The sequence below is a fragment of the Pseudomonas sp. GW456-12-10-14-LB2 genome, assembly GCF_002884345.1.
GTDB classification, from domain to species: domain Bacteria; phylum Pseudomonadota; class Gammaproteobacteria; order Pseudomonadales; family Pseudomonadaceae; genus Aquipseudomonas; species Aquipseudomonas paraglycinae.
Window position 1 is genome coordinate 1 of record NZ_POHV01000028.1, and the last position, 55939, is coordinate 55939.

The window sequence follows — 55939 nt, forward strand, 5'->3', positions numbered from 1 at the left end:
TTCAACCGATCAGGTTGAGTTGGAGAGCAAACCCTGCAGTTGAAAACTGCAGGGCGCGGTGGCTTTTAACCTTGACTTGAGACCGGCTAATGGGTGTCCCCTTTTGTTTTGTCCCCTTTTGTTTTTGTCGATAATTGATCATCCAGATGTGCATCGTTGGAGAATTTATGATGCTCTGGAGTTTTTTATGACTTTCGATTCGGAGTTTGTCGTGTCTTTATTGAAAGTAAAAATATGTCTATTGATGATTTTAGCCCTCTGAGTCAAAGCTAATGGCGGTCTAGGTCAATAAAGGGCAGAAAAGAGGGCAGAAAGTTGTCAGAACTATTTAATCAAATAAATCTGACCGCTTTTCGCTATGTATACGATCCGCGCCTGTCTTCAAATCCGATTCCAAAATGTGATTGGGAACAGCACATCAAGGGGATGAATCCTGAGGGTGTTAAGATTTCAGATAATTTAAAAGGTCTTTGAGTTATGAAGATTGAAAATGATGAAGGTCGCCTTTTGAATGTTATTGCTGATATCGGTGATTTGGAGTGGCGTAAGTATCGGCAGCGTTATCCGGATGTGATGGTGGGTAGTAAGATGCAGAGGGAGGACCATTCTGCTTTTCTTCCATTCATTGCTTTCAGATTCAGAGATATCAGAGAGAGTGATATTGAAAAGTTGCGGAGTACGGTGGAGGACTACAAGGGAAAGATATCGTGGTCGCTTGTTGGTAATGCACGCGAAGGTTTGCCTGGAACTAACTGGATGATAGCCCCCACCAGGCTCTGGGAAGTAAGTGATTTTGCTTCAAAATCAAATCTGACTGCTGCCGTCTATTTGTCGATTCATGAGCCTGCACTGGGTCCGGCCGCGTACGAGGATTTGGTCGGTCTCACTGAATATGTTCGTTCGGCGTTTGAGTTGTCTTAATAAAAACAAAAGAGGAAGAAATCAAAAGAGTGCTGATTTATTTGATTTAATAAACCTGTCCTCTTTTTATGTTAATACGTGGCGCCACTAAAGCAGTATGTTTTCTCGATAATTGATCATCCAGAGGTGCATCGTTGGAAAGTTTATGATGCTTTGGAATTCTTTATGGCTTCCGATTCGGGTTTTGTCGTGTCTTTATTGAAAAGTAAAAACATGTCAAATGATGATTTTAGACCCCTGAGCCAAAGCTGATGGCGGTCTAGCTTGGGAGGGAGTATTCTATTTAATAAATATGCTACTCTTGTTTTGAAAACATTTTGTTTCATGCTTTTAGCATTTGATGGGAATGCATATGTCACCCTCGGAAACTGCAAAATTTTTAATGGAAATTTTGGAGGGAAAACTGCCAAGCACGGTATTAAATAGGGTGCTAGAGGCTGATCCCGGTATGGATAAGTATGAATTAGCTAATGTTTTCCTGACGAGATTTGATCGCTTGGACAGTAAGGTTCTGCCTGCGATATGGCATTGGAAAAGCGTCAGATCAATTAGAGGAATGTCTGACAAACAATTTGATGTGACCGTGCTTGCTCTGATGAGGTCCGCGGGTTATAGGGTTTGAAAGGAAAGATGAAAAGAGGCGGTTCTTTTCTTCATCATTATTGGGAACGAGACCCCAGGCACGATCCTGCTAATGGAGCGGTTGATGTGTAAACCCCCAAATTCCGTATTTGCAGCGCTTTTCAAATATCGCCACGGTGTAGGTGTTGCCTTGTTGGCGGCGGCACTCATAAATGGTTATTTTCAGTTCAATGGCAGTTGGGGACGTTTTTTCACTGTGCTCGCGGTTCAGCTGTGGTTTGCGCAGGGGGTCTATTGCTACTTCTGCGGTGCGAGCATTTCCATTGCCCCGGGTGGGTTGGGAAGAGATGCAGATCCCGAGTGGCGTGCTGCGTTGGCAGCCTTTGCCTTCTTTCTATACGCCGTATTTTTCTTTCTGGATTACCAGTATTAGCGACTGATCCGGCAGAGTCATCGTTGTCTCCATCCCTGAGCTGAACCGCATACGAAAACGCCCCGAACATCTCGGGGCGTTTTTGTATGCCGGGCGGCAGGTCTATCTGAACGCCGGCACCACATGCTTGATAAACAACTCCAGCGACTTCTTCTTCTCCGCATGCGGCAAACTGTTGTCGCACCAGAAACTGAACTCATCCACTCCAAGTTCCTGGTAGTACTTGATCCGCGGAATTATCTCTTCCGGCGTGCCGATCATGGCGGTCTTGTGCAGGCTCTCCAGTTCAAACTCCGGCCGCCCGGCAAACTTCTCTTCCGGACTTGGTGCCAGGAAGCCGTTCACCGGCACTTCCTTGTTGCCGAACCACGCATCGAACGTGCGATAGAAACGTGAGATGGCTTTCGCGCCAACCTTCCAGCCTTCCGGGTCATCCACTGAATGCACGTGGGTATGACGCAGCACCATCAATTGCGGACGCGGTACATCCGGATTGTTGTCCAGCGCAGTCTGGAACTTGTTCTTCAGGTCTAGGACTTCTTCGTCGCCCTTCATCAATGGCGTGACCATTACGTTGCAGCCGTTGGCCACGGCGAAGTTGTGCGAGTCCGGGTCGCGGGCGGCGATCCACATCGGCGGGTTCGGCTTTTGGATCGGTTTCGGCACGCTGGTGGAGGTGGGGAATTTCCAGATCTCGCCGTTGTGGGCGTAGTCGCCTTGCCACAGCGCGCGCACCACCGGGACCATTTCCCGTAGCGCCTGACCGCCGCTGGAGGCGGGCATACCGCCGGCCATGCGATCGAACTCCACCTGATAGGCGCCGCGCGCCAGGCCTACTTCCATCCGGCCGTTGCTGATCACGTCGAGCAATGCGCATTCACCGGCGACCCGCAGCGGGTGCCAGAACGGCGCGATGATGGTGCCAGCGCCCAGGTGAATGGTGGTGGTCTTGGCCGCGAGGTAGGCCAGCAGCGGCATCGGGCTCGGCGAGATGGTGTATTCCATGGCGTGGTGTTCGCCGATCCACACGGTGCTGAAACCGCCGGCCTCGGCCATCAACGTCAGTTCGGTCAGGTCTTCGAACAGTTGACGGTGGCTGACGCTTTCGTCCCAGCGCTCCATGTGTACGAACAGGGAAAATTTCATGACGCTACCTCGAATCTCTTGGGAGTCGGCCGGTCGCTTGCCGGCCTGTTTAAGTGCAATCGTGCGGATCAGGCGAAGGCGGGCAGGGCGCCCATCTTGCCGTGGCAATACACCAGCGGGCCGGCGTCCTGCTGAGGGACGATGAGGTTTTTCACCGCGCCGACCATGATCGCGTGGTCGCCGCCTTCGTATTCGCGCCACAGCTCACATTCGATGATAGCTGTCGCGTTGGCCAGGATCGGGTTGCCCAGTTCGCTCAGCGTCCACTCGATGCCCTGCGCCTTGTCCTTGCCTTTGCGGGCGAACGCGTAGGCTTCGCTCTGCTGGCCGCCGGACAACACGTGAATGGCAAAGCGTTTGTTCTTGATCAGGACGGGATAGGAGTCGGAACTGTAGTTGGGGCAGAACAGCACCAGGGCCGGATCCATCGACAGCGAACTGAAAGCGCTGGCGGTCAGGCCGACGATCTGGCCGTCGTCATCCAGGGTGGTGATGACGGTAACGCCGGACGGGAACGAGCCCATGACTTGTTTGTAGACGGCAGCATCGATCATTGGTCAATCCTCGAGTGCGGTGAAGCGTGTTTTTATGTGTTTATGGGTCTGATGGTATACCGTAATACATCGATTGCAAGCGCTTTTTTGGTGAAACGATAAACGTGGTTCATCCGTCGGAAACTCAGCATTTACGGGGCTTTGCTCTAGCCGCGGGCGCTTGCTATCAGGGAGGATGCCGGATCAGATGCCGTCGCAAACAGCGGATCAGTCTTGTGAAAATGTTGGAATACCATAATATGGTCTGCATCTGAGGGGCGGCCAAGAAGCCCCCCCGGTTTGGCTTCATACAACGATAAGAACAGACCCAATCGAGTTCATTTTTATGTCCCAGATGTCCCGGCAAGATCCGTTGATCGAGAATCACACGGTCGACTACGTCCCACTCGCGGAACGCCACGGGAAGGCCCGCGACCTTTTCACCCTTTGGTTCAGCACCAACATTGCGCCACTGCCCATCGTCACCGGCGCCATGGTGGTTCAGGTGTTTCATCTCGACCTGTTCTGGGGGCTGCTGGCGATTGCGCTGGGGCACATGATCGGCGGCGTGGTGATCGCCCTGGCGTCGGCGCAAGGCCCGCGCATGGGCATTCCGCAAATGGTGCAGAGTCGTGGTCAGTTCGGGCGTTACGGTGCGCTGTTGATCGTGTTCTTCGCGGCGATCATCTATATCGGCTTCTTCATTTCCAACATCGTGCTGGCCGGCAAATCCATCGTCGGCATCGCGCCGTCGGTGCCGGCGCCGTTGAGCATCTTGATCGGCGCCCTCAGCGCCACGGCCATTGGCGTGATCGGCTACAACTTCATCCACACGCTCAACCGTATTGGCACCTGGGTGATGGGCAGCGCGCTGCTGGCGGGGTTCATCTACATCTTTGCCCATGAGTTGCCGGCAGACTTCTTTACCCGTGGCAGCTTCAATCTCTCGGGATGGCTGGCGACAGTGTCGCTGGGGATCATCTGGCAGATCAGTTTCTCGCCGTACGTCTCCGACTATTCCCGTTACCTGCCGGCGGACATCGGTATCGGCAAGCCGTTTATCGCGACTTATCTGGGCGCCACGCTGGGCACGATTCTGTCGTTCACCTTCGGCACGGTGGCGGTGTTGGCGACCCCGGAAGGCACCGAGGCGATGGCGGCGGTCAAGCAGTCCACCGGTTGGCTGGGGCCAATTCTGATGGTGCTGTTCCTGCTCAACATCATCAGCCATAACGCGCTGAATCTGTATGGCGCGGTACTGTCGATCATCACCTCGATCCAGACCTTCGCCAGCCAGTGGACGCCGAGCATCAAGGTGCGGGTGATCCTGTCGAGCGTGGTGCTGGCGGGATGCTGCGTTGTAGCGCTGGGCGCGTCGGCGGATTTCATTTCCGAATTCATCGGATTAATTCTGGCGTTGCTGCTGGTGCTGGTGCCGTGGGCGTCGATCAACCTGATCGACTTCTACCTGATCAAGCGCGGCAGCTATGACATCGCCTCGATCTTCCGCGCTGATGGCGGCATTTATGGGCGCTTCAACCTGCACGCGATCATTGCCTACTTCATCGGCATCATCGTGCAGCTGCCATTCGCCAACACGTCGCTGTACGTCGGGCCGTACGCCAATCTGGTGGACGGTGCTGACCTGTCGTGGCTGGTCGGCCTGATCGTGACATGCCCGCTGTATTACTGCCTGGCGACCCGTGGACAGACCCAGCAGAGCAGGGCGGCGCGGTTGGGTTTTACCGACTGATCCTTCGCAGGCTGCTCAAACAATGCCCGGCACTTCGTCGGGCATTGTTGTTTCCGCATCCCGGCGGTCATGCAAATTGGCCGTTTCGATCCCCTTTTGGCCAACGGGCTACTGTGCCGCGTCTACGCTGTCAGCAAGAATCGAAGCCACAACAAAATGCTGCACCTTCCTTGCCCTTGGCTGATTTGCAAGCCGCTGCCGTGTACAGAACATAAAAACCATCGACTCACGCTGCATTCGGGGAAACACAACATGGTCACGATGAAACGCATTCTGGGCGCTACTGTTTGCGGGCTGACGCTGCTGGTCAGCGCCGTACAGGCCGAACAGCGCGAACTGCGGGTGTACAACTGGGCGGATTACATCCTGCCGTCGGTGCCCAAGGATTTCGCCGCCAAAAGCAACATCAAAGTGACCTGGGACACCTTCGACACCAACGAATCCCTCGAAGCCAAACTGCTGACCGGCAACTCCGGCTATGACCTGGTGGTGCCGTCGAACCAGTTCCTCGATACCCAGATCAAGGCCGGCGTGTTCCAGAAACTCGACAAGTCCAAGTTGCCGAACTGGAGTCACCAGGACCCGGCGCTGCTCAAGCTGCTCGACGCCAACGACCCCGGCAACCAGTACGGCGTGCCCTACATGGTCGGCACGGTGCTGATCGGTTTCAACCCGGCCAAGGTCAAGGCGGCGCTCGGCGAGAATGCGCCAGTAGACAGTTGGGATCTGGTGTTTAAACCGGAGAACATGGAGAAGCTGAAATCATGTGGCGTGGCGATGCTCGATTCGCCATCGGAAATCCTGCCGCTGGCCCTGCATTACCTGGGCCTGGACCCGAACAGCCAGAACCCGGCCGACTATGAGAAAGCTAAGGACCTGATGCTCAAGGTTCGCCCTTACGTCACCTACTTCAACTCGGCCAAGTACATGACCGACATCGCCAACGGCGACATCTGCGTGGCCATCGGTTACTCCGGCAGCTTCTACCAGTTCGGCAACCGCGCCAAAGAGGCGGGCAACGGCGTGGTGGTCGACTGGCGCCTGCCGAAGGAAGGCGCGCCGATCTGGTTCGACACCTTCGCCATTCCGAAGAGCGCGAAGAACGTCGAAGAGGCCCACGAGTTCCTCAACACCCTGCTCGATCCGAAGGTCATCGCTTCGATCAGCGACTTCCTCGGCTACCCGAATGCCAACAAGGATTCGCTGCCGCTGATCAACAAGGAAATCACCGGCAATCCGAACCTGACACCGACCAGCGAAGCGCTGAAGAAACTTTACGTGGTGCAGCCGTTGCCGCAGAAACTGGAGCGGGTGCGGACCCGGGTGTGGACCAGTATCAAGTCGGATAAATAAGCTCAAAGCCGAGGGAGCGAATCCGTTCGCTCCCTCGGCCGTTATTTCGCCTGACTTTCTTCAGGCGACTTGTCCTTCGTCAGGATCAGACTCAGCACCACCGACGCCAGAATTAGCCCGCCAACAATCGCCAGCGACCACTCCACCGGCATGTGAAACCACGGCATCACCGTCATTTTCCCGCCGATGAACACCAGCACCAGCGCCAGCCCATACTTGAGCAGATGAAAACGGTCGGCCATGTCCGCCAGCAAAAAGTACAGTGCCCGCAGCCCCATGATCGCGAAGATGTTCGAGGTGAAAATGATGAAAGGATCGGTGGTCACCGCGAAAATCGCCGGGATGCTGTCGACCGCGAACATCAGGTCGCTGGCCTCGATCAGCACCAATACCAGAAACATCGGCGTGGCCCAGCGCACACCGTTCTGCAGCACGAAAAAACGCTCGCCGTGAAAGCCGTTGGTGATCCGCAGATGCCCGCGCACCCAGCGCAGGAGCGGGTTGTTATCGAGGTCCGGTTGCTGCTCGGCGAACACCAGCATCTTGATCCCGGTGATGATCAGGAACACGCCGAACACATACAGCAGCCAGGTGAACTGCGATACCAGCCATACGCCGGCAAAGATCATCGCTGCGCGCATCACGATCGCCCCGAGCACGCCGTACAGCAGCACCCGGCGCTGCAACTCCGGCGGCACGGCGAAGTAGCTGAAGATCATCACGAAGACGAACATGTTGTCGATCGAAAGCGACTGCTCGATCAGGTAACCGGTGAGGAATTCCAGGGTCTTGACCTTGGCGATTTCGGGCCCGAATTCGCCGTTGAGATACCACCAGAGCAACCCGGCGAAGGCCATCGCCAGCATGCACCAGGCGATCACCCAGGATGAGGCTTCCCGTACCGAAACCCGATGCGCCTTGCGCCCACCGAAGACGAACAGGTCGACGGCCAGCATGGCGAGGACAAAAACGATGAAGGCGACCCACATCCAGGGTTCGCCGATGTTGATGGGGTGCATGCCGTTCTCCCTGTCTTTATGTTTTTCGGGGTAGACGGGGCCATGCTAGTAGGAGCCTTCCGGCAAAGAAAAATCGTTTATTTCGTGGGTATTGTTCGTGAATAACGAAGTGTCGGTCGACACGGGCAGAGCGCGGGTAATACTTCATTCAGCACTTCTTTGCTAACCTCGCTGTCGAGTCAGTCCACCACTTTGGGAGCTACGATCATCGACACGCCAGATCCTCAAGCCGTCTGCAGCCCGATCACCAGCGCTGCCATATTCATCGTGGCGACCCTAAACGCCGAGGCCGAAGCCGCCGAAAAAGTCCGCGGCTGGTGCGCCGATATCGCAGGGCTGACGCGCTCGGTTGGCAAGCGCGTTCCTTCGGGCAACCTATCCTGCGTCTGTGGTTTTTCGTCCAGCGCCTGGGATCGCCTGTTCGGCAGTCCGCGCCCGGCGTCCTTGCATGACTTTCGCGAGTTCGGTGTGGAAGGGCGCCGCGCTGTTTCCACTCCTGGCGATCTGTTGCTGCACATTCGTGCCGATCAGATGGATCTGTGTTTCGAGCTGGCGACGCAGTTGCTGTCGGCGCTGGATGGCGCCGTGACGGTGACCGACGAGGTGCAGGGTTTCCGCTATTTCGACATGCGCAGCATCATCGGTTTTGTCGACGGCACGGAAAATCCGGTCGGCCGAAAGGCCGAGCATTTCACCCTCGTGGGCGATGAAGATCAGGTGTTTAGTGGTGGCAGTTACGTGCTGGTGCAGAAGTATCTGCACAACATGAAGGCATGGAATGAGTTGCCGGTCGAAGCTCAGGAACGGGTGATCGGGCGCACCAAACTGTCCGATATCGAACTGGATGATTCGGTCAAACCGAGCAATTCCCACAGCGCGCTGACGACCATCACCAAGGACGGCGAAGAGGTGAAAATCCTGCGCGACAATATGCCGTTCGGCCGGCCCGGCGCGGGGGAGTTCGGCACTTATTTCATTGGCTACGCGCGTTCGCCGGACCCGCTGGAACAGATGCTGGAGAACATGTTTGTCGGCAAGCCGCCGGGCAACTACGACCGGTTGCTGGACTTCAGCACGGCGGTCACCGGCAGTCTGTTCTTTGTGCCTTCGGCGGATTTACTGGAAGAGTTGGCAGAGCGATAAAAAAACGGCGGGATCAATTGATCCCGCCGTTTTGCATTTACTTGCCTGTCGCCAGTGGTGGCGTGCGTGGTGGCACCAGACGCCTGGAACCGGTCGCCTCAAACGCCGCTGCCAGACGCAGCAACGTCGAGTCGTCATAGGCGCGACCGGCAAACGTCAATCCCACCGGCATGCCGATGTCGGCCATCACGCCCATCGGCACGGTGACGGTCGGCACGCCGAGGTGGCGGATTGCGAGGTTGCCGTTGGCGACCCAGATGCCGTTGCTCCAGGCGATGTCCGCCGAGGCCGGGTTGACGTCGGCGTCGGCCGGGCCCACGTCGGCGTTGGTCGGGAACAGCACGGCATCGAGGCCGAGGCGATCCATCCAGTCTTCGAGGTCGAGCCTGCGGGTCTTCTCCAGGCCGCGCAGGCCGTCCGGCAGGGTCGGGATCTGATCCCACGGCGTGATGCCGCGCTGGGCCATGCGCACGTATTCGTCCATGCCGGCAGCGAGGTCGCCTTCACGGTTGGGCAGGGTGCCCGGGTCGTGCGGGAAGATTTTCGGCCCGTCGACGTCTGCCAAACGGTTGAGTTTCGGGTCGCCGTTGGCGCGCAGGAAATCATCGAAGGCCCAGGCCGACAGGTCCCACAGTTCGTGGTGCATGAACTCTTTGGAGACGATGCCGCGATTGAACACGGTCGGCGCACCCGGACGATCGCCTTCGCAGTTGGAGACCAGCGGGAAATCCACTTCGATCACTTCGGCGCCGGCGGCTTCGAGGGCCTGACGCGCCTGTTTCCACAAATCGATCACCGAAGCGCGGGTGTTGATGCGTTGCCCGGTCGGGCCGCCGATGCCCGGCTCGTCGCTGGTGCCGGCTTCAGGGTCGGCGTTGATGTACATGCGCGGCACGCCCAGGCGTTTGCCGGCCAGTGCATCACTTTTCACGGCGAGTTCAAGATAGGAAGCAGGGCGCACCGAGGCGACGCTCGGGATCGGAACCCAGGGTTGCAGGCGCCACAGGTCGCCACGGGTGTCGGTGTCTTCGGCGACGACTACGTCGAGCACTTCCAGCAGGTCGGCCATGGTACGGGCGTAGGGCACCACCACGTCCATGGTCGGCGTCAGCGGCCAGTTGCCGCGTACCGAAATCACCCCGCGCGACGGCGTGTAGGCGCACAGGCCGTTGTTCGACGCCGGGCCGCGACCGCTCGACCAGGTTTCTTCCGCCAGACCGAATGCCGAGAAGCTGGCAGCGGTCGCGGTACCGGCACCGTTCGACGAGCCGGAAGCAAACGGCGCGGTCAGATAATCAGCGTTGTACGGGCTTTCGGCGCGGCCATAGACGCCACGCTGCATCCCGCCATTGGCCATCGGCGGCATGTTGGTCTTGCCCAGGCAGATTGCGCCGCCCGCACGCAGGCGCTCGATGGTGAACGCGTCGCGCTGAGCCACCAGATCGGCGAAGGCCGGACTGCCGGACGCGGCGGTCAGGCCTTTGACCAGATAGCTGTCCTTGGCGGTGTAGGGGATGCCGTCCAGCGGACCGAGGGTTTCGCCCTTGGCACGACGGGCGTCCGAGGCTTGCGCTTCTTTCAGTGCGTCGGGGTTACGCACGATCACCGCGTTCAGGGCAGTGGCGGTGTCAGGGCCGTCATAGGCGTCGATGCGCGCCAGGTAGGCCTGGACCAGTTCAACCGCCGTGGTCTGGCCGGATTCGAGCGCCGCGCGCAATTGGGCAATGGAAACTTCAGTGACTTCGATCATGCTGTTACCGCCGACAGGTTCGCTAAAGGGTGGTTGATCATTGTTATCGTCGAAAGATGTCAAAGATTCTTGATGGGCGAAACTCTACCCTGAAATTTGTCCAATGGCATGCATAAAGTCGATAAATATCGGTTAATTTCATCGGAAAAACTCTCCCGGCGTCTCGCCGAACTGTTGGCGAAACGCCGCGATAAACGCCGACGTCGAGTCATAACCACAGGCCAAAGCCACGTCGGTGACGCGTTCGCCGCGTTCCAGCGGTGTCAGCGCACCCAGCAAACGCAGGCGCTGGCGCCAAGTGCGGAAGGTCAAACCGGTGTCGCGCAGGAACAGCCGAGTCAGAGTTTTCTCGGTCACGCCGAATTTTTCACTCCAGTGCGCCAGGGTGGTCTGCTGTTCCGGATGTTGCTCCAGGCTCTGATAGATCTGGCGCAAGCGACTGTCCTGCGGCAGTGGCAGCATCAGATCGATGGGCGGCGCCTCGGCCAGTTGATCGAGGATCACCTGAGCCAGGCGCCCGTGCGGGCCGCTCTGGTCATATTCGACAGGTATCTGACTGAAGGCCCGGATCAGCTCACGCAAAAGATCACTGACGCCGAGCACGTGACAACGCTCCGGTGCCCAACTGGCGACGCTGCAATCGATGTACAGGCTGCGCATTTCCGTGTGCGGCGAACTGAATACCCGATGCGGCATGCCCGCCGGAATCCACACCGCACGCTCCGGCGGCGCGACGAAACGACCGACGGCGGTCTGTACTTCAAGCACGCCCTGGATCGCGTAGGACAACTGCACCCACGGATGACTGTGGCGGCGGGTCAACGCGCGATTGGGCAGAGATTCGGTGCGTCCGTAGAGCGGGCGCGGCAGGCTGGGCAGCCCGGGAATGCTGCGTCTGACGCTTTTGTCGTGTCCTTTTGGCGGCATCTGTGGTTTCTTCGGCGTTAGTCGGTAATTTCCAGTCACGTTAGAGTCGCTGCCACGTACTGGCAACCCCCGGATGAACAAACCATGACGCGCCCACGATTTTTGCCCGACAACTTCACCCTGACCCTGATCGGTGTGGTGCTGCTGGCCAGCTTCCTGCCCGCCAGCGGTCAGGTCGCGACCGGTTTCGGCTGGCTGACCAACATCGCCATCGCACTGCTGTTTTTCCTGCACGGTGCCAAGCTGTCTCGCGAATCGATCATCGCTGGCGCCGGCCACTGGCGCCTGCATTTGCTGGTGTTCGGCCTGACCTTCGTCCTGTTCCCGCTACTGGGTCTGACGCTCAAACCGCTGTTGTCGCCGCTGATCGGCGATCAGCTGTACATGGGCATGCTGTACCTGTGTGCGCTGCCGGCCACGGTGCAATCGGCGATTGCCTTCACGTCGCTGGCACGGGGCAATATTCCGGCGGCGATCTGCAGCGCGGCGGCGTCCAGCCTGTTCGGGATTTTCCTCACGCCGCTGCTGGTGACGCTGCTGCTGAACGTCCACGGCGACGGCGGCTCGACCCTCGACGCAATCGTGAAAATCAGTGTGCAACTGCTGCTGCCGTTCATTGCCGGTCAGATCGCCCGTCGCTGGATCGGCGCCTGGGTCGGTCGCAACAAGAACTGGCTGAAGTTCGTCGATCAGGGCTCGATTCTGCTGGTGGTCTACGGTGCGTTCAGCGAAGCGGTGAACGAGGGCATCTGGCACCAGATTCCGGTGATCGAACTGCTGGGGCTGGTCGTGGCGTGCTGCGTCCTGCTGGCGCTTGTGCTGCTGGCGTCCACAGTGCTGGGCAAACTGTTCGGTTTCAATCTGGAAGACCGCATCACCATTCTGTTCTGCGGCTCGAAAAAGAGCCTGGCCACCGGTGTGCCGATGGCGCAGGTGTTGTTCGCCGGCAGCACGATTGGCGTGCTGATTCTGCCGCTGATGCTGTTCCATCAGATTCAACTGATGGTCTGCGCAGTGCTGGCGCAGCGCTATGCGAAACGCCAGGAATCGGTGCCTGAACTGATGGCGCAGGTTGATCCTTGATCCTCATCGAGCGGGCCAGCGGGTATGCAGGAACTCCTGCAAAAATTCGGTGAAGGCCTTGACCTTGGAAGTCATGGCGGCGCGCTCCTGCACACAGGCATAGATCTCGAGCGGCGCGGCGCTGGCAAAGGTCGAGCCGCCCGGTTCGAATAAAGAGACCAGTTGACCACTCTCCAGATAGGGCGCGGCAACGAATTCCGCCAGTCGGGTGATCCCGGCACCATGAGCAGCCATTTGCGCCAGGGCGTCGATATCGTCGCTGATGGCGGTCGCATTGATCCCAGCCTCAAAGCGCTGACCCTGCTCAACGAACCACCAGCGCAGTAACCGTCCGTCCAGCGGATAGCGAAACGCCAGGCAGGCGTGTTGCTGAAGATCCGCCGGAGTCGACGGGCGACCGGCCTTTTGCAGATAGTCAGGGCTGGCGCAAATCACGAACGGTACCGTCGCAACCTTGCGCGCGATGATGCCGTCTTCCAGTTGCGGCTCAATGCGCAGACTCAAGTCGATACCTTCGTGGAGGTGATTGATTTTGCGGTCGGACGTCGAGAGCTCAAGCGTCAACTGCGGGTAGCGTTCGGCGAAACCGGCAATGACCGGGGCCAATACATGGCGCCCGAACCCGGCGGTGGAGGCGATACTCAAGTGTCCCTGGAGTTGCGTCTGCGCGTGGCTGATGGCGCTCTGCGCGGACTCCAGATCGAGCGCGATACGTTTTACTTTCTCGAAATACACCGAACCGCTCTCCGTCAACGCCATGCTGCGGGTGGTGCGTTGCAGCAGGCGTGTGTCGAGGTGATTCTCAAGACGACCAAGGGTCTGACTGACGGCGGCGGCACTCACCCCGAGGGTTTTGGCGGCCCCGACAATCGATCCCGCCTCAACGACTTTGATAAAACAATCGATTGCACCCAAGAGGTTCATGCGTGGATCCTGGCAAAGAAAATTCATAAGATTTTGTTTATAAAGTGCTCACGGCAATCAGTCTAGTTACGGGGTGGCAGACTTGTTAGGGTGCTCGGCGCCTATCCACTTCGGTCAACAAGGACTGACATGAATCAGAGACTCTCTCCAAGAAACACAGTATTCAGCCCGCGCAAGCTGTCGGCCCGTGCCATGCCGTACATATTCGCGTTGTACATGGCGATCATCATGGCGTTTCTGATGTCGCTGGTAATCACCGCCTCCAATTTCGGGATTGATGCCGATTACCTTAGCAATACGCTGCACGCCTACAAACTGGCGATGCCCGTGGCGTTTCTGTGCATTCTCGTGGTCCGGCCGATTGTGGTGAAACTGGTAGCACTGACCGTCCACCCGCAAGGCTGAACTGGAGGCAGGCTACAAGGCTCCGGAATATTTCACCGCCGCCGCTGCCCGCGACGGCACGTTGAGCACCCGCAACAACGACGACACATGAATCCGCACCGTGAACGGCGAAATATCCAGTTCACGGGCGATTTCCTTGTTGGTCTTGCCTTGGGCGATCAGCCGCAGCACCTCTTGCTGACGCGGGGTGAGGGCGGTGCCGGTGTCCAGCGGCAGCAGGCCGGACGGGGCGAATTTCACCAGTACCTCACCTTCACGAATCGCCCGGATCGCCTGACCCATCTCATCGGGTGCGATGTTCTTGCCGATGAAACCATCGATGCCGGCCGCCATGACGTCGCCGATCAGCGCCTCGTCATCGACCATCGACACCACGATCAGCGTGGTTCGCGGCAAACGTCGGCGCAGTTCCGCGAGCTGGCTGACACAGGTCAGGCCGGGAAAACGCAGGTCGAGGATCAAGGTGTCGGGCTCATCACCGGCCGGCAGCAGGGCGAGCACGGCGTCGAGGTCGCCAGCTTCTTCGATCAGGGCTTCGGGCAGCAGACGCTGGACGGTGCGCAGCAACGCTTCGCGAAACAACGGGTGATCGTCGGCTATGATGATTCGGCACGCCATGGCGCAACCCTCCCTGGGTCTGCATTGCTCATGGCATGCACCTTAGCATCGGGCGAAGGCATTGCCTGTTGATTCGTGCGTTTATGACGACTGCTGCACAAGGACGTTCCCCCATGAAGTTCGAAAAGAACACCGAGCTTGACCAGGCCAATCTGCGCATCATCATCGCCAGCATCGCGCTGGTTTACATGGCCGTGCTCGGTTTCCTGCCGGGCCAGCGCTTCGATACCTATCTGCCGGTGGTCACTTACATTTCCCTGTTTTTGCTGGCCTCCGTCGTGCTGCGCCAGGCCATCGTGCGCTGGCCGGGACATTATCCGGCGCGGCGGATTTTCGGCATGCTCCACGATTACACCGGCACCAGTTTCGGGCTGGTGGTCGGCGGCGAGGCGGCGTTGCCCATTTATGCTGTCATGGTCTGGGTCAACCTCGGCAACGGCATGCGCTACGGCTCGCGCTACCTGGCGATCGCCACGGTGTTGGCATTGCTGGCGCTGCTGGCGGTCTATCGGTTGACGCCGTACTGGCAGGCGCAACCGTTCATGGTGTTGATGCTGATGATCACCAGCACGGTGATTCCGGTGTATGCGCACCTGCTGCTGGAGCGTACGCGCAAGGCATCTGAAGAAGCGGTTGCCGCCAACCTTGAGAAGTCGCGTTTCCTTGCTCAGGCCAGTCATGACCTGCGTCAGCCTATCCATTCCATCGGGTTGTTTACCGCATGCCTGCGCGAGTCGCGACTGGGCGAAGAGGAGCGGCGGCTGGTGGACAGCATCGACCGTTCGCTGCTCAACGTGTCGCAGCTGTTTCGCTCGATTCTCGATCTCTACACCCTCGATAACGGGCGGATTCTGCCCCGCTTGCAGACGCTTGAACTGGGCGAATGGCTGGCGGATCTGATCCGCCAGAACGCCGAAGCCGCACGCTGGGCGGGTGTCGAACTGCGCTTGCGGCCTTGCGAACACTGGGTGCGCACCGATCCGGCGTTGCTCGCGACCATGGTGCAGAACGTGCTCTCCAACTGCTTCAAATACGGGGCGCACCGGCCGGTGCTGATCGGTGTGCGCAAGCGCGGCGCGGGGTTGGCCATCGCGATCTATGACCGCGGTAACGGCATCGCCGAAGAGCATTTGCCCAAGGTGTTCGAGGAGTTTTATCGGGTGCGCCAGTTGCGCGACAAGGACGTCGAAGGCGTGGGTCTGGGGCTGTCGATTGTCCGGCGTCTGGGGCAGTTGATCGGTGTTGATGTCGCGATCCGCTCACGGCTTGGGCATGGCACGGCGGTGACCTTGCATGGACTGCCACTCGCGCCGCCGCAGGTGCCGGTCAATCGTGAAGAGACTCGGCAAATCGGTTTGCTGACGGGGCTGAAGGTGTGTCTGGTGGAGGATGATCGCAACGTTCTGCTGGCGACTTCGGCGTTGCTCGAGCGTTGGGGCTGCGTCGTGCAGGCTGAGCTGAGCGGGCAGGGCCTGGTCACGGACTGCGACATCATCGTTGCCGACTATGACCTCGGCTCCCACAGCACCGGCATCGAGTGCATCGATGAAGTTCGCCGTCAGCGCGGTTATGCGGTGCCGGCCATGATCATCACCGGGCATGACATCGAAAAAATCCAGGCGGCCCTGCATGATCGCCAGATCGCCATTCTGTCCAAGCCGGTACGCCCGGCCGAGCTGCGCGCGACGTTGCGTGCGCTGCGCGACCGGCAGACCGAAGTGGTCAGCGCTTACACAGATAGTCCTGCGTGATGGTGGTTTGCAGGCAGTTGTACTGACCCATGGTGCGGCAGATGTTTTTCTCCGAGCCCGATACTTCGGCGCTCTTGTAGCCCCAGACCTTGCAACGGCCTTCAGCCGTGGCCAACCCTTGAGCGGCGGAAGTTTGCCCGCTCTCGAACTGGCCCAGTTCATAGGAGACCTGGACAACGCCGTCGGTCTTGCTGCCGCCGGTGGCTTCCCATTGCTTGGGGGTGGCGCAGCCGGTGAGAACGACGGCCGCGAGGCTGAGGGTGGCGATGAGTGTTTTCATGATCGAACGGAATCCTTTACCGGATGAGAAGAGGCACTGGAACGGTTTTTCTGCGCCGGATTACTGGTACGGAATCGGCGAAGCGCCTTTGGGCAGGCAAGACAGCGGAGGCGTCATGATGCCCATGCTGGCCACCGCGATGATCGCGCCGCTGGGCAGCTCGCAGTTGTATTCGCCGGCGGCGGTGTAGGCGGTGTAGTAGGTCAGGGTGCTGTCATTGCGGATGTTGCCGATCTTGGTGACGGGTTGGCCGATAACAGTCTGGGCGCGTTCGCGCATGCTGTCTTCGGTGGGTTTGGCGGTCTGGCAACCGCTGGCGCCGAGGAGCAGGGCACCGAGAACCGTGATCTTGGCGAGGCTGAGCTGCAGTTTCATGGTGTTTCTTCCTTGGTGTTGTTGTTTTTCCAGGCACAACGATCCCGCGCACTGCACAGCGGCAATGTTGGGAAGCGTCGGGGGTTGCGAGGGAATATAACGCCAGGGATCGGGGTGGTCGATTAGCACAAATGTGCTAGTGCGGCGCAACCAGCGGCTGGCTGGTTGCGCCGATAGCAGTTATTGAGGGCTGTTGAACTGGTCCGAATAGCTGCCGCTCATGAGGGCGGAAGCGACCTGGTCCGAACCGACGCCTGCGCGGGAGTAGGCGAGCCGGTTGGCACCGACTTTGTCTGCGCCATCGGCGGCGAGGGCGCCGGCGCCGACGTGGTCGGAGCCGTCAGAAGCTACTGCGCCGGCGCCGACATGGTCGGAACCGTCAGAGGCGACCGCTCCAGCGCCAACATGATCGGAACCGTCGGAGGCAACGGCCCCAGCACCAACGTGATCGGCGCCGTCAGAGGCGACTGCACCTGCACCAACGTGATCGGCGCCGTCAGAGGCGACTGCACCTGCACCAACGTGATCGGAACCGTCAGAAGCTACAGCTCCAGCGCCAACGTGATCCGCGCCATCAGAGGCGACAGCGCCAGCACCGACATGATCGGAACCGTCAGAAGCAACGGCCCCTGCGCCGACATGGTCTGAGCCGTCAGAGGCAACTGCTCCGGCGCCGACGTGATCCGCGCCATCAGAGGCGACAGCGCCTGCGCCGACATGATCGGAGCCGTCTGAAGCAACGGCGCCAGCACCGACATGATCTGCGCCATCAGATGCGACTGCACCAGCGCCAACATGATCGGCGCCGTCAGAAGCTACAGCCCCCGCACCCACATGATCCGCCCCATCCGACGCCAATGCCTGCGCCTGCGCTGCCCAGACATTGGGCATTGCCACCGTTGCCGCAACTGCCAGGACGAGGCCCGGCCAAAGCGTGTGCTTCATGATTTTCTCCACGCCCCATCAGCCACACAGCAACCGAGCGTTACCCGTCATTCGTTCATTGACGGAAGGCTCGTCGGCCCGGGGTCAACCAGATTGGTGAGTGGCACGGGGGCACCGGAAGGTGCACGGGTGTCGACGGTTTACAGGAAATCTGGACAGCGAACTGAAAAGTATAGTTCGCCCTCGGCGGAAGGCAGGCTGAAGGGTCGTGAAGGCGATAGTCGGTTCGCTTCCTTGAAGGCCTGCGCTAGAAAACAATCAGTCTAAAAACCGCGTAGCGCAATGTAGCGTGTTTGCTAGGCTCAAGGATGTAGGCGAAGACGCAGACTGATGCGCAAGCGGATAGCGAGGAAGCGTTGGGCGCGTTCCGAAGGGTACACGGTTAGAAAGAACCCCGCGCTGGGTTCCAGCCCTTATGCCGTGTGAAGCAGCAGAGCACATTGCCTGTACTGTGGGAGTCCTGAGAAACCTCGTAAGCCAGAGACCAGCACTGGCCGCCTACTCAAACACCAAAGCCCGCCTTGTGCGGGCTTTGACGTTTCCGAGCTTTAGATACTGGCCAACGCTTGCGCCAGATCCGCACGCAGGTCTTCGATGTCCTCGACACCCACCGACAGACGCACCAGGCTGTCACCGATGCCGAGCTTGGCACGGGTTTCGGCCGGGATGGTCGCGTGGGTCATGATCGCCGGGTGTTCGATCAGGCTTTCCACACCGCCAAGGCTTTCGGCCAAAGCGAAGATCTGCACGTTCTCCAGGAAGCGCCGGGCGCCCGCCAGATCACTGTTCAGATCCAGGGAAATCATCCCGCCGAAACCACGCATCTGACGCTTGGCCAGTTCGTGCTGCGGATGGGATTCCAGACCCGGGTAATAGACGCGTTTGACCTGCGGCTGCTGCTCCAGCCAGCGCGCCAGCTCCAGCGCGTTGCTGCAATGACGCTCCATACGCAACGCCAAAGTCTTCACGCCGCGCAGGGTGAGGAACGCGTCGAACGGGCCGGAGATGGCGCCGACAGCGTTCTGCAGGAAACCCAGACGCTCGGCCAGCGCAGGATTGTCACCGACCACCGCGATCCCGCCGATCACGTCGGAGTGACCGTTCAGGTATTTGGTGGTCGAGTGCAGCACGATGTCGAAACCCAGTTCCAGCGGACGCTGGATCCACGGGCTGGCGAAGGTGTTGTCGGCCACGCAGAGGATCCCGCGCGCCTTGCAGATGCGCGCGATGGCGGCGAGGTCGGACAGACCCAGCAGCGGGTTGGTCGGGCTCTCCACAATCACCATGCGCGTGTCGTCCTGTAACGACGCTTCGAACGCCGACAGATCCGCCAGATCGACGAAGCTGAAACGATGCCCGGCACTGCGCTGGCGCACCTTGTCGAACAGGCGGAACGTGCCGCCGTACAGGTCATTGCCGGAAATGATGTGCGAGCCGGCGTCGAGCAGTTCGAGCACGGTGGAAATCGTCGCCAGCCCGGACGCGAAAGCGAACGCCTGGGTGCCGCCCTCCAGATCCGCCACGCAACGCTCCAGGGCAAAACGCGTCGGGTTGTGCGAGCGGCCGTAGTCAAACCCCTTGTGCACGCCGGGGCTGTCTTGCAGGTACGTCGAGTTGGCGTAGATCGGCGGCATCAGTGCGCCGGTGGTCGGGTCCGGCGTTTGCCCGGCGTGGATCACGCGGGTGGCGAAGCCCTGTTGACGGGCGTTCTTGTCGTGCTGGCTCATGCCAGGGATCTCCGTAATTGATTGAGCATGTCGACGCGGGTGATCAGGCCGTGGAAGCCTGAAGCGTCGGCGATGATGGCCACCAGGCCGCTGCTGAGTACGGCTTCCAGTTCAGCCAGCGTGGCGCCGGGGGCGAGGGTTTGCAACTTGTCCGTCATCGCGCTGGACACGGGTTTGCTGAAGAGCGAGGCGTCTTCGTGTACCCGCACCAGAATGTCCGACTCGTCGATCACGCCGACCAGTTGTTTGCCATCCACCAGTACCGGCAACTGCGAGACATCGGCCAGGCGCATGCGCTGGAACGCGGTCATCAGCGTATCGTCCGGGCCGACGCTGACAACTTTGCCGTCTTCGAAACGTCGGGCAATCAGGTCGCGCAGGTCGCCGTAGCGTTTGCGTTGCAGCAGGCCCTGATCGGTCATCCACTGATCGTTGTAGACCTTCGACAGGTAGCGAGTGCCGGTGTCGCAGACGAAGCTGACCACGCGTTTCGGCTCGGTCTGTTCGCGGCAGTAACGCAGCGCGGCCGCGAGCAGGGTGCCGGTGGACGAGCCACCCAGAATGCCTTCGGCTTTCAGCAGCTGGCGCGCGTGATCGAAGCTTTCTTCGTCGCTGATCGAGTAGGCGCTGCGCACGCTCGACAGGTCGGTGATCGACGGGATGAAGTCCTCACCGATGCCTTCTACCGCCCAGGAACCGGCGGTGCCCAAGTGCTTGCTGCGGCTGTATTCAGCCATCACCGAACCGACCGGATCGGCCAGGACCATTTCAAGATCCGGTTGTACGCGTTTGAAGAAACGGGTCAGACCGGTCAGGGTGCCGGCCGAGCCAACGCCGACCACGATCGCGTCGAGGTCATGCTCGGTCTGGGCCCAGATTTCCGGCCCGGTGCTGCACTCGTGGGCCAGCGGGTTGGCGGGGTTGTTGAACTGGTCGGCGAAGAACGCACCGGGAATGTCCTTGGCCAGACGCGCGGCGACGTCCTGGTAATACTCGGGATGGCCCTTGCCGACATCGGAGCGGGTGATGTGCACTTCGGCGCCCATGGCCTTGAGGTGCAGGACTTTTTCGGTGGACATTTTGTCCGGCACCACCAGCACGACGCGGTAGCCCTTGGCGCGGCCAACCAGCGCCAGGCCCAGACCGGTGTTGCCGGCGGTGGCCTCGACGATCGTACCGCCCGGTTGCAGTCGACCGTCGCGCTCAGCGGCGTCGATCATGGCCAGACCGATGCGGTCCTTGATCGAACCGCCGGGGTTCTGTGATTCGAGTTTGAGAAGCAGGGTGCAGGGACCGGTATCGAAGCGGGTGACTTGTACCAGCGGCGTATTGCCGATCAGCCCAAGTACGGCAGGGCGTGAATCCTTTGACATCTCTTCACCTCTTTGTGGTGTTGATCGCGTTCCATTCGCGGGAAAAAGCTCGCGTGCAACATAGGCTCAGACCTGAGCTGTCGCAACCTTTAAACGGCCGGAAATACAGCCATTTCGATCTAACGATAGAACGAAATCGGAGAGGGGAAGGAAGTGATTTGCAGGGGTTTATACGCAGGCGTCATCGAGTATTGAAAGGGCGTCTTCGGCGTCACGAAGCGCTTGATCCGGCAGTGAAAATCCTGCAGCGAAAACCGCTCAGTGGTTGCTCATCAGACCGTGCAGCACGCCCAGTCGCAAGCCGGGTTCGGATGGCACCATTTGCGAGATGCCGAACACTTTGAACGCTGCCAGCATGACCACCAGACGCCGGGCAGGATGCTCTGGCGATGGGGTTGCAGGCTGGCCAGTTTCAGCTGTTGAACATTGCTGACTTCCAGCAGGCGCAACGACAGCCGCAGCAGGCCGCCGTAGGTGATGCCGCTCTCGCCATGATCATTCAGGTGATTGGCCTTGAGCACTTTGGCGAGCATCCGCGCGGTGCCCGAGGAACCGATGGTCTGCTGCCAGCCCTGGGCGCGATAACGGCGAGCGACCTTTTCGAATTGCAGGATGGCCACCCGTTCGGCTTCTTGCAGCGCACCGGGGGAAATCTCGCCGTTGCGAAAGTAGCGCGTGCTCAAGGTACCGCTGCCGAGGGCGATGCTTTCGGTCAGCAGCGGTTGCGCGCCCTGGCCCAGAATCAGTTCGGTGGAACCACCGCCAATGTCGACCACCAGGCGCATGTCATCGGCGACCGGCAAGGTGTGGGCCACACCGGCATAGACCAGACGCGCTTCTTCATGCCCGGAAATCACATCGATGCGAAACCCCAGATGCCGTTCCGCGCTGGCCAGAAACAGCTGCGCATTGTCCGCCTCGCGCACCGCGCTGGTCGCCACTGCGCGCACGCGACCGGGCTCGAAACCGCGCAGCTTCTTGCCGAACCGCGCCAGCGCCTGCCAGCCGCGATCCAGCGCCATTTCATCCAGTGCCCGGCCGTCGAAGCCTTCGGCCAGCCGCACCGGCTCGCGCAAGGTTTTGACCTCCTGAATCATGAAGCCCTTTCTGCTGCGCACCGACTGGCCAATCATCATGCGAAAGGCATTGGAACCGAGATCGATGACGGCAAACAGCGAGGTGTCTTCTTTCATGGGGATCCTTGCAAATCTTCCGTCGGGAGGCGCGGGACGGTTTGCGAGGATTCTGCCGTGGGTTCGATGACAACCTGATGACGCGGGTGGGGCGGTTCAGTGAATTCATCGCTGTCATGACACTGTCATTATCGGCTGCCAATACTTGGCCCCAATACATCGCGTGCTTTTCATGATTCGGCTGCCTTCCGGGCAGCTTTTTTTTGCCTGCGATTTAACGGGCGCGCAAGATTTGCAATCCCGGACGATGCACGATTAATATACGATCCATATACACTTCGTATCGGATATTGCCATGGGCATCGTAAAAATTTCAGAGGACATGCACGAGAATCTGCGCATCTCCAGCAACGCACTCAGCCGCTCGATCAACGCGCAGGCCGAACACTGGATGCGCATCGGCATGCTCGCCGAGCTGTATCCCGATCTTGATCACCACGCCATTTGCCGGTTGCTGATTCGCGCCGAACAGTCGGGTGGTCTGGATCTGCAGCAGGTCTGCGCACTGGCGGATGCCGCGCAGAACGCCTCGGTCAAAGAGGCGGCCAAGGCATGAGAAACCCGATCAAGATCAACACCCAGGCCGAAATCGCCCAATCCCGCGAGGCCGGCAGACTGGCCGCCGAGGTGCTGGCGATGCTGGTGCCGCACGTCAAGGCTGGCGTGACAACCGATCAACTCGACCAGTTGTGCAACGACTACATCGTCAATGTGCAGAAGGCGATACCGGCCAACGTCGGTTACCACGGCTTCCCGAAAACTGTTTGCGCGTCGGTCAACGAAGTGGTCTGCCACGGCATTCCTTCGAAGCGTGTGCTGAAGGACCGCGATATCGTCAACCTCGACATCGCGGTGATCAAGGACGGCTGGTTCGGCGACACCAGTCGCATGTACGTGGTCGGCGAACCGACGCCCGAGGCGCGGCACCTGATCAAGACCACTTACGACGCGATGTGCGCCGGTATCCGCGTCGTACGGCCGGGCGCTACGCTGGGCGATATTGGCCATGCAATTCAAAGTCTGGCGGAAAAAGAAGGGTTTAGCGTGGTGCGCGAGTACTGCGGGCACGGGATCGGCAAGGTCTATCACGATGAACCGCAGGTGCTGCATTACGGTTATCCGGAGCAGGGCTTGAAGCTGAAGGCGGGGATGATTTTCACCATCGAGCCGATGCTCAATGCCGGCAAGCGCCATGTGAAAAGTCTGGCGGATGGCTGGACGGTGGTGACCAAGGATCAGTCGTTGTCGGCGCAGTGGGAGCACATGATTGCGGTGACGGAAGACGGATTCGAAGTGTTGACCGCGTGGCCTGACGAAATTGAAGGTTTTGCGGCTATCAAGTGAGACCGAGTCGTCTGCTGGCCCTCACCCCAGCCCTCTCCCGGAGGGAGAGGGAGCCTACCGAGTTGTCTGGCGCACTACATCGACCTGAAAGACCGTGTTGATTGTGGATTCAAAGCAGCTCCTTCAGGTCGGCATATCTCTTCAATATCCCCCAATCGGCTCCCTCTCCCTCCGGGAGAGGGCTGGGGTGAGGGCGGGCAGGCGACTCGGTGTTAATGAGCCCCCGCCGCTTTGTTCAAATCGCTCTCAGCCCACTCGGTATAGACGCAAGCATCCGCCGTCGCCCAACGCACCCGAACCGGATCTCCAGCCTTCAGCGGCATCCCCGCCGCCGACAATGCTTTCACGGTCATGGACGTGCCACCCGAAGTCACCACACTGCAAGTCTGACTCTCACCCAGAAACAACACCTCAACCACCTTCGCCGAAACCTCGTTCCAGCCGGCTCCCAATGGCTCACTCGCCGCCTGCTGCACACTCAACGCCAACGCCTTCTCCGGACGCACCATCAGCAAAACATCCTGCCCGGTCTGCAATCCAGCGGTCAGGCGAATCGACAGCGCCTGCCCCTCAAAATTCGCCGCCGCATTACCCTGCGCCTTGAGCTTGAGAAAGTTCGAGTTACCCAGAAACGACGCCACAAACGCATTTGGCGGATTCTGATAAAGGTCATAACCGCTGCCGAGCCCGACAATCTTGCCGTGACTGAAAATCGCGATGCGCTGGGACAGGCGCATGGCTTCTTCCTGGTCGTGGGTCACGTAGACGATGGTGATGCCGAGGCGGCGGTGCAGCTGGCGCAATTCGTCCTGCAGGTCTTCACGCAGTTTCTTGTCCAGCGCCCCGAGAGGCTCGTCCATCAGCAGAATACGTGGCTCGTAAACCAGCGCCCGCGCAATGGCGACCCGTTGCTGCTGGCCGCCAGACAGTTGCGAAGGGCGGCGATGGGCAAATTGTTCGAGCTGCACCAGTTTCAGCATCGCATCGACGCGTTTGTCACGCTCGGCTGCAGCGAGTTTGCGGATCGCCAGCGGGAACGCGATGTTGTCGCGTACCGACAGATGCGGGAACAGCGAATAACGCTGGAACACCATGCCGATGTCGCGCTTGTGCGGCGGCACGTTCACCAGCGACTGGCCGTTGACCAGGATCTCGCCGCTGCTCGGGGTTTCGAAGCCGGCGAGCATCGACAACGTGGTGCTTTTGCCCGAGCCGCTGGAGCCGAGAAAGGTGAGGAATTCGCCGTCCTTGATGTCCAGCGAGATGTTGTCCACGGCCGCAAAATCGCCGTAGTGCTTGTTCAGGTTGCGCAGGCTGACCAGGAGTTTGTCGCTCTGCTGGGATGCGTCTTTGATCACGGCACTCATGTCGTACTCCTGGGCGCTCAGGCGCTGATTTCGTTGCGCCGGCGCAGGGCGGCGGCGATCACCATGACCAATACCGACAGGCCGATCAGCAGCGTCGAGGCGACGGCGATCACGGGCGTCAGGTCCTGGCGCAGGGTGGTCCACATTTTCACGGGAAGGGTTTGCAGGGTCGGGCTGGCCATCATCACGCTGAGCACCACTTCGTCCCATGAAACCAGGAAGGCGAAGAGGGCGCCGGCCACCATGCCCGGACGGATCGCCGGGAAGGTCACCTTGAACACCGCTTGCAGGCGTGACGCACCGCAGATTACCGCCGCATCTTCAATCGACTGATCGAACAGCTTCAGCGAATTGATGATCGAGATGATGGTGAACGGCAACGCGACGATCACATGGCTGACGACGAAGGCGAACATCGTCCCGGTGTAGCCGAGCTTGAGGAACAGCGCGTACACCGCCACCGCGATGATCACCAGCGGCACGATCATCGGCAGGGTGAACAGACCGTAGAGCATTTCCCGGCCGGGGAAGCGTCCGCGCACCAGCGCAAAGGCCGTCGGCAAACCGAGGGCGACGGCGCAGATCGTGGTCAGCACCGCGACCTTGAGGCTGGCCAGCGCTGCGCTCATCCAGTCGGCGTTGGAGAAGAACTGCACGTACCATTTCAGCGTCCAGCCCGGTGGCGGGAACACCAGCCACTGGGACGAACCGAACGACAGCAGGACGATGAATACGATCGGCAACAGCAGGAACAGGCCGATCAGCCCGGTGGTGAAATACAGGCCGAAGCGCATCCGGCGACTCATGGCATTGGGCGTCAGGAGCATGTCGGCTTACCTCGCGTTACTGGCGCCAACCGGGGATTCCGGTTGCAGCTTCAGGTAGACGTAGAACAGCACCAGGGTGATGACGATCAGCAACGCGGCGCCGGCGCTGGCCAGGCCCCAATTGAGGAACGACTGCACCTGCTGAATGATGAATTCCGGCAGCATCATGTTCTGCGCCCCGCCCAGCAGCGCCGGGGTGACGTAGTAACCGAGCGACATCACGAACACCATCAAGCCGCCGGATGCCAGACCCGGCCGGCACAGCGGCAGGAACACCCGGAAGAAGTTGGTCCACGGGCTCGCGCCACAGATCGAACCGGCCTGCAGGATCATCGGGTCGATGGCCTGCATGGTCGCCTGCAACGGCAGCACGATGAACGGGATCATGATGTAGCTCATGCCGATCACCACGCCGGTCAGGTTGTGCACCATTTCCAGCGGCTGATCGATGATGCCCATGGCCATCAGGGCTTTATTGATGACGCCCGAAGCCTGCAACAGCACCAGCCACGAATAGGTGCGGGCGAGGAGGCTGGTCCACATCGACAACAGCACGATGTTGAGGATCCAACGGCCCCAGCCCCGTGGCACCAGGGTGATTGCCCAGGCCAGCGGGAAGCCCAGCAGCAGGCTGAACACGGTCACCAGTCCCGCCACCGAAAAGGTGTTGAACAGCACCCGCGCATACGCCGAGTTGGCGAACAGTTGCTCATAGTTACCAAGGCCCGGCACCGGTTCGAGCACGCCGCGCAGCAACAAGCCAATCAGCGGTGCGAGAAAGAACAGACCGAGAAACAATAGCGCCGGCGCGAGATTGCCGGCGCCGCGCCAGCGTTGCTTGAGGGATGGGGCTTGCGCCATTGCACTCGCCTTGCCTGAAGCCGGGCCGGCAGCGCTCGGGGCGCTCCCGGTGGTAGTGGAGGGACGGGACGCGGTGGCCGCCATTTTCATTTGACCAGCCATTCGTTCCACCGTGTCGCGATGGCCGGACCGTTCTTGGCCCAGTACGCGAAATCAAGAGTGATCTGATCCTTAGCGTAGGCAGTCGGCAGGTTCGGGGCCAGCGTCGAGTCCAGACGCGCCACGCTGTCGACGTTGACCGGGGCGTAGGCGGTCAGGTTGGAGAAGTCGGCCTGGCCTTTGGCACTGCTGGCGCTGGCCAGGAACTTCATCGCCGCGTCCTTGTTTTTCGAACCCTTTGGCACCACCAGAATGTCGGCCATGACCAGGTTCTGTTTCCAGCTCACGCCCACCGGTGCGCCGTCTTCTTGCAAGGCATGAATCCGGCCGTTCCAGAACTGGCCCATGCTCGCTTCACCGGAGGCCAGCAGTTGCTGCGACTGCGCGCCGCCGCCCCACCAGACGATGTCTTTCTTGATGGTGTCGAGTTTCTTGAAGGCGCGATCCAGATCCAGCGGGTAGAGCTTGTCGGCCGGCACGCCGTCGGCGAGCAGGGCGAGCTCAAGCACGCCGGGGCTTGGCCATTTGTACAGGGCGCGTTTGCCGGGGAAGGTCTTGGTGTCGAACAGCGCGCTCCAGTCCTGCGGCTTGTTGGCGCCGAGCTTGCCCTCGTTGTAGCCGAGGACGAAGGAGAAGAAGAACGAGCCGACGCCGTAGTCGCTTACGAAACGCGGGTCGATCTTGTCGCGCTGGATCTGTTTGAAATCGAGGGGTTCGAGCAGACCTTCGGCGGCGGCGCGCAGGGCGAAGTCGGCTTCGACGTCGACCACGTCCCATTGCACGTTGCCGCTCTCGACCATGGCCTTGAGTTTGCCGTAGTCGGTCGGGCCGTCCTGCACGACGGTGATGCCGCTGGCCTTGCTGAACGGATCGGCCCAGGCCTGTTTCTGCGCATCCTGGGTGCTACCGCCCCAGCTGACAAAGTTCACACTCTCGGCGGCCATCGCGGCCTGACCGGTCACGCTCAGCAGTCCCGCAAAAAAGATCGCGGTTGCAGCTTTGTTCAACACCATTTTTACGCCCTCATTGTTGTGTTTTTGAGCGGGCTTGCGTTGTTGCCCGCCTGTCGGGAGCAGTAGCTGGACGGTTTTTCAGGTCGTCCGGTCTATGGAATATCATATTATGGTATTCCAAACTTTGTGCAAGCACTTTGCCTTACCGGCTATCTGGCAAACAGGGTCATTCGGTGAATGGAATGCTCTCAACCACCTCAAGATCGTACCCAGTCAACCCGGCATATTTTAGCGGCGGGCCCAAGTGGCGCAGCTTGCCGACGCCCAGGTTCTGCAGAATCTGCGCCCCGGTGCCGACCTCCGAATAGATCCGCGATTGCGAGCGACTGAACTGCCGAGGCGGCTGAGTCAGTTGCGGAATGCGCTCCAGCAGCGCCTGGGACGACTCATGATTGGCCAGCACCACGACCACGCCATGCCCTTCGGCAGCGACCCGTTGCAGTGCCGCCCACAACGTCCAGTTCGTCGGCCCGCTGTACTCGGCGCCGACCAGATCGCGCAACGGATCGATCACATGCACGCGCACCAGCGTCGGTTCCTCACGGCGCAATTCACCCATGACCATCGCCATGTGCACGCCGCCTTCGATGCGATCTTCGAAGGTGATCAAACGGAACGTGCCATGCACCGTCGGCAACTCCCGTTCGCCGATGCGCTCGATGGTGTGTTCGGTACTCAGGCGATAGTGGATCAGGTCGGCGATGGTGCCGATCTTGATCCCGTGCTTGCGCGCGAAGACTTCCAGATCCGGACGACGGGCCATGGTGCCGTCGTCGTTCATTACTTCGACGATCACCGAAGCAGGCGTGAACCCCGCCAGCCGCGCCAGATCACAACCGGCCTCGGTGTGGCCGGCACGGGTCAGTACGCCACCTTCCTTGGCGCGCAGCGGAAAGATATGGCCGGGCTGCACCAGGTCTTCAGCGCGAGCATTCGGCGCCACCGCCGCGGCCACCGTGCAGGCGCGGTCGGCAGCAGAAATGCCAGTAGTCACACCGACCGCCGCTTCGATGGAAACCGTGAACGCGGTGCTGAACACGCTGCCATTGCTCGGCACCATCTGCTCCAGCCCGAGACGCTGGCAATGATCGTCAGTCAACGTCAGGCAGATCAGCCCCCGAGCCTCACGGGCCATGAAACTGATCGCCTCGGACGTGCAACGGTCGGCGGCCAGCAGCAGGTCACCTTCGTTTTCCCGGTCTTCGTCATCGACCAGCAACACCATTTTGCCGAGGCGATAATCTTCGATGATTTCTTCGATGCTGTTGAAGGCCATGCTGGACTCTCGATGTGGATGAATTTCGTGGTATACCATAATACAAAATCAACCAAGAGGTCACTATGAAGGCGTACTGGATTGCACACGTGGACATCAACGATCCCGATCACTACAGCCAATACACCCAGCGCGCGCCGAAAGCGTTCGCCGAGTTCGGCGCGAAGTTTTTAGCCAGAGGCGGGCGCAGCGAAGCAATGGAAGGGCGGGCGACGCCACAGCGCAGCGTGGTGATTGAATTCGACAGTTATGAGCAGGCCGTGGCGTGCTACCGCTCGGCGGCGTATCAGGAAGCGAAGAGCTATCGCGAGGAATGGGCGAGGGCGGAGATTGTCATCGTTGAAGGGATGGCGCCGTAACGTCTTGCTTGTAAACCCGCAGGAACTACAGAATCGAACGTGGCCGCGATCTTTTGATATTTTTTCTGGATCAGGAGATCTTCCGCCGGACGGAATTTAATGCCTGCGGGTTTGCACGGTGTGCTCTAAGGGAATATTGATGCGCATGACAAAAGGAATGTTTGCAGGTAGGCGAGTAGGCCTCTGGCTAGTGGCTGCTCTATTGGTAAATGCAGTCTTTCTGGCTTTTCTGATTTTCGGGAACAGTGCGAAGGGACGCGATCTGGAGATGGTTAAAACCAAAGAACCCCTGCTGATCGAGGGGCAAGGTGGCGATGACAATTACTATGTCCTGCCGATGGGGACAACGCTATATCACGATAAAAGCTTTCCTGAAGGGCACGATCGTTATGTGGTGTATCTGAATCACAAAGGTGCCATTGCCCACGAAGAAGTCCCAATGAAGCCTGAATATGGCGGATCTTTTATCGATCCTCTTTGGCTCTCCAATATTGATGCCGATACCTTGAAGGACATTTTCAAGCGTTTCCCGCTCTCCAAGAAAGACATCTCCGCTGCTCTCAAAGCCAATGAAATCACCAAAGATGATCTGGCGGATATCATTCGTACGATGCCGGACTGAGCACCTATCTACCGAGGAATCGGGCCGGGCTCTGTATCCCTTGCAAGTGACGGCTGATCAACGCATGAAATGAATCTTGCCGCTGTCGTCATTGCCCATGTACATGCCATACACCCCGGCCTGGCGTTCCTCGATGTAGCGTTCGAGGATCTGCCGGATCGCCGGGTAGTAGATCTGCTCCCACGGGATGTCTTCCGGGGCGAAGAATTTGCAGGCGAGGGTTTCCGGACCGTACTCGCCAGTGATTTCCAGCGCGAGGGCGCGGAAGATGATGTAGACCTCGCTGATCTTCGGCACGCTGAAGATCGAATACGGCGAAACGATTTCCGCGCGCACGCCGCTTTCTTCCCAGACTTCGCGCAGGGCGGCCTGTTCGGTGGTTTCGCCGCTTTCCATGAAACCGGCGGGCAGGGTCCAGGTGCCGGGGCGCGGGGGAATCGCCCGTTGGCACAAGAGGTATTTGCCGTCCTGCTCGATGATGCAGCCGGCGATGATCTTCGGGTTTACGTAGTGGATGTAGCCGCAACTGCGGCACATCAGGCGCTCGTGCGTATCGCCCGGCGGCACCTGCTGACCGAGGTCGGCGCCACCGCATTTCGGGCAAAAGCTCGGGCTGAACATGTCAGTGACCTATGCGCGGTTCTTTCAGCGCGATGGGCAGGGTGATCGGTGGAGTGGCGCCGGTCTCTTCCTGTTTGCGCTTCAGATAATCGAGGGCCACGGCGGCTGCGGCGCGAACGTGATCGACACACGCCTGATGCGCCGCCAGCGGATCGCCGCTCTTGATCGCCTCGACCATTTTTTCCATCTCGTGATTGCTGGCGCCGCGACGGTTCTCCTGGGACACCGACGTTGCGCGCAGGTAGCTGATGCGCGCCTGCAACTGCCGCAACTGAGTGGCCGCGACATGGTTGCCCGAGCCTTCCAGCAGCACGTCGTAGAAACCCTGCACCGAGTCGATCACCTGTTGCAGTTCGCCATCCTTGAGCGCCTTGCGGTTCTCGTCGAGGGCTTTTTCCAGGGCCTTGATGTCCTTGGCCTTGGCGCGCAGGGTGAACAGCTGGACGATCAGGCCTTCGAGCACGCAACGCAGTTCATAGATGTCGACGGCATCGGCGAGGGTGATGATCGCCACGCGCGGGCCCTTGGCGTCGGCGAATTCCACCAGACCTTCGGATTCGAGGTGACGCAAGGCTTCACGCACCGACGTACGGCTCACGCCCAGGCGATCGCACAGATCGCGCTCCACCAGGCGATCGCCCGGCAGCAGCTGGAAGTTCATGATGGCGCTTCGCAGTTTATCCAGCACGATTTCGCGCAGGGTGACGGGGTTGCGATTGACCTTGAAGCTGTCGTCGAGTGGCAGGCGTTTCATGGGGTCCGCTCTTTAAGGTGGCTGTCCATGCCAGAGGGGCATCAAAACAGCCGAGGGGTTAACTGGAGGCCTCGGCGTCGGCTTCGGCGAAGGCTTCACGGGCGAGCCGGAAACTGTCCACGGCTGCCGGGACGCCGCAATAAATACCGACCTGAAGCAGAATTTCGCGTATTTGCTCACGACTCAGGCCGTTACGCAAGGCGCCGCGCACATGCAGTTTCAGTTCATGCGGGCGGTTGAGCGCCGAGATCATCGCCAGGTTGATCATGCTGCGCTCCTTGAGCGACAGGCCTTCACGTCCCCAGACGTGGCCCCAGCAGTATTCGGTGACCATTTCCTGCAGCGGGCGGGTGAAGTCGTCGGCGTTCTCGATCGAGCGCTGCACATAGGCTTCGCCCAGCACCTGGGTGCGGATCTTCAGGCCTTGCTCGTACTTTTCGTTGCTCATGTGTTTCTCCGCTCAACCCAGTGTCGGCAAAGCGCCGAGCTTGCCCTTGTGATAAATCATCGGCGTCACCGGTTGCTCCGGCAGGATCAGATTCTTCACCGCGCCAACGATGATCGCGTGGTCGCCACCGTCGTATTCACGCCACAACTCGCACTCGATGATCGCCGTGGCCTTGGCGAGGATCGGGTTACCGAGCTCGCTCAAATGCCACTCGATGCCATTGGCCTTGTCCTTGCCTTTGCCGGCGAAGGCGTAGGCCTCGGCGGTCTGGTCGGCGGACAGCAAATGGATCGCGAACTTCTTGCTGTCGCGCAGCACCGGGTAGGTGTCGGAAGCGTAGTTGGGGCAGAACAGCACCAACGCCGGATCAATCGACAGCGCACTGAAGGCGCTGGCGGTGATGCCGACGATGCCGCCATCCGGGTCGAGGGTGGTGACCACCGTGACCCCGGACGGAAACGAGCTCATGACGTCTTTGTAAATGCCGGGTTCGATCATGTCGCAGGACTCCTAACGCATCACAAACGGATCAGGCATCGGTGCCTGGGAGAGGTTGATCCACACCGTTTTCAGTTCGGTGTAGGCCAGCACCGAGTCGATGCCGCTTTCGCGTCCATAGCCACTGTTCTTGAAGCCACCGATCGGTGCCATCGCCGACACCGCGCGGTAGGTGTTGACCCAGATGATCCCCGAACGCACGTCCCGGGCCAGACGATGGGCGCGGCCCAGATCGCGGGTCCAGATGCCGGCGGCGAGGCCGAACTGCGAGTCGTTGGCGATCGCCAGCGCTTCGGCTTCATCCTTGAACCGGATCACCGAAGCCACCGGGCCGAAGACTTCTTCCTGCATGATCTTCATCGAATTGCGATCGCATTCGAACAGCGTCGGTTCGTAGAACCAGCCGTCACCGACGCCGCTCGGGCGCTTGCCGCCCAGACGCAGACGCGCGCCCTCGGCGATGGCATCGGCCACCAGACCTTCAACCACCGCCAGTTGCTGCGCGGTGGCCATCGGGCCCATTTCGCTGCTGTCGTCCTGTGGGTTGCCGATGCGGATGCGCTGGGCGCGCTCCACCAGTCGGCTGACGAATTCGTCGTAGATTTCATTCTGCACCAGCAGTCGCGAACCGGACACGCAGCTCTGGCCAGACGCCGCGTAAATCCCGGCGATGGCGCCGTTGATCGCGCTGTCGAGATCGGCGTCGGCAAAGATGATGTTCGGCGACTTGCCGCCCAGTTCCAGCGACAACCTGGCGAAGTTCTCGGCGCTGCTGCGCACCACATGCCGGGCCGTGGCCGCGCCACCGGTGAAGGCGATCTTGCGGATCAGCGGATGGCGGGTGAGGGCGGCGCCAGTGCTCGGGCCGTAGCCGGTGACGACGTTGACCACGCCCGGCGGAATCCCGGCTTCGAGGGCCAGGCGCGCCAGTTCGAGAATGGTCGCCGAGGCGTGCTCGGAGGGCTTGATCACAATGGTGTTGCCCGCCGCCAGCGCCGGCGCCAGTTTGATCGCGGTCAGATAAAGCGGGCTGTTCCACGGAATGATCGCGGCGACCACGCCCATGGCTTCGTGCACGGTGTAGGCGAACAGATCGGGTTTATCCAGCGGCAGGGTGCCGCCTTCGAGCTTGTCGGCGAGGCCGGCGGTGTAGTGGAAGAACTCCGGCAGATAACCGACCTGACCCCGGGTTTCGCGGATCAGCTTGCCGTTGTCGCGGCTTTCCAGCTGCGCCAGTTGTTCCTTGTTTTCAGCGATCAGGTCACCGAGACGACGCAGCAGTTTGCCGCGCGCGGTGGCGGTCAAACCACGCCATGCCGGGCTGTCGAAGGCGGTCTGCGCGGCTTGCACGGCGCGTTCGACGTCGGCCTCGTCAGCGTCGGGCAGTTCGGCCCAGGGTTCGGCCAGCGCCGGGTTGAGGCTTTCGAAAGTCTTGCCGGAGAGGGCGTCGACCCATTCTCCGCCGATGCACATCTGGAAGCGTGCGAGTGTCATGCAACGATCCCCTTTATATGGTTTTGTCGGGCGTGTGCGGTGTCGAGAAATTCCAGCAGCGTCTGGTTCACCAGCCGTGGCGACTCTACCGGCATCATATGCCGTTGCTCCGGCAGCACGGCAACCTTCGCACCGGGAATGCGCGCGGCCAGCTGCTCGGCCATTTCCGGGGTCGATCCTGGGTCCAGCTCGCCGGTGGCGATCAGCGTCGGCGCCTGGATGCTGCCCAGGTCGTCGGCGCGGTACATGTCCTGGGTGGCGAACAATTCGTAGGTGGTCAGGTAACCCTGCGGATCATTGCCGGCCAGGGTCTGGCGGATCGCGGCGATCTGCGCCGGGTTGGCCGCTTGATATTCACGGCTGAACCAGCGCGACAGTGCCGCTTCGGCATTCGCGTCGGGCCCGTGTTCGGCAGCTTGAGCGGTGCGGGCGATGACGCCGGCGCGTTGCTCTTCGCTGCGGTTGAACACGCTGTTGAGCACCACCAGGCTTTTCAGGCGGTCCGGGTAATGCAGGGCAAACGCCCGCGCCACCAGACCGCCCATGGAAAAGCCGATCACCGATGCCTCGGGCAATTGCAGGTGGTCGAGCAACTCCAGCAACTGATCGGCATAGCCGAGCAGGGCGGTGCCGCTGGCCGGTCGCGGGCTGGCGCCATGGCCGAGCATGTCGTAGGCGATCACCCGGTATTGCGTGGCCAGGCCAACGATCTGGCCGCCCCACATTTCTTTGTTCAGGCCTACGCCGTGGATCAACACCACGGGTTGGCCAACGCCTGTCGCCAGATAACTGGTGCCGGCCGGGGTGAGTTCAGCGGTGAGCCGAATCATGGAGCGCTCCTGCAATGCCTTTTTTATTGTGATTACTGGGCTTTTTCGGCGGCCAGTTCTTCCAGATCGATGTAGCGGTTGCCGATGCGCGGGTGCAGGCGACCACCGTCGGCGCAACCGAGCACCACGACGATTTCGTCGGCGCGCGGGGCGTCTTCGATCTGCATTTCCAGGGTTATGTAGTGCGAGCGCAGGCCTTCGTCGTCCTTGTGCATCATCGGGATCTGAATCGAAGTGCCCGGACCGCCGCGCTTGTTGGTGAAGCTCAGGTAGCTCTTGGCCTTGACCGCTTCGCGATAGTGATTGCCGAAGCGCAGAGTGTGGATCACCGCCGACGCGTGCTCGATTTCGCCGTCGGCGCCGACCACCGCGGCTTTGCCGTAAGCCTCGATCTTCTCGGCACCGCCGATGATGCCCACCAGACGCTCGACCATCATCGCGCCGAGGTCGGAGCAATTGGCGCGAATCTGCGGCTTGAGGTCTTCGACAAAGCCGTTGCCGACCCACGGGTTTTTCATCACGACGGCCAGGCCCACCATGGTCACCGGGGTGTCGGACGCCTTGCCGCCTTCGATGAAGGTTTCTTCGACATAGCTGACGATCTTGCGAATTTCGAAACTCATGAGCTGCTCCGTAGGGGATAAAGAGTGTCTGTGCGTCTGATGGTATACCATAATACCGATCGTGCAAGCCTCCCATTCGAATTTGTACGAGATCAGATGGACGGCATGCGCAAGCGCCACGCCATTCAGGGGCGGCAGTTCAAATGTTTAGAGGCGTTGATCGGATAAGCGGAAGGCTTGGGATAACATTGTCCGATCTGAGAGAAAGGACGCTCGCGATCAATGCTTCCCTACATTGCTACCTATTTGATTTTCGCTTTCGTACTGGAAGTGGCCAGACGCTGCATGGATGGCCCGATGTTTGTCAGAACGGGTTCGAAACACTGGCCCTGGAAGCTCAACTACAGCATCCGATGGTGGGGATTCGACGAGTATCTGGCAGCGCTGACCGTGGGGGCGCTGGTTCTGCTGCTGTTGCTCGCTTTATGGACCAGGCTGGGCAGCCCTGCGGATCTGAGCGTGGTCTTGCAGGTGTGGGTGACCCTGTGCCTGAGTTCATTGGTTCTCTCGATCAGATATTTCAATCTGGTCGCAAAATTCAGGGAAAACTTCTGGTGGCTGGCCCTCACCGCGGCCTTGATAACGTTGGGTATCGGCCAGTTTGCGAGTGCCTGGGCTGACTATTTCATCGTTCACTACACGCGAGTCGAAGCCACCCAGTTTCCCGTCGCACAAAAGACGCTGACGTTGCTGATACTTGCATTCACTTGGCTATACGCCGCGACGATGCTGGGCAGTCTCATTGTCATCGTCACATATATGTTCATGAATGAAGTGAAGCCGACATTCCGCGAGTCGGCGAAGCGCGATCCTCTGTCAGCGCCGTTCTGGAAAAAATACAAATCCGGTCGAAGCCACATCAGGCGCGCGACCATGCGCTGGATTGTCCTCGGCGTGTCTCTTTTCACCGTCAGCAGTTCATGGAGTGTGTGGGTTTTTGTTCTCAAACATGTCGAAGAAGGTGTTCAGGAAGCTCTGGTATTCGCCTCGTTTCATCTTCATCCGCGCGAATGCGCCATCCCCGGGATGCCCCATGGCGCCAGAGCGGCATTGATCAGTGAAAAAAAAGCGGTTGTCGCAATTCCCGGGGCCAAGGGTTATGTCTTCGAGACTATGCCTTGCGACATGCAGTCGATCCGGGTTCTGAAAGATGACGCGGCTCAGAGGTTGAAGCTGGATGATTATTTTTGACGAGGGTCCAGATGCGGGCTCATCAGCCCGGCGAATACCTCTTCATTCACTCGCAACCCGTTCCTTCGCGGTTAACAAAAGATAACGTTGCGCCGATTGTCAGACGTTTCGAATGCCCGATAGGATGAGCCAGCTTCCGAAGGGGCTCTGGATGGCGGGTTTCAGGACTATGCTTGTGACCAGGCAGTCACCGTGAGCACCCTTGCGGCGCCCTTAAGGTCCATGACCAACAATAATAAACAGGGGAAGGTCTATGAGTCGTTGCCGCCCGCCGGCGTTACGCAACACCGCGTTGCTGGCCACAGCACTCTCTCTGCTGGGCTTTGCCACATTGTCGGCGCCGGTTCTCGCCGCCGAAGCGCCAGCCGACGTGGTCTATTCCACCGAATCGGCCAAGGCCTCGAAAAGCCTGATGCTCGATGTCGTTCACGCCGGAACCCGGCTGGTGGCGGTCGGGGATCGTGGGCACATTCTCTATTCCGATGACCAGGGCAAGACCTGGACCCAGGCCAAAGTGCCGAGCCGCCAGTTGCTGACCGCCGTGTATTTCGTCGATGACAAGCACGGCTGGGCCGTCGGCCACGACGCACAGATCCTCGCCAGCGAAGACGGCGGCCTGACCTGGACCAAACAGTTCGAAGACCTCAAACGCGAATCGCCGCTGCTCGACGTCTGGTTCAAGGACGTCAACAGCGGTCTGGCCGTGGGTGCCTACGGCGCGCTGCTGGAAACCACCGACGGCGGCAAAAACTGGGAAGACGTCAGCGATCGCCTCGACAACGAAGACCAGTTCCACCTCAACGCCATCGCTTCGGTAAAAGACGCCGGCCTGTTCATCGTCGGTGAGTCGGGCAGCATGTTCCGCTCCGCCGACTGGGGCCAGACCTGGGAAAAACTCGAAGGCCCGTACGAAGGTTCGCTGTTCGGCGTGATCGGCACGGCGCAGCCGCAAACCCTGCTGGCCTACGGTCTGCGCGGCAACCTTTACCGCTCCACCGATTTCGGCAGCACCTGGGAGCAGGTCGAACTGAAAGCCGCGCGCGGTTCGCTGGAGTTCGGCCTGTCCGGCGCCACGCTGCTTGCGGACGGCTCCATCGTCATCGTCGGCAACGGCGGCTCGGTGGTCAGCAGCAGTGACAACGGCGAATCCTTCAGCGTGTTCAACCGTCCGGATCGCATCTCGCTGTCGTCGGTCACCGCCGCCGGCAACGGCAATCTGATCCTGAGCGGGCAGGGTGGCGTTCGGGTCACTTCGCCGAACGGCGCCGAGCTGGGCAAATGAGCCGAATCAATAATAAGAAGGCGGGGCTATGACTTCCTTGAGCACTCATCATCAGGACAAGGCGACGTTTCTCGAGCGCCTGATCTTCAACAACCGCCCGGCAGTGATCGTGATCTGCCTGCTGGTCAGCATTTTCCTGTTCTGGCAGGCCACGCTGATCCGCCCGTCCACCAGCTTCGAAAAGATGATCCCGCTCAAGCATCCGTTCATTGAAAAGATGATGGAGCACCGCAACGATCTGGCGAACCTGGGCAACACCGTGCGTATTTCGGTGGAAGCGAAGGATGGCGACATCTTCTCCAAGGAGTACATGGAGACCCTGCGTCAGATCAACGACGAGGTGTTCTACATCTCCGGCGTCGACCGTTCCGGCCTCAAGTCGCTGTGGAGCCCGAGCGTGCGCTGGACCGAAGTGACCGAGGAAGGTTTTGCCGGTGGCGAAGTGATCCCGCAGAGCTACAACGGCTCCCAGGACAGCCTCGATCTGCTGCGCAACAACGTGCTCAAGTCCGGTCAGGTCGGGCGTCTGGTGGCCAACGACTTCAAGTCGAGCATCGTCGACATCCCGCTGCTGGAGTCCTACCCGGACCCGCAGGACCAGGGCAAGCTGCTGGCGCTGGACTATCGCCAGTTCTCCCATGAGCTCGAAGACAAGATCCGCAACAAGTTCGAAGCGCAGAACCCCAACGTCAAGATCCACATCGTCGGTTTCGCCAAGAAGGTCGGCGACCTGATCGACGGCCTGGTGATGGTGGTGATGTTCTTCGGCATCGCTTTCGTCATCACCCTGATCCTGCTGCTGTGGTTCACCAACTGCCTGCGCAGCACCGTGGCGGTGTTGAGCACCACGCTGGTGGCGGTGGTCTGGCAACTGGGGTTGATGCACTTTTTCGGGTTCGGCCTCGATCCGTATTCGATGCTGGTGCCGTTCCTGATCTTCGCCATCGGCATTTCCCACGGCGTGCAGAAAATCAACGGTATCGCCCTGCAATCTGGTGAGGCGGACAACGCCCTGACGGCCGCACGGCGGACCTTCCGTCAATTGTTCCTGCCGGGGATGATCGCGATTCTGGCGGACGCCGTCGGCTTCATCACGCTGCTGATCATCGACATCGGCGTGATCCGCGAGCTCGCCATCGGCGCCTCCATCGGCGTGGCGGTGATCGTGTTCACCAACCTGATCCTGCTGCCGGTGGCGATTTCGTATGTTGGCATCAGCAAGCGCGCCATCGCCAAGAGCAAGAAGGACGCGCACCGCGAACATCCGTTCTGGCGCCTGCTGTCGAACTTCGCCAACCCGAAAGTCGCCCCGATCTCCATCGCCCTGGCGCTGGTCGCCTTCGGTGGCGGTCTCTGGTACAGCCAGAACCTGAAGATCGGCGACCTCGACCAGGGTGCGCCGGAACTGCGTCCGGACTCGCGCTACAACAAGGACAACAACTTCATCATCAGCAACTATTCGACCAGTTCCGACGTGCTGGTGGTGATGGTCAAGACCAAGTCCGAAGGCTGCTCGCGCTATGAAGCCATGGCGCCGATCGACGAGCTGATGTGGAAGATGCAGAACACCGAGGGCGTGCAGTCGGCGATCTCGCTGGTGACCGTGTCCAAGCAGATGATCAAGGGCATGAACGAGGGCAACCTGAAATGGGAAACCCTGTCGCGCAACCCGGATGTGCTGAACAACTCAATCGCCCGGGCCGACGGCCTGTACAACAACAGTTGCTCGCTGGCGCCGGTGCTGGTGTTCCTCAACGACCACAAGGCCGAAACCCTGGATCGCGCCGTGCATGCGGTGCAGGACTTCGCCAAGGAAAACAACAAGGAAGGCCTGGAGTTCATCCTCGCGGCTGGTAACGCCGGGATCGAGGCGGCCACCAACGAGGTGATCAAGAAGTCCGAGCTGACCATTCTGATCCTGGTGTACATCTGCGTGGCGGTGATGTGCATGATCACCTTCCGCTCGTGGGCGGCGACCCTGTGCATCGTGCTGCCGCTGGTGCTGACTTCGGTGCTGGGCAACGCGCTGATGGCGTTCATGGGTATCGGCGTGAAGGTAGCGACGCTGCCGGTAGTGGCGTTGGGCGTGGGCATCGGCGTGGACTACGGCATCTACATCTACAGCCGCCTGGAAAGTTTCCTGCGTGCCGGTTTGCCGCTGCAGGAAGCCTATTACCAGACCCTGAAATCCACCGGTAAAGCGGTGCTGTTCACCGGTCTGTGCCTGGCCATCGGCGTGTGCACCTGGATCTTCTCGGCGATCAAGTTCCAGGCCGACATGGGCCTGATGCTGACCTTCATGCTGCTGTGGAACATGTTCGGTGCGCTGTGGCTATTGCCGGCACTGGCGAAGTTCCTGATCAAGCCGGAGAAACTGGCGGGGCAGAAGGGCAATTCTCTGTTTGCTCACTGATCCGGTTGGCTGAAATGAAAAAGCCGCAACCTTGAAGGGTTGCGGTTTTTTTTATGGTGTGAGATCAAAAGCCCCCTCACCCTAGCCCTCTCCCAAAGGGAGAGGGGACTGACCGGGTTGTGCTTCGTCAACCATCGACCTGAAAAACCGAGTCGATTACGGACTCAAGGCAGATCGTTCAAGTCGGTGTATCTCTCCAATATCCCCGGATTGGTTCCCTCTCCCACTGGGAGAGGGCTAGGGTGAGGGCAGGCGGACTAAAGGCTTACGAAAGATCCGCCCCAAGCACCACACTCAAGGCGCTGCGCGCATCATCCAGCTGCACCAACGTCGCATGCCGAGCCCCCAACGCATCCCGATTCTCGATCGCCGTCAAAATCGCCTTGTGCCGAGGCAACGCCAGCTCATGCAGATTCGGCCGCTGGTTCGAATGCTTCAACGCCTCGGCAATCGCCACCGCAAGCATGTTGCACAGATTGGCCAGCAAATCGTTGTGGGTCGCATCGGCAATCCGGCTGTGAAAGTCCAGATCCGGTTGCAGCAAGGCTTCCGGCGTCGGCGCCGCTTCCATGCGCTGGTAAGCCTCGGCAATCGACGCAATGTCGGCATCGGTGGCGTGCTGGGCGGCGAGGGCGGCGGCGGCCGGTTCGATGATGCTGCGCACGCTGGTCAGGACGTTGAAGAACTCGTTCTGCGGGCTGCTTTGCATCAGCCAGTGCAGCACGTCCGGGTCGAGCATGTGCCATTCGCGGCGCGGCTTGACCACGGTGCCGACGCGCGGTTTCGAATACACCAGGCCCTTGGCGACCAGCACTCGGGTGGCTTCGCGCAACACCGGCCGGCTGACCGCGTATTCCTCGCAGAGCAAGGCTTCGGCGGGCAGCTTGTCGCAGGGCAGAAAGCGTCCGGAAACAATCTGCATGCCCAGTTCCTGGACGATGCGCGAGTGCATGCTTTTACGGTCGGAAGGTTTGCGGTAATCCATGGGGAGTGGCGCGATCCTGAGCGATGGAGATGCCGCGCATCATAGCAGGCACGGCGTAATCTGGAGCGAGGCAATGATCGTTCCCACGCTCCGCGTGGGAATGCCTGAAGGGACGCTCTGCGTTCCAGTTCTCAAATGGGACGCAGAGCGTCCCGGGCTGCATTCCCACGCAGAGCGTGGGAAGGATCAGGGCAGGGGGACAGCGGTGTTAGTGGGAATGGCGGGGGACTTCAGCCCCTCGGCAACCTACCAGGAAGTCGAAATCACACCCCTGATCCGCCTGCAGCACATGGTCGATATACAGCTGACGATACCCACCCACCAACAATTGCTGCGGCGGTTGCAGATCCGCCATGCGCGCCGCCAGTTCAGCGTCCGCAATGTCCAGATGCAAACGCCCGCTGGCGCAGTCCAGCTCGATCCAGTCACCTTCCTTCACTGCCGCCAAAGGCCCGCCGGCCGCCGCTTCCGGCGCGACATGCAACACAACGGTGCCGTAAGCCGTGCCGCTCATGCGCGCATCGGAGATACGTACCATGTCGGTCACGCCCTGCGCCAGCAGCTTGGCCGGCAGCCCCATGTTGCCGACTTCGGCCATGCCCGGATAACCCTTCGGCCCGCAGTTCTTCATCACCAGAATCGAGTTGGCATCGACGTCCAGTTCCGGGTCGTTGATCCGCGCCTTGTACATGTCGAAGTTCTCGAACACCACCGCGCGGCCACGGTGCTGCATCAGTTCCGGTGTGGCGGCTGACGGTTTGAGCACCGCGCCCAGTGGCGCGAGGTTGCCGCGCAACACGCAGATGCCGCCGTCGGCGCGGATCGGATTGTCGAGGGTGCGGATCACTTCGTCTTCACCGTAGATCGGCGCGTCCTTGGTGTTCTCGCCGATGGATTTGCCGTTGACGGTCAATGCGTTCGGATTCGGAATCAGATTGGCTTCGCCGAGGCGGCGCAACACGGCCGGCAATCCCCCGGCGTAGTAGAACTCTTCCATCAGGAAACGCCCGGACGGTTGCAGGTCGACAATGGTCGGCATGCCGCGACCGATGCGGGTCCAGTCGTCCAGATCCAGCTCGACGCCAATGCGCCCGGCGATGGCTTTGAGGTGGATTACCGCGTTGGTCGAACCGCCAATCGCTGCGTTGACCCGGATCGCATTTTCGAAGGCTTCCTTGGTCAGGATCTTCGACAGTTTCAGATCCTCACGAACCATCTCCACCGCACGCATGCCGGACATGTGCGCCAACACATAACGCCGCGCATCCACCGCCGGAATCGCCGCGTTGTGCGGCAGGGACGTGCCCAGTGCTTCGGCCATGCAAGCCATGGTCGACGCGGTGCCCATGGTGTTGCAGGTGCCGGCGGAGCGAGACATGCCGCCCTCGGCCGCGAGGAAATCATCAATCGTGATGGTGCCGGCCTTGACCTGTTCGCTGAGCTGCCAGACCACGGTGCCGGAGCCGATGTCCTTGCCTTTGTGCTTGCCGTTGAGCATCGGCCCGCCGGTGACGACGATCGCCGGCACGTCGCAACTGGCCGCGCCCATCAGCAGGGCCGGAGTGGTCTTGTCGCAACCGGTCAGCAGCACCACGCCGTCAATCGGATTGCCGCGAATCGCTTCCTCGACGTCCATGCTCGCCAGGTTTCGGGTGAGCATGGCGGTCGGGCGCAGGTTCGATTCACCGTTGGAGAACACCGGAAATTCCACCGGGAATCCGCCAGCCTCGATCACCCCGCGTTTGACGTGCTCCGCGATCTGGCGGAAGTGCGCGTTGCACGGGGTCAGTTCCGACCAGGTGTTGCAGATGCCGATGATCGGCTTGCCATGGAACTGATGGTCGGCGATGCCCTGATTCTTCATCCAGCTGCGGTACATGAAGCCGTTCTTGTCGGCCGTGCCAAACCATTGGGCGGAGCGCAGGGTGGGTTTCTTATCAGACATGATCGATTCTCTTATTGTAAGACTATTGTTTGCGAGCTTCGGCTAAACATAAGCGCAAAATCGACGGTTTGGAAGTGTTGTTGCGTAATTAGTATTACTATATAGTCGTTTTCGACGGAGGGATGGCCCTGGCGGTTTTCCGCGAGAGGCGTTCCCCGAGGTTCCATAAAAACAACAATCGGAGACCGATCTCATGAGCCAGGAACTGCGGCTTGTCCGGCGTATCACGCTGAAACTGATTCCCTTCCTGATCCTGCTGTACCTGATCGCCTATGTGGATCGCTCGGCCGTCGGCTTTGCCAAGCTGCACATGGGCGCCGACATCGGTATCGGCGATGCTGCCTACGGCCTCGGTGCCGGGCTGTTTTTCATCGGCTACTTTCTGTTTGAAATCCCCAGCAACCTGATGCTCGAACGCTTCGGCGCGCGGCGCTGGTTTGCGCGGATCATGATCACCTGGGGCGCCATCACCATCGGCATGGCCTTCGTCCAGGGCCCGCACAGTTTCTACGTGATGCGCTTTCTGCTCGGCGCGGCGGAGGCGGGGTTCTTTCCCGGCGTTCTGTACTACATCACCCAATGGTTTCCGGTGCGCCATCGCGGCAAGATCCTCGGGCTGTTCATCCTTTCCCAACCCATCGCGATGATGATCACCGGCCCCGTTTCGGGCGGTTTGCTGGGCATGGACGGCATCCTCGGCCTGCATGGCTGGCAGTGGCTGTTCATCGTCATCGGCACCCCGGCGATCCTGCTGACCTGGCCGGTACTGCGCTGGTTGCCGGACGGCCCGCAGCAAGTGAAATGGATGGATCAGGCCGAGAAGGACTGGCTGACCGGCGAGCTGAAAAAGGACCTGCAGGAATACGGCCAGACCCGTCACGGCAATCCTCTGCATGCGCTGAAAGACAAACGCGTGCTGCTGCTGGCGCTGTTCTACCTGCCGGTGACCCTGAGCATTTATGGCCTGGGCCTGTGGCTGCCGACCCTGATCAAACAGTTCGGCGGCAGCGATCTGGTGACAGGTTTCGTGTCTTCGGTGCCGTACATTTTCGGGATCATCGGCCTGCTGATCATTCCGCGCAGTTCCGACCGTCTGAATGATCGCTACGGCCATCTGGCGGTGCTTTATGTGCTGGGCGCCATGGGCCTGTTCCTCAGTGCCTGGCTGTCGTTGCCGGTGGCGCAACTGGCGGCGTTGTGTCTGGTGGCGTTTGCGCTGTTTTCCTGCACGGCGGTGTTCTGGACGCTGCCGGGGCGGTTCTTCGCTGGTGCCAGTGCTGCAGCCGGGATTGCGTTGATCAACTCGGTGGGCAACCTCGGCGGTTACATCGGCCCGTTCGTGATCGGCGCGCTGAAGGAATACACCGGCAACCTCGCTTCGGGCCTGTACTTCCTGTCCGGTGTGATGGTGTTCGGGCTGATTCTGACGGGTGTCGTCTATCGCTTGCTGGAGCGCAAGCATGTGCTCCCGGTCGAGCAATTTGCAGCGAGTGCACGGGGTGCGACGCGTACCTGATTTCGATCCAGGATTTGTTTTAACAGGAGAACATCATGCATCTGGTTCAATTCGAATTGAGTAGCGGCGAGCGCCGTGTCGGGGTGGTCGAGGACGGCCTCGTGCGTGAAGTACAAGATGCGCGCACGGTTCGCGATCTGGCCCTGGCCGCGATCGAGGCCGGCAGCACCCTCGCGCAGCAAGTGCAAACCCTTGGCCTCGGCATCAGTCACGATTACGCCGAATTGCTGGCCAAACTGCGCATTTTGCCGCCGCTGGATCACCCGGACCCGGCGCACCTGCTGGTCAGCGGCACCGGCCTCACGCACCTCGGCAGCGCCTCGGCCCGGGACAAGATGCACCAGCAGGCCGGTGACGAAGCGGCGATGACCGACACCATGCGCATCTTCAAGTGGGGCGTGGAGGGTGGAAAACCGGCGGCGGGGCAGGCCGGTGTGCAGCCGGAATGGTTCTACAAGGGCGACGGCAGCATCGTTGTGCGTCCCGGTCAGCCGTTCCCGCTGCCGCCGTTTGCCGAAGACGCCGGCGAGGAGCCAGAAATGGCCGGGCTCTACATCATCGGCCACGACGGCAAGCCGTATCGCCTCGGTTTCGCGGTGGGCAACGAATTCTCCGATCACGTCATGGAGCGCAAGAATTACCTGTATCTGGCCCACTCGAAACTGCGCAGTTGCAGCTACGGCCCGGAACTTCGCACGGGTGAATTGCCTCAACACCTGGCGGGCACCAGCCGCATCCTGCGCGACGGCGAAGTACTTTGGCAGAACGAGTTCCTCAGCGGTGAGGCCAACATGTGCCACAGCCTGGCGAACCTCGAATACCACCACTTCAAGTACAGCCAGTTCCTGCGTCCCGGTGACGTGCACATTCACTTCTTCGGCACCGCGACCCTGTCGTTCGCCGATGGCATTCGCACTCAGCCGGGCGACGTGTTCGAGATCAGCCAGGCCGAATTCGGCGCACCGCTGGTCAACGGCATCGCCCCGGTCGCAGCGGCATTCGAACCGGACAGCATCGGCACCCTTTAAGGAGATCCCATGACTCAGATTCTCGGTCACAACTACATCGGCGGTCGTCGCAGCGCGGCGGGCAACGTCAAGCTGCAGAGCGTGGACGCCACCACGGGCGAAGCACTGCCCCACGATTTCATTCAGGCCACGGAAGCGGAAGTAGACGCCGCCGCCAAAGCCGCTGCGGCGGCGTATCCGGCGTATCGCAGCCTCAGCGCCGAACGCCGCGCGCAGTTTCTCGATGCGATTGCCGATGAACTGGACGCGCTGGGCGATGATTTCGTCGCCGTGGTCTGTCGCGAAACCGCACTGCCGGCCGGGCGGATTCAAGGTGAAAGAGGGCGCACCAGCGGCCAGATGCGCTTGTTCGCCAAAGTCCTGCGACGCGGTGATTTCTACGGTGCGCGCATCGACCTGCCGTTGCCGGATCGTCAGCCGCTGCCACGTCCGGATCTGCGCCAATACCGCATCGGCCTCGGCCCAGTGGCGGTGTTCGGTGCAAGCAATTTTCCGCTGGCATTCTCCACCGTCGGCGGCGATACCGCATCGGCGCTGGCGGCCGGTTGCCCGGTGGTGTTCAAGGCCCACAGCGGTCACATGGCCACCGCTGAACTGGTTGCCGATGCGCTGATCCGTGCAGCAGAAAAAACCACGATGCCGGCCGGTGTGTTCAACATGATCTACGGTGGTGGCGTCGGTGAATGGCTGGTCAAACATCCGGCCATTCAGGCGGTTGGTTTCACCGGTTCGCTGCGCGGCGGACGGGCGCTGTGCGACATGGCCGCCGCGCGGCCTCAGCCGATACCGGTGTTCGCCGAGATGTCGAGCATCAACCCGGTGATCGTGTTGCCCGAGGCCCTGGCCGTGCGATCGGAAACCGTCGCCTGCGATCTGACCGCTTCGGTGGTGCAGGGCTGCGGTCAGTTCTGTACCAATCCGGGCCTGGTGATCGGCATCCGTTCGCCACAGTTCACCGCATTCGTTGAGCAAGTCGCGGCGCTGATCGGTGATCAACCGGCGCAAACCATGCTCAATGCCGGCACCCTCGGCAGCTACGGCAAAGGCCTGGAAAAACTCCTGGCCCACGCCGGCATCGAGCACCTGGCGGGCAATCCGCAGCAGGGCAATCAGGCGCAGCCGCAGTTGTTCAAGGCCGATGTCAGCCTGCTGATCGGTGGCGATGAAGTGCTGCAGGAAGAGGTGTTCGGCCCGACCACGGTGATCGTCGAAGTGGCCGACAAGGCGCAGCTGAGCGCGGCGTTGCAGGGCCTGCACGGGCAACTGACGGCGACCATCATCGGCGAGCAGACGGATTTCGAGCGCTTCCCGGAGCTGACGCCGTTGCTGGAACAGAAGGTCGGGCGGATCCTGCTCAATGGTTATCCGACCGGTGTCGAAGTGTGCGATTCGATGGTTCACGGAGGCCCGTATCCGGCGACGTCCGATGCCCGCGGTACCTCGGTGGGGACGCTGGCGATTGATCGTTTCCTGCGGCCGGTGTGCTTCCAGAACTACCCCGACAGCCTGCTGCCGGAACCACTGAAAAACGCCAACCCGCTGCGTATTCAGCGGCTGGTCGACGGCAAGCCATCGCGCGAGGCCCTCTAACCGCATGATCGTTCCCACGCTCCGCGTGGGAATGCAGCCCGGGACGCTCTGCGTCCCATTCGAGAGCTGGAACGCGGAGCGTCCCTTGAGGCATTCCCACGCAGAGCGTGGGAACGATCAAGCGCGGGGCTTTGAGCTATCATTGGCCCTTTCCCCCTGAAAGACATGATTGCCATGACTGCCGTAACCGACACCCTTCTCAACGCCCTCGAACACTGCGGTATGGTCGAAATCGACGGCCTGCACGCTTTCGAATTCGCCCTCGACGAAGACGACAACCTGCACATCGAATGCATCGATGGCCGTACCGCCAAGCATTGGGAGTTCACCCCGGCTCAGGTGGCGGCGGCGACGTTTGATGAAGACCTGCAGAGCTGGTTGATCGTCGGTTTTTCCAGCGACACCAAAACCGTTGGCGAACACCGTCTGGTGTGCCTCGGTGACGTACTGAGCAGTGCCGACGACGAGGATGAAACTGAATGAACATGCGTAAATTCTGGCCATTGCTGATGGCCGGCAGTGTCGGCGCGATGGGCCTTTCCAGTGCCTCGGCCGAGAGCTTCCAGTTTTTGGTGGGCTCCTACACCGCCGGCACCAGCGAAGGCATCTACCGGATGAACTTCAACAGCGCCACCGGCCAGATCGCCGCCAAACCGCTGCAAGTGATCAAGAGCGAAAACCCGTCGTGGCTGACCCTGTCGAAGGATCAGCACCGGGTGTTCGTGGTCAACGAAAACGGCCCTGGCCAGAAGGATCCGGTCGGCCGCGTCAGCAGTTATTCCATCGATCCGAAGACCCACGCGCTGACCCTGATCAATCAAGTGCAGAGCCTGGGCAACGAGCCGACCCATTCGAGCCTCAGCGGCGACGCCAGCCATTTGTTCGTCAGCAACTACTCGGTGGTTGAAGATCCGGGCGGCACCCTCGCGGTGTTGCCGGTCGGCAGCGACGGCAAGCTCAAACCGGTGGTGCAGATGAGCGCGCACCCGGCAAGCCGGGTCAATCCCGAGCGTCAGGCCTCGAACCACGTGCACTCGACGGTGTCCTCGCCGGACGGTCGTTACGTGTTCTCCAATGACCTGGGTGCGGACAAGGTCTTCATCTACCAATTCGACCCGAAAGCCAACCCGGAACTGCCGCTGACCCCGGCGAAAACCGCGTCGGTGCAACTGCCAGCCGGCAGCGGCCCGCGTCATCTGCTGTTCAGCGCTGACGGCAAACATGCCTGGCTGACCATGGAAATGAGTGCTCAGGTCGCAGTGTTCGATTACAAGGACGGCGTCCTGACCCAGACGCAACTGGTCGATCTGGCTGCCGGCCAGCCGACGTCGGACAAAGCCGCCGCCGCGCTGCACGCGTCCGCCGACGGCAAATTCCTTTACGTCAGCAACCGTGGCACCGCCAATCAGCTGCTGGTGTTCGCCATCGACCCGGCCAATGGCCAGCTCAAGGAACTGCAACGACGTTCGGTGGAAGGCGATCACCCGCGTGAGTTCAGCCTCGATCCAAGCGGCAAATTCCTGCTGATCGCCAACCAGAAGAGCAACCAGATTGTCGTGGTCGAGCGCGACGGCAAGACCGGTCTGCTCGGCAAAACCGTGCAAAAACTGCCGATGGACGCCCCTAGCGATCTGAAGTTTCTCGTGCGTCAATAAGCCGCAGGCCCCGGTCTGCGGGGCCTGAAGCTATGTATTAATCCTGCTGATAACAGGTAATGTTGCAAAGCATTTCAAGCGATCAACCCTCGAGCGTTAAGTTTGCTTCACGGCCCAACCGGGCAAGCAAGCCAACTGAACACGAGGGTTACCGCCATGAACTTCAATCTCTTCTCGATCATCGCCGCTTCCGCCATCTCCGCCACCGTGGCTCTGCCAGCCAGTGCCAACGTTGAAATCAGCGACAAAAAATCCCACACCCAGAGCTACACCCAGAAATACCTGCAACAAAGCGCCAACTTCTACGCCGCGCTGGATCACAAAGCTCAACACTGAAATTTCCGTCATACCCTGGAACTGCCCAAGGCTGCGATCCTTTGATCTTGTTTCTCAAAAAGCAAAATCAAAAGATCGCAGCCTTGGGCAGTTTTTTGCCTGCGCAACGACCGACGATAGCTATTTTCAAACAGCGAGATAGACCGGCTAAATAATCAACGAAGCTGATGGTTACTATGGAAAACCCTGAGTGGTTACCCCGGCTTTTTTGATCGATTCTGTGGACCTCGAAACATTGTCCACGGAGCACACATCATGGCCAGTTCAATCATCACTTCCGCCAAGCGCGGCGCCTACGTGGCCATCGGTCTGTACCTGGTCATGGTGCTGTTTGTCAGTCTGGCGTCGCAGTCGCAACACAGCTTCGAAGCACCGATCGACGTCGCCCATCCCGGCATCCAGTTCGAACTCCGCTCGCAGAACGCGACCGTGGATTCAGCTGAACTCGCGGGAGTCGGCGGAGCATGAAAGGCTACAGACTCTGGGTCATCGCCGGATTGGCGTTCATGACCAACGGCGCTTCGCTTCTGGGGTTCGGCCAGGGCTCGGTCGGCGGCCTGGCCCGGGCCATAGAGGCCAACCACAACATCGCGCACAACATCGAACGGGCCAATGCGCTGGGGCTGCTGGCCGGAAATCCGCCAGTGAAAACTCCCAGCGGTTTTCTCGGCCCGTTTGAAGTGGATTGCTCGGCCATCGGCATGTGTGAAGTGCTGGCGTAACGTGCCTACTTTTTCATGATGCCGGTGAACAGCTCCGACTCCAGAAACCGCTGCAACCAGGCCTGCAACCGCACGTAAGGCGTCTGCGCAAACCAGTCACGATCCACGTGAGCGAACTGGCGAACGAACGGCAACAGCGCGATATCGGCCAGGCTCGGATGATTGGTCAGCAAGTATTCGCGACCCTCGAGCAACTCATCCAGTTTCTGCAAGAACAGAGCACCTTCCGCCCGATAAACCTCCATCGGCTGTTCCGGATAACGCTCGGCGTACTTGTAGCGATTCAAGTGAACCTTGAACACTTGATCGTTGGCTTCGATCAACTTGGCGATCCTTGAATCGCCCCCCAGCAACCACTCATCCGGATCGTTCTGCGCCAGCGCCCAGCGCATGATCTCCAGACTTTCATCGATCACCTGACCGTCCGCATCCAGCACCGGCACCGTGCCCTTGGGCGAGATCGCCAGCATCTGGGCCGGTTTGGCTTTCAGGCTGACTTCAACGATCTCAATCGGCACACCCGAATAACGCAGGGCCATCCGCGCCCGCATCGCGTACGGGCAGCGGCGGAAGGAATACAGCGTGTTCATTTCACCTCCAGTGTGCTCAAACCGTTGCCCTGGCGCTGTACCTGAATCTGCACCGGAATCCGCTCGTGCATTTCCTGCACGTGGGAAATCACCGCGACCTTGCGGCCTTGCGCCTGCAAGCCGTCGAGGGCGTCCATGGCCAGTTGCAGGGATTCCGGATCTAGGCTGCCGAAACCTTCGTCGATGAACAGCGATTCGATCTTCAACGTGCTCGACGCCATCGAGGCCAGGCCCAGCGCGAGGGCCAGCGACACCAGGAAGGTTTCGCCACCGGACAGCGAATGCACCGAGCGCAGTTCGTCGCCCATTTCGGTGTCCATCACCAGCAGGCCGAGCATGCTGCCGCCACGCTTGAGGCGATAGCGCTTGACCAGTTGCCGCAGCTGCACGTTGGCGTGATGCACCAGTAGGTCAAGGTTGTAGGCCTGGGCGATCTTGCGGAAGGTGTCGCCGGTGGCCGAGCCGATCAGCGCATTGAGCCGCGCCCAGCGCTGATACTCGGCATAGGCGTCGGCGATCTGCTGCGCGAGCGCCTGATTGGCATTCTGGCGCCGCTGGTCTTCGGCCTGCTCGGCGCGCAGTTCGGCGCATTGCTGTTCGCTGGCCGTGCACTGGGTTTGCAGGTCGGCGAGGGCGCTGGCGAGTTGTTCGGCATCCAGATTGCCGTTGTGTTGGGCCTGATGATCGAGCAGGCGCTGATCGCGTTCCTGCAACAACACCTTGGCCTGCTCAACGGCTTTTTCGTTGCGCTGCAAGCGTTGGCGCAGTTCGTCGACTTGCGCGTCATCGACCCGCAGCAAGTCTTCGAGGCCGCCGTCATCCAGCTCCGGATGGCGGGCGCGCCAGTCGGCGATCTTGCCGGCCAGATCGCGGTCTTCGCTTTCCAGCGCTTGCAGACGCTCCTGCTGCGCTTTGAGTTCGGCGGCGGTTTGCACGAGCTGCGTACGCGCGTCCTGCAGCGCCTGAGTCGTCGTGGATTCGGCATTGCGTGCCTGTTCCACGGCCTGTTCCAGTTGCTGCTGCCAATGCTCGGCGCAGGTGTGATCGCCCAGCAATTGCGCAAGCTTCTCTTGGCTGGCCTGTTGTTGCCCGATCAGCGCGTTGAGTTGCTGCTCAGCGGTTTGCAGCTGCTGCGTACGGCCTTGTTGGCGATCCTGTTCTTTCTCGAGCGTCTGCTGGCGTTGTTGCTGTTCGGCCAGCTCTTCCTTCTGCTGATCGACTTGCGCCAGACGTTCGGCGATTTGCCGGTCAAGCTGCATGAAGGTCGCGGCCGGCTCGGCGCGCAAGGCGTCGAGGGTGTCGCTCGGCAGCAGTGTGGCGAAGGCCGCCAGTTCTTCGTCCAGGCGTTGGCGGTCAGCGCTCAGCTCGCGCTGCTGATTGCTCAGGTGCTGCGACGCTTGCTGGTGTGCGGTTTCGGCCTGACGCAATTGCTGGGTCAGCCGCGCCGCATCCTGTTGCAACGTGAGCAGGGCGGTCTGGCGCTGTTCGTCCTGGGTGATGCTCTGGTTCAGTTGATCGTTCTGGCGAGTCAGCCACGCGGCGCGCTTGTCACTGTCCTGAATCAGCAACGATGCCGCCAGCGGATGCGCCTCGATGCTTGGCGTCAGCGTTTGCTGTTGTGCCGCCAGTTGTTCCTGCTGTTGCAGCAACTCTTTCTGTTGGGCAATCACGCCACCGACACTGGCACGTAGCTCGGTCAGTTTTTCTTTCAACTGATCGACCGCTTGCTGCGCGTTGGCCTGCTCGCTCTCGTCGTGACGGCCGAGGCTCTGCAGCAGGGCTTCCGGCTGGTGGTACGGGTGCTCGTTGCTGCCGCAGACCGGGCATGGCTGGTCGTCCTGCAATTGCGCGCGCAACTCTTCGACACTGGCACTGCGGGCCAGACGCTGACGTTCGAGCAATTCACGGGTGACGCTGAGGGTCTGTTCGGCGACGGTCAGCTCGGACTTGGTTTTCACCCCGTCCTGGGTCAGGCGCTCGCGCTCCCGTTGCGCATCGAGCTGACGTTGTTGCAGTTCGGCACTGCGCTTGTCCAGCTCCTGCTGACTGGCCCACAGGCGCGTCAGGTCTTCGATGGCGCGCAGTTGCTTGCGGTTGTCCTGCAACAGAGTGCCGAGGATGCCGATCTGCTCCGCGACGGCGTCCGGTTCGGCGCCAGCCTCCTTGAACAATACTTCCAGCTGCTGCTTTTGCGTGGCGAGCGCTTCGGTGGCGCGAGTGGCGTTTTCTTCGAGGGAAGCGAGTTCGCTTTGGCCCTTGTTCAACCGATTGCCAATCAGCATCAGTTGCTGCAAGCGATCGCGATAGGCATTCCACGCTTCGCTCAACGGTGCCAAGTGAGCGCTTTGCTCGAGATCGGCGGCGATACGTTGCAAGCGTTCGGCGACCTGTTTCTGCTGATCGAGCAGGGTCTGGATTGTGCCCTGGCCCTGGGCGCAGGCTTGCTCAGCGGCTTGCTTCGCTTCGGTGCCGGTTGCGACATCCTTGGCGAGGCGGGCGAGGGTGCTTTGCTCCTCGAACGCCTGACGCAACAGCGGCGCGCCTTCGCTCTGCTGCGTTTGCGCCTGGGTCAGGGCAATCTGCGCTGCGGCGAGATCCTGCTCCAGTCGCGTGTGGCGCTCGGTCAGTTCGCTTTCTTGCCGGGTGTGGGCTTGGATCTGTTCAGCCAGCGGGGTCAGCAGTGCATCGAGTTCGGTTTTGCGGGCGAACTGGTGCCGTTGCGGGGCAAGTTGTTCGAGGCGGGTGAGCCTCAGACGCTCACCGGCCAGCGACTCCCGTTCGTGGTCGGCGCTGCGCAGTTGTTCGGCGGCGGCCTGTTGCGAGTCTTGCAGTCGCAGCAGCTCCTTGAGCCAGTTGTGCTGCTGCTCGATCTGCTTGAGCTGCGCCTGCTGCAACTTCAGTTGCTGCTGGGCGGCATTGAAGCGCTCGTCCAGTTCCGCGCGGGCCTCGGGTGCCAGCGGGGTCACGCCGGTGGCCTGATCCTGCAACTTCTTGTGGGCTTCGCGGGCCTCTTTGGTCTTGTCGAACGCGCGGCGGCCGAGGCGGGTATAGAGCGCAGTGTCGGTGAGCTTTTCCAGCAGTTCACTGCGGTCGTTGTCGTCGGCCTTGAGGAAGGCGCTGAACTCGCTCTGGGCCAGCAGCACGGCGCGGGTGAACTGTTCGAAGTTCAGGCCCAGCGCGGCTTCGAGCTGAGTCTTGTACTCGCCTTTCTGGCTGGCGAGCAGTTGATCCTGATCGATGTCGCGCAGGCTCTGACGGCTGGCCTGCAACTTGCCGCCGGCCTTTTCCCGGGCACGGTTGGCTTCCCAGCGCGCGCGATAGCGACGGCCATCGACGCCGACAAAATCAACTTCGGCAAACCCTTCGCCCGTACCACGACGCAGCAGGGTGCGCGGGTCGCCGGTGGCGATTTCGCCGTCGGCGTCCGGCACCTTGGCGTCACGCCCGGTGTTGTTCAGACGCGGCACGGCGCCAAACAGCGCCAGGCACAGTGCATCGAGCAAAGTACTTTTGCCGGCGCCGGTCGGGCCAGTGATCGCGAACAGGCCGGCGCTGGCCAGCGGTTCGGCGGTGAAGTCGATCTCGAACGGGCCGGCCAGCGACGCGAGGTTTTTCAAGCGAATGGCGAGAATCTTCATGGCTGCTCGCTCTCCATCTGGACGTCTTGCAGCAGCTCGGCGAAGTCCTTGAGGGTTTGCTCATCGACCTCGCTGCCGTAGTTGTCGAGCCAGGCGCGGCTGAACAATTCCTGCGGTGTGAGCTGGTCCAGTTCGATCAGCGCACTGCCGTCTTCGGCGCCATCAGCGCCACGGTTGCCGGCGTATTCGGCGGCGATCCGCACCAGTCGCACAGCCTTGCCTTGCAGGGCGCTTTCCACCTGATGGCGCAAGTCTGGTTGTGGCTCATCGAGGTGCACCCGCACTTCCAGCCAGGGCTGGCGCTGGGTTTCGGCCAGCAGGTCGATATTCGGCAGGTCCGCCAGTTGCAGCAGGATTTCCGCCAGCGGCGCAGGGCCGAGGCGCTGCAGATTGACGGAGCGGGGGATCAGCATTGGCTCGACGCTGACCAGGGTTTCGCCGTCCAGAACGACGTCGAGCACCTGATGCTGATAGCTGATTTCCGAAAATGACAACGGGATCGGTGAACCGCTGTAGCGAATCCGTTCTTCACCGTTGACCTTCTGCGGCTTGTGCAAATGGCCGAGGGCGACATAGCTGATGCTCGGCCCGAACAGGCTGGCGGGCAGGGCTTCGGCGTTGCCGATGATCAGGCTGCGCTCGGAGTCTTCCGATACCGAACCACCGGCCATGTGCGCGTGGCTGATGGCGACCAGTGCCTGGCCCGGTTGGCGCTTGGCATTCGCTGCTTCGATCAGCCATTCATGCACCTGACCTATGCCGCGCAGGTAGTTGTCGCCCAGATGCGCGCCGGTCACTTCGGCAGGCCGCAGGAACGGCAGCGCCAGGCACCACGCGGCAATCTCGCCGGACGCATTCGGCAGCGGCAACAACAGACGCTCCGCATCCAGTTGTCCGTCATCCAGCCACAACACCCGGCCCAGCGCATGGGTGCGCAAACGCCGCATCAACGGCGCGGGCAGTTCGATCCGCGAACCGGAATCGTGGTTGCCGGCGATCATCACGATGGTCAGCAACGGCTGCTGTTCATGGGCGCTGACGATGAAGTCGTAGAGGCGTTCCTGGGCTTTGACCGGTGGATTGACCGTGTCGAAGATGTCGCCGGCAATCAGCAGCACGTCCGGCTGCGCCAGCTTCAATTGGCGCAGCAGCCACTCGAGAAAACAGGCGTGCTCGAAATCGCGTTCCTGGCCGTGCAGGTTCTGCCCAAGGTGCCAGTCGGAGGTGTGAAACAGACGCAAGGCTGACTCCGCAATATAAAGAGGTGATGTCCACCGGGATGAGAGGGGCGGCGAAAGAGGGGAGAGTTTACAGATTATTGCGCCAGGAGGCGCTGACCCTGCCCGGGGACGTCAGTTGAAGGGTATTTGACGGCATGATGACCGTTCGTCGGCAACGCCGGGTCGTCGCATCCAATAATTGACGCCAAAATAGTGGCCATCTAATATCGCGCCATTAATTTGATATCAGTGTGCCGCTACGAGGGAACGAACAGGCGTTCATGGCTTTTGCCGTGATCGTCCGGGCAACGCTTGATCGCCTTGCGCAACTTTCTCCCTATCCGATTTTGCTCTGACGGGCGCCATCCGCAACCCCGTCGGGATCGTCGCGCCTGCCTTCAAATCGCCCATCCTGCCTGTGCATTGAGACCTTTACATGGACGTTCGTCAGTTCGCCTTTCTCGCTCGCCTGCCATCTGCCGCCGTAAAAAGCCGTGATCAGTTCTGCGGTATGCCCAAGCGAGGACTGGCGTTTTTGCTGGCCAACGTCATGTTCTG

54 protein-coding genes and 1 pseudogene (1 of these 55 cut by a window edge) are annotated in these 55939 nt (G+C 60.5%); 24 read left to right on the forward strand and 31 right to left on the reverse strand.

The annotated features are described in order from the left end of the window. Window positions 1–477: 477 nt before the first annotated feature. Window positions 478–921, forward strand: a complete 444-nt coding sequence (locus C1X29_RS19220) for a hypothetical protein (RefSeq protein WP_102688303.1) — start codon at window positions 478–480, stop codon at window positions 919–921. A gap of 706 nt (window positions 922–1627) precedes the next feature. After that, entirely contained in the window at window positions 1628–1936 is a 309-nt protein-coding gene (locus tag C1X29_RS19230) for a hypothetical protein (protein ID WP_102719560.1), read from the forward strand. A 102-nt stretch (window positions 1937–2038) separates the two neighbouring features. On the opposite strand, the gene C1X29_RS19235 is transcribed toward C1X29_RS19230, so the two are convergent. Further along, complete coding sequence (locus C1X29_RS19235; RefSeq protein ID WP_102688306.1) at window positions 2039–3082, reverse strand: LLM class flavin-dependent oxidoreductase; 1044 nt, start codon at window positions 3080–3082, stop codon at window positions 2039–2041. A gap of 68 nt (window positions 3083–3150) precedes the next feature. Further along, entirely contained in the window at window positions 3151–3636 is a 486-nt protein-coding gene (locus tag C1X29_RS19240) for a flavin reductase family protein (RefSeq protein ID WP_007950450.1), read from the reverse strand. Between the two features lie 325 nt (window positions 3637–3961). Here C1X29_RS19240 and C1X29_RS19245 point away from each other — a divergent pair, with 325 nt between their 5' ends. After that, window positions 3962–5368, forward strand: coding sequence for a cytosine permease (locus C1X29_RS19245; protein WP_102718124.1), 1407 nt, complete (start codon window positions 3962–3964; stop codon window positions 5366–5368). Between the two features lie 252 nt (window positions 5369–5620). After that, window positions 5621–6721: a polyamine ABC transporter substrate-binding protein gene (locus tag C1X29_RS19250; RefSeq protein ID WP_102688308.1), complete on the forward strand. Its 1101-nt coding sequence runs from the start codon at window positions 5621–5623 to the stop codon at window positions 6719–6721. Window positions 6722–6762: 41 nt separating this feature from the next. On the opposite strand, the gene C1X29_RS19255 is transcribed toward C1X29_RS19250, so the two are convergent. Then, window positions 6763–7740: a TerC family protein gene (locus tag C1X29_RS19255; RefSeq protein ID WP_085746219.1), complete on the reverse strand. Its 978-nt coding sequence runs from the start codon at window positions 7738–7740 to the stop codon at window positions 6763–6765. Window positions 7741–7947: 207 nt separating this feature from the next. Here C1X29_RS19255 and C1X29_RS19260 point away from each other — a divergent pair, with 207 nt between their 5' ends. Further along, entirely contained in the window at window positions 7948–8883 is a 936-nt protein-coding gene (locus C1X29_RS19260; protein WP_102718158.1) for a Dyp-type peroxidase, read from the forward strand. Between the two features lie 37 nt (window positions 8884–8920). On the opposite strand, the gene C1X29_RS19265 is transcribed toward C1X29_RS19260, so the two are convergent. Together C1X29_RS19265 and C1X29_RS19270 are read right to left on the reverse strand one after the other, a co-directional pair. After that, the gene (locus tag C1X29_RS19265; protein ID WP_102718125.1) at window positions 8921–10633 is read right to left on the reverse strand and encodes an amidase; all 1713 of its coding nucleotides are present in this window, start codon (window positions 10631–10633) and stop codon (window positions 8921–8923) included. Between the two features lie 138 nt (window positions 10634–10771). After that, the gene (locus C1X29_RS19270) at window positions 10772–11560 is read right to left on the reverse strand and encodes a helix-turn-helix domain-containing protein (protein WP_102688310.1); all 789 of its coding nucleotides are present in this window, start codon (window positions 11558–11560) and stop codon (window positions 10772–10774) included. Between the two features lie 84 nt (window positions 11561–11644). Between C1X29_RS19270 and C1X29_RS19275 the strand changes: the two genes are divergently transcribed. Beyond that, complete coding sequence (locus C1X29_RS19275; protein ID WP_102718126.1) at window positions 11645–12643, forward strand: bile acid:sodium symporter family protein; 999 nt, start codon at window positions 11645–11647, stop codon at window positions 12641–12643. 3 nt (window positions 12644–12646) lie between these two features. Here the strand turns inward: C1X29_RS19275 and C1X29_RS19280 are convergent, their stop codons facing one another. Further along, the gene (locus tag C1X29_RS19280; RefSeq protein WP_102718127.1) at window positions 12647–13567 is read right to left on the reverse strand and encodes a LysR family transcriptional regulator; all 921 of its coding nucleotides are present in this window, start codon (window positions 13565–13567) and stop codon (window positions 12647–12649) included. Window positions 13568–13696: 129 nt separating this feature from the next. Between C1X29_RS19280 and C1X29_RS19285 the strand changes: the two genes are divergently transcribed. Continuing rightward, on the forward strand, window positions 13697–13972 hold the full coding sequence (locus tag C1X29_RS19285) for a DUF2798 domain-containing protein (protein ID WP_102718128.1): 276 nt from the start codon (window positions 13697–13699) through the stop codon (window positions 13970–13972). Window positions 13973–13984: 12 nt separating this feature from the next. Here C1X29_RS19285 and C1X29_RS19290 read toward each other — a convergent pair whose 3' ends face one another. Beyond that, window positions 13985–14590: a response regulator transcription factor gene (locus C1X29_RS19290; protein WP_102688313.1), complete on the reverse strand. Its 606-nt coding sequence runs from the start codon at window positions 14588–14590 to the stop codon at window positions 13985–13987. A 113-nt stretch (window positions 14591–14703) separates the two neighbouring features. Between C1X29_RS19290 and C1X29_RS19295 the strand changes: the two genes are divergently transcribed. Then, window positions 14704–16341 carry a hybrid sensor histidine kinase/response regulator gene (locus tag C1X29_RS19295; RefSeq protein WP_102718129.1) on the forward strand — a complete coding sequence of 546 codons (1638 nt, stop codon included), beginning with the start codon at window positions 14704–14706 and terminating at the stop codon, window positions 16339–16341. Here the strand turns inward: C1X29_RS19295 and yecR are convergent. From yecR to C1X29_RS19325, 7 genes and pseudogenes are all read right to left on the reverse strand, one after another. Then, window positions 16313–16621, reverse strand: a complete 309-nt coding sequence (gene yecR, locus C1X29_RS19300; protein WP_007950440.1) for a YecR family lipoprotein — start codon at window positions 16619–16621, stop codon at window positions 16313–16315. The genes C1X29_RS19295 and yecR overlap by 29 nt on opposite strands. A gap of 60 nt (window positions 16622–16681) precedes the next feature. Beyond that, complete coding sequence (locus C1X29_RS19305) at window positions 16682–16996, reverse strand: hypothetical protein (protein ID WP_039766904.1); 315 nt, start codon at window positions 16994–16996, stop codon at window positions 16682–16684. Window positions 16997–17343: 347 nt separating this feature from the next. Next, window positions 17344–17508, reverse strand: coding sequence for a hypothetical protein (locus C1X29_RS29250; RefSeq protein ID WP_158247904.1), 165 nt, complete (start codon window positions 17506–17508; stop codon window positions 17344–17346). A 30-nt stretch (window positions 17509–17538) separates the two neighbouring features. Next, complete coding sequence (locus tag C1X29_RS29255; RefSeq protein WP_158247735.1) at window positions 17539–17793, reverse strand: hypothetical protein; 255 nt, start codon at window positions 17791–17793, stop codon at window positions 17539–17541. 696 nt (window positions 17794–18489) lie between these two features. After that, window positions 18490–19668, reverse strand: a complete 1179-nt coding sequence (locus tag C1X29_RS19315; protein WP_102718130.1) for a PLP-dependent aspartate aminotransferase family protein — start codon at window positions 19666–19668, stop codon at window positions 18490–18492. Then, window positions 19665–21041, reverse strand: coding sequence for a pyridoxal-phosphate dependent enzyme (locus tag C1X29_RS19320; RefSeq protein ID WP_102718131.1), 1377 nt, complete (start codon window positions 21039–21041; stop codon window positions 19665–19667). The genes C1X29_RS19315 and C1X29_RS19320 overlap by 4 nt, the downstream gene beginning before the upstream one ends. A gap of 258 nt (window positions 21042–21299) precedes the next feature. Further along, a pseudogene (locus tag C1X29_RS19325) lies at window positions 21300–22234 on the reverse strand (Ppx/GppA family phosphatase). Window positions 22235–22529: 295 nt separating this feature from the next. On the opposite strand from C1X29_RS19325, the gene C1X29_RS19330 reads away from it, so the two are divergent. Together C1X29_RS19330 and map are read left to right on the forward strand one after the other, a co-directional pair. After that, window positions 22530–22790, forward strand: a complete 261-nt coding sequence (locus tag C1X29_RS19330) for a ParD-like family protein (protein ID WP_011334623.1) — start codon at window positions 22530–22532, stop codon at window positions 22788–22790. Further along, window positions 22787–23578 (forward strand): type I methionyl aminopeptidase, encoded by a 792-nt coding sequence (gene map, locus C1X29_RS19335; RefSeq protein ID WP_102718132.1) that lies wholly within the window; start codon window positions 22787–22789, stop codon window positions 23576–23578. Before C1X29_RS19330 ends, map begins: the two co-directional genes overlap by 4 nt. A 212-nt stretch (window positions 23579–23790) precedes the next feature. Here map and C1X29_RS19340 read toward each other — a convergent pair whose 3' ends face one another. The 5 genes from C1X29_RS19340 to ribBA all read right to left on the reverse strand — a co-directional run bounded on the left by C1X29_RS19340 (window position 23791) and on the right by ribBA (window position 29021). Further along, entirely contained in the window at window positions 23791–24945 is a 1155-nt protein-coding gene (locus C1X29_RS19340) for an ABC transporter ATP-binding protein (protein ID WP_102718133.1), read from the reverse strand. Window positions 24946–24962: 17 nt separating this feature from the next. Further along, on the reverse strand, window positions 24963–25772 hold the full coding sequence (locus C1X29_RS19345; RefSeq protein ID WP_007957396.1) for an ABC transporter permease: 810 nt from the start codon (window positions 25770–25772) through the stop codon (window positions 24963–24965). A 6-nt stretch (window positions 25773–25778) separates the two neighbouring features. Continuing rightward, window positions 25779–26723, reverse strand: coding sequence for an ABC transporter permease (locus C1X29_RS19350; protein WP_173940197.1), 945 nt, complete (start codon window positions 26721–26723; stop codon window positions 25779–25781). After that, window positions 26720–27745: an ABC transporter substrate-binding protein gene (locus C1X29_RS19355; RefSeq protein ID WP_102718135.1), complete on the reverse strand. Its 1026-nt coding sequence runs from the start codon at window positions 27743–27745 to the stop codon at window positions 26720–26722. Before C1X29_RS19355 ends, C1X29_RS19350 begins: the two co-directional genes overlap by 4 nt. A 166-nt stretch (window positions 27746–27911) precedes the next feature. Continuing rightward, window positions 27912–29021: a bifunctional 3,4-dihydroxy-2-butanone-4-phosphate synthase/GTP cyclohydrolase II gene (gene ribBA / locus C1X29_RS19360; RefSeq protein ID WP_102718136.1), complete on the reverse strand. Its 1110-nt coding sequence runs from the start codon at window positions 29019–29021 to the stop codon at window positions 27912–27914. Between the two features lie 65 nt (window positions 29022–29086). On the opposite strand from ribBA, the gene C1X29_RS19365 reads away from it, so the two are divergent. Both C1X29_RS19365 and C1X29_RS19370 read left to right on the forward strand, forming a co-directional pair. Next, complete coding sequence (locus tag C1X29_RS19365; protein WP_085746231.1) at window positions 29087–29380, forward strand: DUF1330 domain-containing protein; 294 nt, start codon at window positions 29087–29089, stop codon at window positions 29378–29380. A gap of 139 nt (window positions 29381–29519) precedes the next feature. After that, complete coding sequence (locus tag C1X29_RS19370) at window positions 29520–30002, forward strand: hypothetical protein (protein WP_256584371.1); 483 nt, start codon at window positions 29520–29522, stop codon at window positions 30000–30002. Window positions 30003–30059: 57 nt separating this feature from the next. Here the strand turns inward: C1X29_RS19370 and C1X29_RS19375 are convergent, their stop codons facing one another. Genes C1X29_RS19375 through C1X29_RS19405 form a run of 7 tightly spaced genes read right to left on the reverse strand, consistent with a single transcriptional unit; the run spans window position 30060 to window position 35270 of the window. Then, complete coding sequence (locus C1X29_RS19375; RefSeq protein WP_102718137.1) at window positions 30060–30623, reverse strand: NUDIX hydrolase; 564 nt, start codon at window positions 30621–30623, stop codon at window positions 30060–30062. 1 nt (window position 30624) lies between these two features. Continuing rightward, entirely contained in the window at window positions 30625–31377 is a 753-nt protein-coding gene (locus C1X29_RS19380; RefSeq protein WP_085603063.1) for a GntR family transcriptional regulator, read from the reverse strand. Window positions 31378–31435: 58 nt separating this feature from the next. Next, complete coding sequence (locus C1X29_RS19385) at window positions 31436–31825, reverse strand: carboxymuconolactone decarboxylase family protein (RefSeq protein ID WP_007957404.1); 390 nt, start codon at window positions 31823–31825, stop codon at window positions 31436–31438. Between the two features lie 12 nt (window positions 31826–31837). Continuing rightward, window positions 31838–32323 (reverse strand): flavin reductase family protein, encoded by a 486-nt coding sequence (locus tag C1X29_RS19390; RefSeq protein ID WP_007957406.1) that lies wholly within the window; start codon window positions 32321–32323, stop codon window positions 31838–31840. Window positions 32324–32335: 12 nt separating this feature from the next. Then, a complete protein-coding gene (locus tag C1X29_RS19395; protein WP_102718138.1) occupies window positions 32336–33817 on the reverse strand; it encodes an aldehyde dehydrogenase in 1482 nt (493 codons plus the stop codon). After that, window positions 33814–34647, reverse strand: a complete 834-nt coding sequence (locus C1X29_RS19400; RefSeq protein WP_085746234.1) for an alpha/beta fold hydrolase — start codon at window positions 34645–34647, stop codon at window positions 33814–33816. The genes C1X29_RS19395 and C1X29_RS19400 overlap by 4 nt, the downstream gene beginning before the upstream one ends. 32 nt (window positions 34648–34679) lie before the next feature. Beyond that, window positions 34680–35270, reverse strand: coding sequence for an amino acid synthesis family protein (locus tag C1X29_RS19405; RefSeq protein WP_007957412.1), 591 nt, complete (start codon window positions 35268–35270; stop codon window positions 34680–34682). Between the two features lie 222 nt (window positions 35271–35492). Here C1X29_RS19405 and C1X29_RS19410 point away from each other — a divergent pair, with 222 nt between their 5' ends. The 3 genes from C1X29_RS19410 (at window position 35493) to C1X29_RS19420 (ending at window position 40156) form a co-directional block, all read left to right on the forward strand. After that, window positions 35493–36461 carry a hypothetical protein gene (locus C1X29_RS19410; protein ID WP_102718139.1) on the forward strand — a complete coding sequence of 323 codons (969 nt, stop codon included), beginning with the start codon at window positions 35493–35495 and terminating at the stop codon, window positions 36459–36461. 253 nt (window positions 36462–36714) lie between these two features. Continuing rightward, entirely contained in the window at window positions 36715–37743 is a 1029-nt protein-coding gene (locus tag C1X29_RS19415) for a YCF48-related protein (RefSeq protein WP_102718140.1), read from the forward strand. 28 nt (window positions 37744–37771) lie between these two features. Continuing rightward, window positions 37772–40156 (forward strand): RND family transporter, encoded by a 2385-nt coding sequence (locus C1X29_RS19420; protein WP_007957414.1) that lies wholly within the window; start codon window positions 37772–37774, stop codon window positions 40154–40156. A gap of 265 nt (window positions 40157–40421) precedes the next feature. On the opposite strand, the gene C1X29_RS19425 is transcribed toward C1X29_RS19420, so the two are convergent. After that, complete coding sequence (locus C1X29_RS19425; RefSeq protein ID WP_011334609.1) at window positions 40422–41141, reverse strand: FadR/GntR family transcriptional regulator; 720 nt, start codon at window positions 41139–41141, stop codon at window positions 40422–40424. 208 nt (window positions 41142–41349) lie between these two features. Further along, window positions 41350–43086: an IlvD/Edd family dehydratase gene (locus tag C1X29_RS19435; protein ID WP_102718141.1), complete on the reverse strand. Its 1737-nt coding sequence runs from the start codon at window positions 43084–43086 to the stop codon at window positions 41350–41352. Window positions 43087–43279: 193 nt separating this feature from the next. Here C1X29_RS19435 and C1X29_RS19440 point away from each other — a divergent pair, with 193 nt between their 5' ends. From C1X29_RS19440 to C1X29_RS19475, 8 genes are all read left to right on the forward strand, one after another. Beyond that, window positions 43280–44602, forward strand: a complete 1323-nt coding sequence (locus C1X29_RS19440; protein ID WP_074688585.1) for an MFS transporter — start codon at window positions 43280–43282, stop codon at window positions 44600–44602. A 35-nt stretch (window positions 44603–44637) separates the two neighbouring features. Then, window positions 44638–45630 carry an AraD1 family protein gene (gene araD1, locus C1X29_RS19445; protein WP_085746238.1) on the forward strand — a complete coding sequence of 331 codons (993 nt, stop codon included), beginning with the start codon at window positions 44638–44640 and terminating at the stop codon, window positions 45628–45630. A gap of 9 nt (window positions 45631–45639) precedes the next feature. Next, entirely contained in the window at window positions 45640–47220 is a 1581-nt protein-coding gene (locus C1X29_RS19450) for an aldehyde dehydrogenase (NADP(+)) (protein WP_102718142.1), read from the forward strand. A gap of 174 nt (window positions 47221–47394) precedes the next feature. After that, the gene (locus C1X29_RS19455) at window positions 47395–47703 is read left to right on the forward strand and encodes a DUF5629 family protein (RefSeq protein ID WP_085746274.1); all 309 of its coding nucleotides are present in this window, start codon (window positions 47395–47397) and stop codon (window positions 47701–47703) included. Next, complete coding sequence (locus tag C1X29_RS19460) at window positions 47700–48875, forward strand: lactonase family protein (protein ID WP_102718143.1); 1176 nt, start codon at window positions 47700–47702, stop codon at window positions 48873–48875. The genes C1X29_RS19455 and C1X29_RS19460 overlap by 4 nt, the downstream gene beginning before the upstream one ends. 156 nt (window positions 48876–49031) lie before the next feature. Continuing rightward, window positions 49032–49211, forward strand: a complete 180-nt coding sequence (locus C1X29_RS19465) for a hypothetical protein (protein WP_011334602.1) — start codon at window positions 49032–49034, stop codon at window positions 49209–49211. Between the two features lie 255 nt (window positions 49212–49466). After that, on the forward strand, window positions 49467–49679 hold the full coding sequence (locus C1X29_RS19470) for a hypothetical protein (RefSeq protein ID WP_085746241.1): 213 nt from the start codon (window positions 49467–49469) through the stop codon (window positions 49677–49679). After that, window positions 49676–49933, forward strand: coding sequence for a hypothetical protein (locus C1X29_RS19475; protein WP_085746242.1), 258 nt, complete (start codon window positions 49676–49678; stop codon window positions 49931–49933). Before C1X29_RS19470 ends, C1X29_RS19475 begins: the two co-directional genes overlap by 4 nt. A 5-nt stretch (window positions 49934–49938) precedes the next feature. On the opposite strand, the gene C1X29_RS19480 is transcribed toward C1X29_RS19475, so the two are convergent. Genes C1X29_RS19480 through C1X29_RS19490 form a run of 3 tightly spaced genes read right to left on the reverse strand, consistent with a single transcriptional unit; the run spans window position 49939 to window position 55402 of the window. Next, on the reverse strand, window positions 49939–50523 hold the full coding sequence (locus tag C1X29_RS19480) for a glutathione S-transferase (protein ID WP_102718144.1): 585 nt from the start codon (window positions 50521–50523) through the stop codon (window positions 49939–49941). Then, window positions 50520–54161, reverse strand: coding sequence for an AAA family ATPase (locus C1X29_RS19485; protein WP_102718145.1), 3642 nt, complete (start codon window positions 54159–54161; stop codon window positions 50520–50522). Before C1X29_RS19485 ends, C1X29_RS19480 begins: the two co-directional genes overlap by 4 nt. Beyond that, window positions 54158–55402 carry an exonuclease SbcCD subunit D C-terminal domain-containing protein gene (locus tag C1X29_RS19490; protein ID WP_102718146.1) on the reverse strand — a complete coding sequence of 415 codons (1245 nt, stop codon included), beginning with the start codon at window positions 55400–55402 and terminating at the stop codon, window positions 54158–54160. Before C1X29_RS19490 ends, C1X29_RS19485 begins: the two co-directional genes overlap by 4 nt. Window positions 55403–55817: 415 nt before the next feature. Here C1X29_RS19490 and C1X29_RS19495 point away from each other — a divergent pair, with 415 nt between their 5' ends. Further along, window positions 55818–55939: the 5' portion of a filamentous hemagglutinin N-terminal domain-containing protein gene (locus tag C1X29_RS19495; RefSeq protein WP_102718147.1), read on the forward strand. Its footprint extends 11569 nt past the window's final position; 122 of the gene's 11691 nt are visible here — the first part of the coding sequence; its start codon is at window positions 55818–55820; its stop codon lies off the right edge, out of view.

Bases quoted from the DNA above. Each gene is read 5' to 3' on its own strand.
- C1X29_RS19370 (WP_256584371.1), top strand. From the start codon at position 29,520: ATGCGCATGACAAAAGGAATGTTTGCAGGTAGGCGAGTAGGCCTCTGG.
- C1X29_RS19340 (WP_102718133.1), bottom strand. From the start codon at position 24,945: ATGAGTGCCGTGATCAAAGACGCATCCCAGCAGAGCGACAAACTCCTG.
- C1X29_RS19220 (WP_102688303.1), top strand. From the start codon at position 478: ATGAAGATTGAAAATGATGAAGGTCGCCTTTTGAATGTTATTGCTGAT.
- C1X29_RS19270 (WP_102688310.1), bottom strand. From the start codon at position 11,560: ATGCCGCCAAAAGGACACGACAAAAGCGTCAGACGCAGCATTCCCGGG.
- C1X29_RS19365 (WP_085746231.1), top strand. From the start codon at position 29,087: ATGAAGGCGTACTGGATTGCACACGTGGACATCAACGATCCCGATCAC.
- C1X29_RS19245 (WP_102718124.1), top strand. From the start codon at position 3,962: ATGTCCCAGATGTCCCGGCAAGATCCGTTGATCGAGAATCACACGGTC.
- C1X29_RS19305 (WP_039766904.1), bottom strand. From the start codon at position 16,996: ATGAAACTGCAGCTCAGCCTCGCCAAGATCACGGTTCTCGGTGCCCTG.
- C1X29_RS19255 (WP_085746219.1), bottom strand. From the start codon at position 7,740: ATGCACCCCATCAACATCGGCGAACCCTGGATGTGGGTCGCCTTCATC.
- C1X29_RS19470 (WP_085746241.1), top strand. From the start codon at position 49,467: ATGGCCAGTTCAATCATCACTTCCGCCAAGCGCGGCGCCTACGTGGCC.
- C1X29_RS19405 (WP_007957412.1), bottom strand. From the start codon at position 35,270: ATGAGTTTCGAAATTCGCAAGATCGTCAGCTATGTCGAAGAAACCTTC.
- C1X29_RS19450 (WP_102718142.1), top strand. From the start codon at position 45,640: ATGACTCAGATTCTCGGTCACAACTACATCGGCGGTCGTCGCAGCGCG.
- C1X29_RS19460 (WP_102718143.1), top strand. From the start codon at position 47,700: ATGAACATGCGTAAATTCTGGCCATTGCTGATGGCCGGCAGTGTCGGC.
- C1X29_RS19290 (WP_102688313.1), bottom strand. From the start codon at position 14,590: ATGGCGTGCCGAATCATCATAGCCGACGATCACCCGTTGTTTCGCGAA.
- C1X29_RS19480 (WP_102718144.1), bottom strand. From the start codon at position 50,523: ATGAACACGCTGTATTCCTTCCGCCGCTGCCCGTACGCGATGCGGGCG.
- C1X29_RS19345 (WP_007957396.1), bottom strand. From the start codon at position 25,772: ATGCTCCTGACGCCCAATGCCATGAGTCGCCGGATGCGCTTCGGCCTG.
- C1X29_RS19285 (WP_102718128.1), top strand. From the start codon at position 13,697: ATGAATCAGAGACTCTCTCCAAGAAACACAGTATTCAGCCCGCGCAAG.
- C1X29_RS19380 (WP_085603063.1), bottom strand. From the start codon at position 31,377: ATGAAACGCCTGCCACTCGACGACAGCTTCAAGGTCAATCGCAACCCC.
- C1X29_RS19435 (WP_102718141.1), bottom strand. From the start codon at position 43,086: ATGTCTGATAAGAAACCCACCCTGCGCTCCGCCCAATGGTTTGGCACG.
- C1X29_RS19295 (WP_102718129.1), top strand. From the start codon at position 14,704: ATGAAGTTCGAAAAGAACACCGAGCTTGACCAGGCCAATCTGCGCATC.
- C1X29_RS19315 (WP_102718130.1), bottom strand. From the start codon at position 19,668: ATGAGCCAGCACGACAAGAACGCCCGTCAACAGGGCTTCGCCACCCGC.
- yecR (WP_007950440.1), bottom strand. From the start codon at position 16,621: ATGAAAACACTCATCGCCACCCTCAGCCTCGCGGCCGTCGTTCTCACC.
- C1X29_RS19390 (WP_007957406.1), bottom strand. From the start codon at position 32,323: ATGATCGAACCCGGCATTTACAAAGACGTCATGAGCTCGTTTCCGTCC.
- C1X29_RS19485 (WP_102718145.1), bottom strand. From the start codon at position 54,161: ATGAAGATTCTCGCCATTCGCTTGAAAAACCTCGCGTCGCTGGCCGGC.
- C1X29_RS19375 (WP_102718137.1), bottom strand. From the start codon at position 30,623: ATGTTCAGCCCGAGCTTTTGCCCGAAATGCGGTGGCGCCGACCTCGGT.
- C1X29_RS19240 (WP_007950450.1), bottom strand. From the start codon at position 3,636: ATGATCGATGCTGCCGTCTACAAACAAGTCATGGGCTCGTTCCCGTCC.
- C1X29_RS19330 (WP_011334623.1), top strand. From the start codon at position 22,530: ATGGGCATCGTAAAAATTTCAGAGGACATGCACGAGAATCTGCGCATC.
- C1X29_RS19355 (WP_102718135.1), bottom strand. From the start codon at position 27,745: ATGGTGTTGAACAAAGCTGCAACCGCGATCTTTTTTGCGGGACTGCTG.
- C1X29_RS19230 (WP_102719560.1), top strand. From the start codon at position 1,628: ATGTGTAAACCCCCAAATTCCGTATTTGCAGCGCTTTTCAAATATCGC.
- araD1 (WP_085746238.1), top strand. From the start codon at position 44,638: ATGCATCTGGTTCAATTCGAATTGAGTAGCGGCGAGCGCCGTGTCGGG.
- C1X29_RS19440 (WP_074688585.1), top strand. From the start codon at position 43,280: ATGAGCCAGGAACTGCGGCTTGTCCGGCGTATCACGCTGAAACTGATT.
- C1X29_RS19275 (WP_102718126.1), top strand. From the start codon at position 11,645: ATGACGCGCCCACGATTTTTGCCCGACAACTTCACCCTGACCCTGATC.
- C1X29_RS19265 (WP_102718125.1), bottom strand. From the start codon at position 10,633: ATGATCGAAGTCACTGAAGTTTCCATTGCCCAATTGCGCGCGGCGCTC.
- C1X29_RS29255 (WP_158247735.1), bottom strand. From the start codon at position 17,793: ATGTTGGCGCTGGTGCAGTCGCATCTGATGGCGCAGATCATGTCGGTG.
- C1X29_RS19465 (WP_011334602.1), top strand. From the start codon at position 49,032: ATGAACTTCAATCTCTTCTCGATCATCGCCGCTTCCGCCATCTCCGCC.
- map (WP_102718132.1), top strand. From the start codon at position 22,787: ATGAGAAACCCGATCAAGATCAACACCCAGGCCGAAATCGCCCAATCC.
- C1X29_RS19455 (WP_085746274.1), top strand. From the start codon at position 47,395: ATGACTGCCGTAACCGACACCCTTCTCAACGCCCTCGAACACTGCGGT.
- C1X29_RS19475 (WP_085746242.1), top strand. From the start codon at position 49,676: ATGAAAGGCTACAGACTCTGGGTCATCGCCGGATTGGCGTTCATGACC.
- C1X29_RS19400 (WP_085746234.1), bottom strand. From the start codon at position 34,647: ATGATTCGGCTCACCGCTGAACTCACCCCGGCCGGCACCAGTTATCTG.
- C1X29_RS19320 (WP_102718131.1), bottom strand. From the start codon at position 21,041: ATGTCAAAGGATTCACGCCCTGCCGTACTTGGGCTGATCGGCAATACG.
- C1X29_RS19425 (WP_011334609.1), bottom strand. From the start codon at position 41,141: ATGGATTACCGCAAACCTTCCGACCGTAAAAGCATGCACTCGCGCATC.
- C1X29_RS19250 (WP_102688308.1), top strand. From the start codon at position 5,621: ATGGTCACGATGAAACGCATTCTGGGCGCTACTGTTTGCGGGCTGACG.
- C1X29_RS19350 (WP_173940197.1), bottom strand. From the start codon at position 26,723: ATGAAAATGGCGGCCACCGCGTCCCGTCCCTCCACTACCACCGGGAGC.
- C1X29_RS19415 (WP_102718140.1), top strand. From the start codon at position 36,715: ATGAGTCGTTGCCGCCCGCCGGCGTTACGCAACACCGCGTTGCTGGCC.
- C1X29_RS19385 (WP_007957404.1), bottom strand. From the start codon at position 31,825: ATGAGCAACGAAAAGTACGAGCAAGGCCTGAAGATCCGCACCCAGGTG.
- C1X29_RS19395 (WP_102718138.1), bottom strand. From the start codon at position 33,817: ATGACACTCGCACGCTTCCAGATGTGCATCGGCGGAGAATGGGTCGAC.
- ribBA (WP_102718136.1), bottom strand. From the start codon at position 29,021: ATGGCCTTCAACAGCATCGAAGAAATCATCGAAGATTATCGCCTCGGC.
- C1X29_RS19280 (WP_102718127.1), bottom strand. From the start codon at position 13,567: ATGAACCTCTTGGGTGCAATCGATTGTTTTATCAAAGTCGTTGAGGCG.
- C1X29_RS19410 (WP_102718139.1), top strand. From the start codon at position 35,493: ATGCTTCCCTACATTGCTACCTATTTGATTTTCGCTTTCGTACTGGAA.
- C1X29_RS19235 (WP_102688306.1), bottom strand. From the start codon at position 3,082: ATGAAATTTTCCCTGTTCGTACACATGGAGCGCTGGGACGAAAGCGTC.
- C1X29_RS19420 (WP_007957414.1), top strand. From the start codon at position 37,772: ATGACTTCCTTGAGCACTCATCATCAGGACAAGGCGACGTTTCTCGAG.